57 protein-coding genes (2 of these 57 cut by a window edge) are annotated in these 56,149 nt (G+C 71.9%); 39 read left to right on the top strand and 18 right to left on the bottom strand.

Translation table 11 applies throughout. The features are described from left to right. On the top strand, positions 1-81 hold the 3' portion of the coding sequence (gene ilvA / locus AB0958_RS08010; RefSeq protein ID WP_366889482.1) for a threonine ammonia-lyase. The gene continues 1,149 nt to the left of window position 1, outside the view; the window shows 81 of its 1,230 coding nt (coding positions 1,150-1,230); the start codon falls outside the window, past its left edge; it ends in the stop codon at positions 79-81. Positions 82-227: 146 nt separating this feature from the next. On the opposite strand, the gene greA is transcribed toward ilvA, so the two are convergent. Together greA and AB0958_RS08000 are read right to left on the bottom strand one after the other, a co-directional pair. Next, a complete protein-coding gene (gene greA / locus AB0958_RS08005; protein ID WP_293996585.1) occupies positions 228-728 on the bottom strand; it encodes a transcription elongation factor GreA in 501 nt (166 codons plus the stop codon). Positions 729-896: 168 nt separating this feature from the next. Further along, entirely contained in the window at positions 897-1,295 is a 399-nt protein-coding gene (locus AB0958_RS08000; protein ID WP_366889481.1) for a DUF4307 domain-containing protein, read from the bottom strand. A 138-nt stretch (positions 1,296-1,433) separates the two neighbouring features. On the opposite strand from AB0958_RS08000, the gene mca reads away from it, so the two are divergent. Both mca and AB0958_RS07990 read left to right on the top strand, forming a co-directional pair. Next, complete coding sequence (mca, locus tag AB0958_RS07995) at positions 1,434-2,315, top strand: mycothiol conjugate amidase Mca (RefSeq protein ID WP_366889480.1); 882 nt, start codon at positions 1,434-1,436, stop codon at positions 2,313-2,315. Between the two features lies 1 nt (position 2,316). Then, complete coding sequence (locus AB0958_RS07990; protein WP_366889479.1) at positions 2,317-2,550, top strand: hypothetical protein; 234 nt, start codon at positions 2,317-2,319, stop codon at positions 2,548-2,550. A 6-nt stretch (positions 2,551-2,556) separates the two neighbouring features. On the opposite strand, the gene AB0958_RS07985 is transcribed toward AB0958_RS07990, so the two are convergent. Next, the gene (locus AB0958_RS07985; protein ID WP_366889478.1) at positions 2,557-5,775 is read right to left on the bottom strand and encodes a tetratricopeptide repeat protein; all 3,219 of its coding nucleotides are present in this window, start codon (positions 5,773-5,775) and stop codon (positions 2,557-2,559) included. A gap of 90 nt (positions 5,776-5,865) precedes the next feature. Then, positions 5,866-6,258, bottom strand: a complete 393-nt coding sequence (locus AB0958_RS07980; protein WP_366889477.1) for a hypothetical protein — start codon at positions 6,256-6,258, stop codon at positions 5,866-5,868. A gap of 186 nt (positions 6,259-6,444) precedes the next feature. Between AB0958_RS07980 and AB0958_RS07975 the strand changes: the two genes are divergently transcribed. Both AB0958_RS07975 and AB0958_RS07970 read left to right on the top strand, forming a co-directional pair. Continuing rightward, complete coding sequence (locus tag AB0958_RS07975) at positions 6,445-7,044, top strand: helix-turn-helix domain-containing protein (RefSeq protein WP_366889476.1); 600 nt, start codon at positions 6,445-6,447, stop codon at positions 7,042-7,044. Next, positions 7,025-9,052: a thioredoxin domain-containing protein gene (locus AB0958_RS07970; RefSeq protein ID WP_366889475.1), complete on the top strand. Its 2,028-nt coding sequence runs from the start codon at positions 7,025-7,027 to the stop codon at positions 9,050-9,052. Before AB0958_RS07975 ends, AB0958_RS07970 begins: the two co-directional genes overlap by 20 nt. Before the next feature lie 63 nt (positions 9,053-9,115). Here AB0958_RS07970 and AB0958_RS07965 read toward each other — a convergent pair whose 3' ends face one another. The 4 genes from AB0958_RS07965 to AB0958_RS07950 all read right to left on the bottom strand — a co-directional run bounded on the left by AB0958_RS07965 (position 9,116) and on the right by AB0958_RS07950 (position 12,907). Next, complete coding sequence (locus tag AB0958_RS07965; RefSeq protein ID WP_366889474.1) at positions 9,116-9,838, bottom strand: Mut7-C RNAse domain-containing protein; 723 nt, start codon at positions 9,836-9,838, stop codon at positions 9,116-9,118. Between the two features lie 32 nt (positions 9,839-9,870). Beyond that, a complete protein-coding gene (locus AB0958_RS07960; RefSeq protein ID WP_366889473.1) occupies positions 9,871-10,512 on the bottom strand; it encodes a TetR/AcrR family transcriptional regulator in 642 nt (213 codons plus the stop codon). Continuing rightward, positions 10,509-12,077, bottom strand: coding sequence for a DHA2 family efflux MFS transporter permease subunit (locus tag AB0958_RS07955; RefSeq protein ID WP_366889471.1), 1,569 nt, complete (start codon positions 12,075-12,077; stop codon positions 10,509-10,511). Before AB0958_RS07955 ends, AB0958_RS07960 begins: the two co-directional genes overlap by 4 nt. Before the next feature lie 113 nt (positions 12,078-12,190). Next, the gene (locus AB0958_RS07950; RefSeq protein WP_366889470.1) at positions 12,191-12,907 is read right to left on the bottom strand and encodes a hemolysin III family protein; all 717 of its coding nucleotides are present in this window, start codon (positions 12,905-12,907) and stop codon (positions 12,191-12,193) included. A 354-nt stretch (positions 12,908-13,261) separates the two neighbouring features. On the opposite strand from AB0958_RS07950, the gene AB0958_RS07945 reads away from it, so the two are divergent. After that, positions 13,262-15,085, top strand: coding sequence for a phosphoenolpyruvate carboxykinase (GTP) (locus AB0958_RS07945; protein ID WP_366889469.1), 1,824 nt, complete (start codon positions 13,262-13,264; stop codon positions 15,083-15,085). A 183-nt stretch (positions 15,086-15,268) separates the two neighbouring features. On the opposite strand, the gene AB0958_RS07940 is transcribed toward AB0958_RS07945, so the two are convergent. Genes AB0958_RS07940 through AB0958_RS07925 form a run of 4 tightly spaced genes read right to left on the bottom strand, consistent with a single transcriptional unit; the run spans position 15,269 to position 19,701 of the window. Continuing rightward, on the bottom strand, positions 15,269-15,871 hold the full coding sequence (locus AB0958_RS07940) for a hypothetical protein (protein WP_366889467.1): 603 nt from the start codon (positions 15,869-15,871) through the stop codon (positions 15,269-15,271). Then, positions 15,858-17,399 carry a VWA domain-containing protein gene (locus AB0958_RS07935; RefSeq protein WP_366889465.1) on the bottom strand — a complete coding sequence of 514 codons (1,542 nt, stop codon included), beginning with the start codon at positions 17,397-17,399 and terminating at the stop codon, positions 15,858-15,860. The genes AB0958_RS07940 and AB0958_RS07935 overlap by 14 nt, the downstream gene beginning before the upstream one ends. Further along, the gene (locus tag AB0958_RS07930; RefSeq protein ID WP_366889464.1) at positions 17,396-18,613 is read right to left on the bottom strand and encodes a toxic anion resistance protein; all 1,218 of its coding nucleotides are present in this window, start codon (positions 18,611-18,613) and stop codon (positions 17,396-17,398) included. The genes AB0958_RS07935 and AB0958_RS07930 overlap by 4 nt, the downstream gene beginning before the upstream one ends. Positions 18,614-18,624: 11 nt before the next feature. Then, on the bottom strand, positions 18,625-19,701 hold the full coding sequence (locus AB0958_RS07925; protein WP_366889463.1) for a substrate-binding domain-containing protein: 1,077 nt from the start codon (positions 19,699-19,701) through the stop codon (positions 18,625-18,627). A 159-nt stretch (positions 19,702-19,860) separates the two neighbouring features. Here AB0958_RS07925 and AB0958_RS07920 point away from each other — a divergent pair, with 159 nt between their 5' ends. After that, positions 19,861-20,040: a hypothetical protein gene (locus AB0958_RS07920; protein ID WP_366889462.1), complete on the top strand. Its 180-nt coding sequence runs from the start codon at positions 19,861-19,863 to the stop codon at positions 20,038-20,040. 79 nt (positions 20,041-20,119) lie between these two features. Here AB0958_RS07920 and AB0958_RS07915 read toward each other — a convergent pair whose 3' ends face one another. Both AB0958_RS07915 and AB0958_RS07910 read right to left on the bottom strand, forming a co-directional pair. Next, positions 20,120-20,527: a hypothetical protein gene (locus AB0958_RS07915; RefSeq protein ID WP_366889461.1), complete on the bottom strand. Its 408-nt coding sequence runs from the start codon at positions 20,525-20,527 to the stop codon at positions 20,120-20,122. 113 nt (positions 20,528-20,640) lie between these two features. After that, positions 20,641-21,852, bottom strand: a complete 1,212-nt coding sequence (locus tag AB0958_RS07910; protein ID WP_366889460.1) for a pyridoxal phosphate-dependent aminotransferase — start codon at positions 21,850-21,852, stop codon at positions 20,641-20,643. 159 nt (positions 21,853-22,011) lie between these two features. On the opposite strand from AB0958_RS07910, the gene AB0958_RS07905 reads away from it, so the two are divergent. Together AB0958_RS07905 and AB0958_RS07900 are read left to right on the top strand one after the other, a co-directional pair. Next, on the top strand, positions 22,012-22,647 hold the full coding sequence (locus AB0958_RS07905) for a hypothetical protein (RefSeq protein WP_366889459.1): 636 nt from the start codon (positions 22,012-22,014) through the stop codon (positions 22,645-22,647). Positions 22,648-22,838: 191 nt separating this feature from the next. Next, the gene (locus tag AB0958_RS07900) at positions 22,839-23,666 is read left to right on the top strand and encodes a serine protease (protein WP_366889458.1); all 828 of its coding nucleotides are present in this window, start codon (positions 22,839-22,841) and stop codon (positions 23,664-23,666) included. 95 nt (positions 23,667-23,761) lie between these two features. Here AB0958_RS07900 and AB0958_RS07895 read toward each other — a convergent pair whose 3' ends face one another. Together AB0958_RS07895 and AB0958_RS07890 are read right to left on the bottom strand one after the other, a co-directional pair. Next, positions 23,762-25,372: a D-aminoacylase gene (locus AB0958_RS07895; protein ID WP_366889457.1), complete on the bottom strand. Its 1,611-nt coding sequence runs from the start codon at positions 25,370-25,372 to the stop codon at positions 23,762-23,764. Between the two features lie 8 nt (positions 25,373-25,380). Beyond that, entirely contained in the window at positions 25,381-26,658 is a 1,278-nt protein-coding gene (locus AB0958_RS07890) for an amino acid deaminase (protein ID WP_366889456.1), read from the bottom strand. 135 nt (positions 26,659-26,793) lie between these two features. Between AB0958_RS07890 and AB0958_RS07885 the strand changes: the two genes are divergently transcribed. The 7 genes from AB0958_RS07885 to AB0958_RS07855 all read left to right on the top strand — a co-directional run bounded on the left by AB0958_RS07885 (position 26,794) and on the right by AB0958_RS07855 (position 33,782). Further along, a complete protein-coding gene (locus tag AB0958_RS07885; protein ID WP_366889455.1) occupies positions 26,794-27,900 on the top strand; it encodes a sugar kinase in 1,107 nt (368 codons plus the stop codon). After that, positions 27,897-28,664, top strand: a complete 768-nt coding sequence (locus AB0958_RS07880) for an IclR family transcriptional regulator (RefSeq protein ID WP_366889454.1) — start codon at positions 27,897-27,899, stop codon at positions 28,662-28,664. Before AB0958_RS07885 ends, AB0958_RS07880 begins: the two co-directional genes overlap by 4 nt. After that, positions 28,661-29,089: a RidA family protein gene (locus AB0958_RS07875; protein ID WP_366889453.1), complete on the top strand. Its 429-nt coding sequence runs from the start codon at positions 28,661-28,663 to the stop codon at positions 29,087-29,089. Before AB0958_RS07880 ends, AB0958_RS07875 begins: the two co-directional genes overlap by 4 nt. Positions 29,090-29,169: 80 nt before the next feature. Further along, positions 29,170-29,760, top strand: coding sequence for a hypothetical protein (locus AB0958_RS07870; RefSeq protein ID WP_366889452.1), 591 nt, complete (start codon positions 29,170-29,172; stop codon positions 29,758-29,760). 180 nt (positions 29,761-29,940) lie between these two features. Further along, on the top strand, positions 29,941-32,259 hold the full coding sequence (locus AB0958_RS07865; RefSeq protein ID WP_366889450.1) for a LuxR C-terminal-related transcriptional regulator: 2,319 nt from the start codon (positions 29,941-29,943) through the stop codon (positions 32,257-32,259). A 15-nt stretch (positions 32,260-32,274) separates the two neighbouring features. Continuing rightward, entirely contained in the window at positions 32,275-33,195 is a 921-nt protein-coding gene (locus tag AB0958_RS07860; RefSeq protein ID WP_366889449.1) for an MEDS domain-containing protein, read from the top strand. Between the two features lie 104 nt (positions 33,196-33,299). Continuing rightward, on the top strand, positions 33,300-33,782 hold the full coding sequence (locus tag AB0958_RS07855; RefSeq protein WP_366889448.1) for an ATP-binding protein: 483 nt from the start codon (positions 33,300-33,302) through the stop codon (positions 33,780-33,782). A 54-nt stretch (positions 33,783-33,836) separates the two neighbouring features. Here AB0958_RS07855 and AB0958_RS07850 read toward each other — a convergent pair whose 3' ends face one another. Further along, positions 33,837-35,564, bottom strand: coding sequence for a glycosyl hydrolase family 18 protein (locus AB0958_RS07850; RefSeq protein WP_366889447.1), 1,728 nt, complete (start codon positions 35,562-35,564; stop codon positions 33,837-33,839). Positions 35,565-35,756: 192 nt separating this feature from the next. Between AB0958_RS07850 and AB0958_RS07845 the strand changes: the two genes are divergently transcribed. The 14 genes from AB0958_RS07845 to AB0958_RS07780 all read left to right on the top strand — a co-directional run bounded on the left by AB0958_RS07845 (position 35,757) and on the right by AB0958_RS07780 (position 47,151). Further along, the gene (locus AB0958_RS07845) at positions 35,757-36,686 is read left to right on the top strand and encodes a hypothetical protein (protein ID WP_366889446.1); all 930 of its coding nucleotides are present in this window, start codon (positions 35,757-35,759) and stop codon (positions 36,684-36,686) included. A gap of 92 nt (positions 36,687-36,778) precedes the next feature. Then, positions 36,779-37,483 carry a Flp pilus assembly protein CpaB gene (gene cpaB / locus AB0958_RS07840; protein WP_366889445.1) on the top strand — a complete coding sequence of 235 codons (705 nt, stop codon included), beginning with the start codon at positions 36,779-36,781 and terminating at the stop codon, positions 37,481-37,483. Between the two features lie 12 nt (positions 37,484-37,495). Further along, positions 37,496-38,728 (top strand): P-loop NTPase, encoded by a 1,233-nt coding sequence (locus AB0958_RS07835; protein WP_366889444.1) that lies wholly within the window; start codon positions 37,496-37,498, stop codon positions 38,726-38,728. 191 nt (positions 38,729-38,919) lie between these two features. After that, entirely contained in the window at positions 38,920-39,249 is a 330-nt protein-coding gene (locus tag AB0958_RS07830) for a pilus assembly protein (RefSeq protein WP_366889443.1), read from the top strand. Then, positions 39,246-39,638: a TadE/TadG family type IV pilus assembly protein gene (locus AB0958_RS07825; protein WP_366889442.1), complete on the top strand. Its 393-nt coding sequence runs from the start codon at positions 39,246-39,248 to the stop codon at positions 39,636-39,638. The genes AB0958_RS07830 and AB0958_RS07825 overlap by 4 nt, the downstream gene beginning before the upstream one ends. Continuing rightward, complete coding sequence (locus AB0958_RS07820) at positions 39,635-40,972, top strand: CpaF family protein (protein WP_366889441.1); 1,338 nt, start codon at positions 39,635-39,637, stop codon at positions 40,970-40,972. The genes AB0958_RS07825 and AB0958_RS07820 overlap by 4 nt, the downstream gene beginning before the upstream one ends. Positions 40,973-40,976: 4 nt before the next feature. Continuing rightward, complete coding sequence (locus tag AB0958_RS07815) at positions 40,977-41,921, top strand: type II secretion system F family protein (RefSeq protein WP_366889440.1); 945 nt, start codon at positions 40,977-40,979, stop codon at positions 41,919-41,921. A gap of 12 nt (positions 41,922-41,933) precedes the next feature. Further along, positions 41,934-42,821 (top strand): DUF5936 domain-containing protein, encoded by an 888-nt coding sequence (locus tag AB0958_RS07810; RefSeq protein WP_366889439.1) that lies wholly within the window; start codon positions 41,934-41,936, stop codon positions 42,819-42,821. A gap of 276 nt (positions 42,822-43,097) precedes the next feature. Beyond that, positions 43,098-44,255, top strand: a complete 1,158-nt coding sequence (locus tag AB0958_RS07805; protein ID WP_366889507.1) for an ATP-binding protein — start codon at positions 43,098-43,100, stop codon at positions 44,253-44,255. A 23-nt stretch (positions 44,256-44,278) separates the two neighbouring features. Further along, on the top strand, positions 44,279-45,034 hold the full coding sequence (locus tag AB0958_RS07800; protein ID WP_366889438.1) for a response regulator transcription factor: 756 nt from the start codon (positions 44,279-44,281) through the stop codon (positions 45,032-45,034). Positions 45,035-45,127: 93 nt separating this feature from the next. After that, positions 45,128-45,313 carry a hypothetical protein gene (locus tag AB0958_RS07795; protein ID WP_132891207.1) on the top strand — a complete coding sequence of 62 codons (186 nt, stop codon included), beginning with the start codon at positions 45,128-45,130 and terminating at the stop codon, positions 45,311-45,313. Next, positions 45,310-45,894, top strand: coding sequence for a pilus assembly protein TadG-related protein (locus AB0958_RS07790; RefSeq protein WP_366889437.1), 585 nt, complete (start codon positions 45,310-45,312; stop codon positions 45,892-45,894). The genes AB0958_RS07795 and AB0958_RS07790 overlap by 4 nt, the downstream gene beginning before the upstream one ends. Before the next feature lie 35 nt (positions 45,895-45,929). After that, positions 45,930-46,514, top strand: a complete 585-nt coding sequence (locus tag AB0958_RS07785; protein ID WP_366889436.1) for a hypothetical protein — start codon at positions 45,930-45,932, stop codon at positions 46,512-46,514. Between the two features lie 7 nt (positions 46,515-46,521). Then, positions 46,522-47,151, top strand: coding sequence for an OmpA family protein (locus tag AB0958_RS07780; protein WP_366889435.1), 630 nt, complete (start codon positions 46,522-46,524; stop codon positions 47,149-47,151). Positions 47,152-47,157: 6 nt separating this feature from the next. Here AB0958_RS07780 and AB0958_RS07775 read toward each other — a convergent pair whose 3' ends face one another. Continuing rightward, the gene (locus AB0958_RS07775; RefSeq protein WP_366889434.1) at positions 47,158-47,520 is read right to left on the bottom strand and encodes a DUF192 domain-containing protein; all 363 of its coding nucleotides are present in this window, start codon (positions 47,518-47,520) and stop codon (positions 47,158-47,160) included. Between the two features lie 134 nt (positions 47,521-47,654). Here AB0958_RS07775 and AB0958_RS07770 point away from each other — a divergent pair, with 134 nt between their 5' ends. The 9 genes from AB0958_RS07770 to AB0958_RS07730 form a co-directional block, all read left to right on the top strand. Beyond that, the gene (locus AB0958_RS07770; protein WP_366889433.1) at positions 47,655-47,966 is read left to right on the top strand and encodes a hypothetical protein; all 312 of its coding nucleotides are present in this window, start codon (positions 47,655-47,657) and stop codon (positions 47,964-47,966) included. Next, positions 47,963-49,240, top strand: coding sequence for a hypothetical protein (locus AB0958_RS07765; protein WP_366889432.1), 1,278 nt, complete (start codon positions 47,963-47,965; stop codon positions 49,238-49,240). The genes AB0958_RS07770 and AB0958_RS07765 overlap by 4 nt, the downstream gene beginning before the upstream one ends. A 14-nt stretch (positions 49,241-49,254) precedes the next feature. Continuing rightward, positions 49,255-49,860 carry a hypothetical protein gene (locus AB0958_RS07760; protein ID WP_366889431.1) on the top strand — a complete coding sequence of 202 codons (606 nt, stop codon included), beginning with the start codon at positions 49,255-49,257 and terminating at the stop codon, positions 49,858-49,860. A gap of 10 nt (positions 49,861-49,870) precedes the next feature. Then, on the top strand, positions 49,871-50,518 hold the full coding sequence (locus tag AB0958_RS07755; protein ID WP_366889430.1) for a hypothetical protein: 648 nt from the start codon (positions 49,871-49,873) through the stop codon (positions 50,516-50,518). A 59-nt stretch (positions 50,519-50,577) separates the two neighbouring features. Then, positions 50,578-51,456, top strand: a complete 879-nt coding sequence (locus AB0958_RS07750; protein WP_366889429.1) for an LLM class flavin-dependent oxidoreductase — start codon at positions 50,578-50,580, stop codon at positions 51,454-51,456. A gap of 921 nt (positions 51,457-52,377) precedes the next feature. Then, positions 52,378-53,151, top strand: a complete 774-nt coding sequence (locus AB0958_RS07745; RefSeq protein ID WP_366889428.1) for an isoprenyl transferase — start codon at positions 52,378-52,380, stop codon at positions 53,149-53,151. Positions 53,152-53,587: 436 nt separating this feature from the next. Further along, complete coding sequence (locus tag AB0958_RS07740; protein WP_132891196.1) at positions 53,588-54,913, top strand: PhoH family protein; 1,326 nt, start codon at positions 53,588-53,590, stop codon at positions 54,911-54,913. A 399-nt stretch (positions 54,914-55,312) separates the two neighbouring features. Beyond that, positions 55,313-56,023: a transglycosylase SLT domain-containing protein gene (locus AB0958_RS07735; RefSeq protein WP_366889427.1), complete on the top strand. Its 711-nt coding sequence runs from the start codon at positions 55,313-55,315 to the stop codon at positions 56,021-56,023. Positions 56,024-56,140: 117 nt separating this feature from the next. Then, positions 56,141-56,149, top strand: the start of a protein-coding gene (locus AB0958_RS07730) for an AI-2E family transporter (protein WP_366889426.1). The gene runs 1,371 nt beyond the window's last position; the window shows 9 of its 1,380 coding nt (coding positions 1-9); the start codon lies at positions 56,141-56,143; the stop codon falls past the right edge of the window.

The following is a 56,149-nucleotide window of genomic DNA, read 5'->3' as shown; positions in this document are numbered from 1 at the left end:
CACCTGGAGACCAAGGGGCCCGCGCACTGCGCCGAGGTCGGCCGGGCCCTGCGCGAGGCCGGTTACACGGTCATGGACTGAGCCGCCGGACCGGCCGATCGCTCGGGCACCGCTGCCTCGGGCACCGCTGCTCAGGGCAACGTCCAGAACTTACGCCGCCCCATGTGACCCGGATCACGACGAGGCCCCCGGCGTCGGGTGGACGCCGGGGGCCTCGTCGGTGTGCGTCAGCCCGAGTAGGGCTCGGCCTTCAGGATCTTCACCGAGGCCTTCTTGCCGTTCGGCAGCTCGTACTCCGCGTCCTCGCCCACCTTGTGACCGATGACACCGGTGCCCAGGGGGGACTGCGGGGAGTACGTCTCGACGTCGGCACTCGCGTATTCGCGCGACGCGAGGAGGAACGTCATGGTGTCGTCCTCGTCGCCGTCGAAGGCGATGGTCACCACCATGCCGGGCGCGACGGCGCCGTCCGCGGACGCCGGCGCCTCGCCGACCTTGGCGTTCTCGAGGAGCTGGGTCAGCTGGCGCACGCGGAGCTCCTGCTTGCCCTGCTCCTCCTTGGCCGCGTGGTACCCGCCGTTCTCGCGCAGGTCGCCCTCCTCGCGCGCGGCCGCGATCTTGGCGGCGATCTCCGTGCGCGCAGGACCAGACAGGTACTCCAGCTCGGCCCTGAGCTGGTTGTACGCCTCCTGGGTCAGCCAGGTGACGTTCTCGCTGGTCTGGGTCACAGGTGCTCCTCGTCGGTACTGGGAATACAAAGCATCGCCCTACCCGGAAGCATGTTCCTTCATGGAAGGGCGAAACCACGAGCCTAACAATTCAACGGCGAAAGGGGGAGGACATAAGCCACCAGAATCACGTCAACGCAGGTCAGTGCCTACGTATTCCGGCTGACCTCAGTCGGCGTGGCAGCCCAGCAGCTCCGCCGTGGTGCCCCGGGCCGTGGTACGGAGCGTGACCACCCGGTCGATCTGGGTCGCCGAACCGGTGAAACGGAAGTCCGCCCGGCCCACCTCGGAGCCGTCCGCCGCCTGGGAACGCAGCGTGCAGTAACCGGAGGCGCCGGCGTCCTTGTGGACCTCCAGATGCACCTTGACCGCGTCGGCGGAGGCGTCGAAGGTGACGACCTGGGCGCTGATCCTGTTCTGCACGACGTAGTGGTAGGCCAGGTAGCCGACGAGGACCAGCAGCAGGGCGCCCAGGACCGCGCCGGCGACCTTGAGCCTGCGGTCGGCGCGCGCGTCCGAGGAGCGGCCGTAGCGGCCCTCGGGCAGCCGCGTGCTCGCGGTACTCATGATCGTCCTCCCGGCCGGAACCACCTCCGGATCCGGCAAGACCCGGACCCCGGAATTATTCGCCCCCCGATTCGGTCACTATAGAAGCCGCCGAATGCCCCCGAGCGACCGGGGCGCCGACTTACTGAGGATTGAGTCTTGACTGACCAGCTGCGACTGATGGCCGTCCACGCCCACCCCGACGACGAGTCGAGCAAGGGCGCGGCGACCATGGCGAAGTACGTGTCCGAGGGGGTGGACGTGCTGGTCGTGACCTGCACGGGCGGGGAGCGCGGCTCCATCCTCAACCCCAAGCTGCAGGGCGACAAGTACATCGAGGAGCACATCCACGAGGTACGCAAGAAGGAGATGGACGAGGCCCGCGAGATCCTCGGCGTCAAGCAGGAGTGGCTCGGCTTCGTCGACTCCGGTCTGCCCGAGGGCGACCCGCTGCCGCCGCTGCCCGAGGGCTGCTTCGCCCTGGAGGACGTCGACAAGGCGGCCGGCGAGCTGGTCCGCAAGATCCGCGCCTTCCGTCCGCAGGCGATCACCACCTACGACGAGAACGGGGGCTACCCGCACCCCGACCACATCATGACCCACAAGATCTCCATGGTGGCCTTCGAGGGCGCGGCCGACCCCGAGAAGTACCCCGAGGCCGAGTACGGCCCCGTGTACCAGCCGCTGAAGCTCTACTACAACCAGGGCTTCAACCGCCCCCGCACCGAGGCGCTGCACAACGCCCTCCTGGAGCGCGGCATGGAGTCCCCGTACGGGGACTGGCTCAAGCGGTGGAGCGAGTTCGAGCGCGCCGAGCGCACCCTGACCACGCACGTCCCGTGCGCGGACTTCTTCGAGATCCGCGACAAGGCGCTGATCGCGCACGCCACGCAGATCGACCCGGACGGCGGCTGGTTCAAGGTGCCGCTGGACCTCCAGAAGGAGGTCTGGCCGACCGAGGAGTACGAGCTCGCGAAGTCCCTCGTCGACACCTCCCTCCCCGAGGACGACCTCTTTGCGGGCATCCGCGACAATGCCTGACATGAGCGCAAGCCTGGCACTGACGCACCTCGTCCCCCTCGCCAAGGAGGTCGACGAGAACAAGGTCACCCCCGGCGTCCTCGGCTTCATCGTGTTCGCGGTGATGGCCCTGGCGGTCTGGGGCCTGATGAAGTCCATGAACAAGCACATGCAGAAGGTCGACTTCAAGGAACCCAAGGAGTCCCCGGCGGCCCGGGCCGACGCGGGGACCTCCGCGGCCGACCCCAAGGGCTGACCGGCGTCACCCCGCGCCCGGCACCGGCACCCCCATCACCTCACGGGCGTGCCGGCCGGGCACCATGCCCAGCCGCCAGGCCTGCCAGCCGGACTCCAGGCTCACGCCACGCTCCAGAAGCAGCCCGTACGCCGTGACGTACCCGGACAGCTTCTCGTCGCGCAGCGGATGCGTGGCGCGGGCGAGCTGCGCCAGGTCCTCCTGGGCGACCGCGGTCCCCACCTCGGTCCCGCCGGGCGCGGCGTAGGGCAGCAGGGTGCAGCGCAGGAAGCGCGCCCAGTCCTCGCCGCGGCGGTCGCCGTACGACGCGAACAGGGCGACCGCCTCGTCGCACAGGTCCAGCGCCTGCCCGGTGCGGGCGTTGCCGGCGTCCACCACGGCCAGCTCCAGGCAGGTCCACGCCTCGCCGTGGGCGACGCCGATCCGCTGGAAGTCGGCGCGGGCGTCGACGAGCAGCTGCCGGGCGAAGCCCGAGTTGCGCAGCGAGCCGGTCTGCGCGGCCCGCTGGTCGCGGGTGACCCGGGCCGAGTGGTGCCGGGCACAGGCCAGGCCGTACACGTCCCGTATCCGGGAGAACATCGTCCGTGAGCGCTCCAGCTCACGCACCGCCCGGTCCAGGTCGCCCGCCTCCTCCAGGGCCTGGCCCAGGTAGTACACGGTCCACGCCTCACCCCGCGCGTCCTCGTTGTCCCGGTGCCGGGCCGCGGCCGCGCGCAGGCCGTCCACCGCCGGGGAGGTGTCCCCGGCCACCAGCCGGGCCCGCGCCAGCTGGGTCAGCGCCCACGCCTCACCACGGGCGTCCCGGGTACGGCCGTAACGGTCCAGCGCCGCACCCAGCTCGCGCTCCGCCCGCGGCACGTCCCCCATCCGCAGCGCCAGCTGCCCGAGCTGGAAGTGCGCCCACGCCTCGCCGTGCACCGAACCGCCCTCGCGGTGCAGGACCAGCGAACGGGTGAGCAGGTCCAGGGCCTCCGGCAGCCGGGCCCGGTCGCGCTGCACCGCCGCCAGCGCGTGCATCGTCCAGGCCCGGTCTGTGGCCAGCTCGGGGGCCGCCTGGAGGTCCAGCGCCTCCTGGAGCCTGGCCGCCGCCTCGGTCAGCTGGCCCTGGTGGTGCAGGGTGATCCCGAGCGAACACAGCGCGCGGGCCACCCCGGCGTCGTGGTGCGCCTCCCGGTAGAGGTCGACGACCGAGGTGAGGGTGGTGCGGGCCTTGTCCAGCTCGCCCAGCTGCCGGGCCGCGATACCCGTGCGCCACTGCACGGCGCGGACCATCAGCCCCTGGTCCACGCTCTGCGCCAGCTCACTGATCTCGCCCAGCCGGTACAGGTCGCCCCGCAGCAGGCAGTAGTCGCACAGGGCGCCCAGCAGGTTCTGCACGGCCGCCTGGTCGACCCCCTCGGCGTGCCGGAGCGCCGCCGTGATGAAGCTCGACTCGTCGTCCAGCCAGCGCAGCGCCTCGTCGAGCGAGGTGAAGCCGTGCGGGCTGAACCGGTCCGAACGCGTCGACATGTTGCCGTCCACCAGACGCAGCACGGAGTCCGCGAGCTCCGCGTAGTTCACGATCAGCCGCTCCTGCGCGGCCGTGCGGTCGGCCTGCTCCTCCTCGTCCACGAGGCGTGCCTGCGCGAACGAGCGGACCAGGTCGTGCAGCCGGTAGCGGCTGCCGCGGACATGGTCGATCAGACCGGCCCCCGCCAGCGCCACCAGCTGACGGGTCGCCTCCGCCTCGTCCGTGGCCAGCAGGGCGGCCGCGGCCGCCGCGCCGAGCGAGGCCCGGCCCGCCAGCGCCAGCCTCCGCAGCAGCCGGCGCCCCGTCTCCGACTGGTCCGTGTACCGCAGCCACAACGCCCGCTCCACCGGCGCCACCGGCCCGTACGCGCCGAGATCCGCGGCCAGCCGGGCCGGTGAACGCGACCCCGGCGGCGCCCCCGACCCCAGCGACGAACCCGCGATCCGCAGCGCCAGCGGCAGCCCGCCGCACAACTCCCGGATCCGCTCCGCCGACTGCGCGTCGTAGGGCCCCGCCGCGTCCTGCGCCGCCGCGTCGAGCAACTCCTCCGCGCCCGCCGCGTCCAGCGCGGTCACCGGCAACCGGTGCACCCAGGCCGGCAGATCGGCCGGCAGGTCCAGCTGCTCCCGGGCGGTCACCAGGACCAGACTGTCGGAACGCTCCGGGACCAGCGCGCGCACCTGCTCGGCATCGGAGGCGTCGTCCAGCACGATCGTCACCGGCAGACCCGTCAGGTGCTGGTGGTACAACTCGCCCAACCGCTTGACCTGCTGGTCCGGTGAGGAACGCTCACGGAACAGCAACTGCTCGCGCGGCGCGCCCAGCCGGTTGAGCAGATGCAGCAGGGCGTCCCTGGTGGACAGCGGCGGCTCGTCCCCGCTGCCCCCGCGCAGATCCACCACCACCGCCCCCCGGAAGAGATCCTTCAACTCGTGGGTGGCCCGCACCGCGAGCGTCGTACGGCCGGAGCCGGGCTCACCGTGCAGGACGACGACCGTCGGACGGGTCTCCGTGGCGGCCCGCGCGGCCTGCGCCCACTGCCGGATCCGCGCCAGCTCCTGCTGCCGGCCGGCGAACGGCCCCGCCGGGGTCGGGAGCTGACCGAACGACTGCTGCAACACCGTTCGCCTGCGGGCCGCCGCGCTCTTGTCCGTGCCGCGCAGCCCCGGCCCCTGCTTCTTCGGCCCCGTGGCGGCACTGAGCACCCGCTGCTGGTCGAGGAACGGACGGATGCCGCGCACCTCCAGCGCGGTCAGCCACTGGAGCCGCAACTGCTCGGTCCCCCCGGGCTGCCCGGCCGCGCCGGCGCGGTGGTGGGCGGCCGGCAGATGGGAACCGGCGACCTTGACGACGGTGGCGGCGGCACCGACCACCCCGACGACCACGCCCGCGCCGAGTGCCGTACCCGCCCCGGTGCCCAGGGAGAGGTCGGCGACGGTGGCGGCGACCGCCGCGACGGCCGCGACCAGCAGGGGAGTCCCACCGCCCTCGCGCGCGTACCGCTGGCCGAAGCTCTGCCGGCCCGCCTCCGTCTCGTCCAGCGCGTCGGTGTACGACGCGTACTCCTCGGTGGCCGACTGCGCCATGGTCTCCAGGCCGGCGCGTGCGCGTGACAGGAGCAGCTGTCCGTCGACGCGCCCGCCGGAGCGGCGGACCTCCTCCTCCACGGCCCGTACCAGCAGCCGGTCGGCCTCCGCCCGGTGGGCGTCCCGCATGTCCCGTCCCCCTCCAGCGGCAACTCCGTTGCCTACGAGTGTCCTTCGGAGGAAGCGAAGTGGCGAGAGGGCCGGATCATCCCGGGCCCGTCAGCCCCGGACGACGGGTTCGCTCTGCCGTCCCTTGGACAACGCGAGGAACACGCACGCCACGGCCAGACCCGCCTCCGCCACCGCGCTCGCGACCGCCTCCACCAGCGCCCGGCCCACCGGCGACGTCGTTATGTCGAACCACGCGTCCAGGACGGCCACCGACGCCGTCGCCGAGGCGGTGAGGCGGGCCCGGACGTCGCCGCGCAGCCCCAGCACCGCCGTCGCCGCGCAGCCGGCCGCCATCAGCACGTCGAGACCGATCCACGCCAGTGACCAGTGGTGCACCTCGGTGCTGGCCGGCAAGGTCACGGCCAATACCACCATCCACGGCACGAGCAGCACGGCGGAGGAGCCGAGCAGGATCAGTGCCCACCGCTTCGTCCGTTTCATCAGCCGCGCCCTCGTCGTAGTCACCTCTGGCAACGTGATCGCCCCCCGCCTTGTTCCGTCATCGGTTGTCCCGCCCGTGGCGGTCCATTCCGCACGACCCCCACGCTAGACCGCAGAGAAAACTCTGCAAAGAAAATTCGGCGGACATCAGGGACGGCTCAGGGTTCTCAGGGCTACCGTGACCGCATGACCGACGGCACGCCCGAGACGCCCGAGCTGACCAGCCTGGAGCGCACCGCCCTCTACAAGTCCCTCGGCAACCCGCTGCGCCGCCGCATCCTCGACTACCTCGGCCGGCACGGTGAGGCCAACTCCACCGTGCTCGCCCGCGAACTCGGCGAGAGTTCCGGCACCACCAGCTACCACCTGCGCAAACTCGCCGAGCAGCGGCTCATCGAGGAGATCCCGGAGAGGTCGGCGGGCCGCGAGCGCTGGTGGCGGAGCCTGCCCTTCAGCCACACCACGCCCGACCCGGCGACCATGACACGCGAGGAGTACGCCGCGGCCGAGCAACTCGCCCTCCTGAAGATCGAATTGGACACCCGGCTGTTCCGCCGCGCCCACCAGGAGTACCGGGGCCCGGACGGCTGGGCCCAGGTCCGGCGCACCGGCACCTGGATGACCAAGGACGACCTCCACGCCTTCGTCCGCGCCTACCAGGACCTCCTGGACCGCTACGGCCACCCCGACGACGCCGTCCCCGAGGGGGCACGCCGCGTCAACGTGCGCTTCTACGCCGCCCCCGACCCCGTGGGAGAGTGGGAGGGTGAACCGACTGGCCCATGAGACGTCCCCGTACCTGCTTCAGCACGCCGACAACCCCGTCGACTGGTGGCCCTGGTCGGCCGAGGCCTTCGAAGCGGCGCGGACCGCCGACAGACCCGTCCTGCTGAGCGTCGGGTACAGCTCGTGCCACTGGTGTCATGTCATGGCTCACGAGTCCTTCGAGGACCGGGCCACCGCCGACTTCCTGAACGAGCACTTCGTCAGTGTCAAGGTCGACCGTGAGGAGCGGCCCGACGTCGATGCCGTCTACATGGAGGCCGTGCAGGCCGCCACCGGGCAGGGCGGCTGGCCCATGACCGTCTTCCTCACCCCCGACGCCGAACCCTTCTATTTCGGCACCTACTTCCCGCCCGCCCCCCGGCACGGCATGCCCTCCTTCCGACAGGTGCTGGAAGGGGTGCGGAGCGCCTGGGCCGACCGGCGGGACGAGGTCGCCGAGGTCGCCGGGAAGATCGTCCGCGACCTCGCCCAGCGCGAGATCAGCCACCAGGGCTCCCGGCCGCCCGGCGAGCAGGAGCTCGCCCAGGCCCTGCTCGGCCTCACCCGCGAGTACGACCCGCAGCGCGGCGGGTTCAGCGGTGCCCCCAAGTTCCCGCCGTCCATGGTCATCGAGTTCCTGCTGCGCCACCACGCCCGCACAGGCGCCGACGGCGCCCTTCAGATGGCCGCGGACACCTGCGAGCGCATGGCCCGCGGCGGCCTCTACGACCAGCTCGGCGGCGGCTTCGCCCGCTACTCCGTCGACCGCGACTGGGTCGTGCCGCACTTCGAGAAGATGCTGTACGACAACGCCCTGCTGTGCCGGGTGTACGCCCACCTGTGGCGGGCCACCGGATCGGAGCTCGCCCGCCGGGTCGCCCTGGAGACCGCCGACTTCATGGTCCGCGAACTGCGCACCGGCGAAGGCGGGTTCGCCTCCGCCCTCGACGCCGACAGCGACGACGGGACCGGCCGTCACGTCGAGGGCGCGTACTACGTCTGGACCCCCGCGCAGCTGCGCGAGGTCCTCGGCGACGACGCGGACCTGGCCGCCCAGTACTTCGGTGTCACCGCGGAGGGCACCTTCGAGCACGGCCGGTCCGTCCTCCAGCTCCCGCAGCAGGAGGGCGTGTTCGAGGCGGAGAAGATCGAGTCCGTGAAGCGGCGGCTGTTCGCGGAGCGGGCCGCGCGCCCCGCCCCCGGCCGGGACGACAAGGTCGTCGCCGCCTGGAACGGCCTCGCCGTCGCCGCGCTCGCCGAGACCGGCGCCTACTTCGACCGCCCCGACCTGGTCGAGGCGGCCGTCGGCGCCGCGGATCTCCTCGTACGACTGCACCTGGACGACCACGCCCGCCTCACCCGCACCAGCCGGGACGGCCGGGCCGGTGCCCACGCGGGTGTGCTGGAGGACTACGGGGACGTCGCCGAAGGGTTCCTCGCCCTCGCGTCCGTGACCGGCGAGGGCGTCTGGCTGGACTTCGCCGGGTTGCTGCTCGACCAGGTCCTGGACCGCTTCACCGACCCGGAGAACGGCGCCCTGTACGACACCGCGTCGGACGCCGAGCAGCTCATCCGCAGGCCCCAGGACCCGACCGACAACGCCGTCCCCTCCGGCTGGACCGCCGCCGCGGGCGCCCTGCTGGGCTTTGCCGCCCACACCGGCTCCGAGGCCCATCGCACCGCCGCGGAGCGGGCCTTGGGTGTCGTCAGGACGCTCGGGCCGCGGGTGCCGCGGTTCGTCGGCTGGGGGCTCGCCGTCGCCGAGGCGCTGCTCGACGGGCCGCGCGAGGTCGCGGTCGTCGGGCCGGACGCGCCGGACCCGGCCACGGCCGCCCTGCACCGCACCGCGCTGCTCGGCACCGCGCCCGGTGCGGTCGTGGCCGTGGGGACCGCGGGCAGTGACGAGTTCCCGCTGCTCGCGGACCGGCCGCTGGTCGGCGGTGCGGCGGCCGCGTACGTCTGCCGGAACTTCACCTGTGACGCCCCGACCACCGACCCCGAGCGGCTTCGAGCGGCGCTCGGCGGCTGAAAGGCGGCGTTCGGCGGCTGAAGCGGCGTCGGTGGCTGAAGCGGCGTCGGCGGCGGCGAGGACTCAGGCGAACTCGGCGAGGGCGCGTGCCACGATGGCCTCGAGCTGCGGGTGGTGCGCGCCCTTCCAGTAGGCGCGCCCGCACTCCTCGCACCGGGCGAAGACGTCGTACGACTTCTGCGTCCCGCCCTTGAGCTGCTCGGCCACCTCCTCCTTGGTCGCCGGGCGGAGCGTGCCGTTGCAGGCCGTGCAGCGGGTCCACGGGCGCAGGGCGGGGGCGAAACGGGCCAGGACGTCGTGGAGCTGGTCGTCGGGGCCGGTGCTGTAGACGTAGGCGCCGGCCCAGAGTTCGCGGCGGCGCAGCAGGCCCCGGTCCCGGCTGAGCAGCACCCGTCGCTCGGCGGCCGACCGGGCCGCGAGGGCCGGGTCGCCGATGTCGGTCGACTCGTACGCGGTGTCCACGCCGAGCAGGCGCAGGCGGCGGGCCAGGGTGCCGAGGTGCACGTCGAGGAGGAAGCGGAGCGGGGCGCCGGGGACCTGCTGGGGGCGGCCGACCGGGTGTACGGTCACGCGCTCGCCGTCCGCCGGGACATGGCCGACGGGAACCCCGACGCCGTCCACCACCAGGGCGCCGACCTCGGTCAGCGGGACGCCCAGGGACTCGATCACGTGGCCGAGGGTGGAGACTCCGTCGACGGCGAGCGGATGGCTGCCGACGCGGCGGGCGTGCGGGACGAACAAGGCCAGTTCGGGAGCGACTTCGACGTGGATCTCGGCGGCGTTCACGTGGTCAGGATGGCACGCGGGCGGCCGTGACCTCAGTGGTTTTCCGGGGGCAGGCCCTGCCCGATGACGTTCAGGGCGCGGTCGACGAGGGCGTCGAAGTCGGCCTCGTGGCCGTTCTCCGCCCAGTACATCGAGGTCTCCATGAGACCGCCGATGATCGACATGGCGTAGACCCGGACCTCCAGGCTGTCCGGGTCCCGGCCGGTGCGCTCGCCGATGGCCTGGCAGAGCATGCGGCCGGTGGCCGACATGCTCTCCAGCATCCGCGAACGCACCGCGGGGACCTCGGTCATCAGTCTGGTGCGGAGCCGGGAGACCCTCAGGGGTTCCTTCATGCCCAGCTGGACCGCCCGGTGCAGCACGTACCGGAGGGAGTCCGGCCACGGTTCGTCGGCGGGCCGGGTCCGGAGCTCCTCCAGCATGAGCGGGTCGTACTCGTCCGTGAGGACGATGTCCTCCTTGGTCGGGAAGTACCGGAAGACGGTGGACGGCGACACCTCGGCCCGCTCGGCGATCTGCTCGACCGTCGTGGCGTCGTACCCCTGCTCCTCGACCAGCGCGTACGTCGCGGAGCGGATCGCCTCGCGGGTCTTGATCTTCTTGCGTTCGCGCAGTCCGAGCCGGGGGTTGTCGGCCGGGGGGTAGGAGGTGTCTGGTGCCGTCATGCCGGTCATTCTCCGGCATCGACCGTGGTGGGGGCCACGGCCGGGGTGTCGTCCCCTTCGGTACGGCGCGGGGTGGGGGTGTCGGGCAGCAGGGCGGCGGCCGGCAGCGCGGTCACGAGCGCGGCGATCCCGCAGACCAGCAGGACCAGGCCCATGCCGTGCACGTAGGAGGCGTTCGCGGAGTCGGCCAGCCGGGCCGAGCCGGTCCGCGCGGCGACCAGGTGGGCGGCGACCACCGACTCGCCGGCGGTGTGGCCGAGCGGGGCGGGCAGGCCGGTGGTGTCCAGGCGGTCACGGAAGGCGCCGGCCAGCAGGCTGCCGAGGAGGGCGATGCCGACGGCGCCGCCGACCTGGCGCTGGGTCATCAGCAGGCCGGAGCCGCTGCCGGCCCGGTCCGCGGGCAGGGCGCCGAGCGCGCCGTCCATCGACGGGACGACGGAGAAGCCGAAGCCGAGGCCCGCCGTGGACAGCCACAGCGCGGTGAAGCCGTAGCCGTCGTGGACGCCCGTACGGCTGCCGAGGAGGGCGGCGAAGGCGAGGACGACCAGACCCGCGGAGACCACCGCCCGGGCTCCGAAGCGTGCCACGAGGGGCTGGGCGCCGCGGGCGGCGACCATCAGGCCGCCCATCATGGGCAGCATCCGCAGCCCGGTGCCGAAGGCGTCGTTGCCGAGGACCGCCTGGAGGTAGGGCGGCAGTACGAACATCAGGCCGGAGAGGACGAACATCACGAGGGTGGCGGCCAGCGCGTTCAGCAGGAAGCCGCGACGGGTGAGCAGCGCCATGTCGAGCATGGGGCGCTCGACCCGGCGCTCGCGCACCACCAGGGTCCCGATGAGGACCACGGCGAGCGCGAACAGGGCGAGGACCAGCGGGGCGCCCCAGCCTTGGTCGGGGGCCTCGATGATGGCGTAGATCAGGGCGCCGAGGCCGGTCGCGGTGAGCACGGTCGACAGGACGTCGACCTTCGGGGAGGCGGGGTCGCTGGTCTCGGGGAGCAGGAGGACGCAGGCGGCGACGCCGATCGCGACCATCGGCACGTTGATCAGGAAGACCGAGCCCCACCAGAAGTGGTTGAGCAGCCAGCCGCCGATGATCGGGCCGAGCGGCAGGCCGAGCGCGGAGGCGGCCGAGACGACGCCGACGGCCCGGGTCCGCTCGGCGGGGCCGAACAGCGAGGGCAGCACCGACATCGCCAGCGGCATCACCAGGGCCGCGCCGACGCCCATCACCGTGCGGGCGGCGACCACCCAGGTCACGTCGTCGGCGACGGCGCCCACGACGGAGCCGGCGAGGAAGATCACGAGGCCGGTGACGAGCATCCGGCGGCGGCCGAAGCGGTCGCCGAGCAGACCGGCCGGGAGCATCAGCGAGGCGAAGACGACGACGTAGGAGTCGGCCATCCACTGCTGCGCGCTGGTGGTGGCGCCGAGCTGCCCGGCCATGGTCGGCAGCGCCACGTTGAGGATCGTCGTGTCGAAGCCGAGCACCAGCATGCTCGCGACCAGGGCGCCCAGGGCCCACCAGCGGCGGGGGTCGGGACGTGCCGCGTCCCTCGGGGTGACAGTAACCATGAAATGAAAGTAGCTCTCAAAATCGAGTCGATGTCAATCCATAGTCGGTGTCAGGGCATGAAAAAATGGCCACGACTCGGGAGTCGTGGCCATGTGGGGGAAGGGCGGTGGAACTATGCGTGCTGGTACGCCACCAGCGAGATGCCGACGTAGTGGACGACGAACGCGGCCAGCGTGAGCGAGTGGAAGACCTCGTGGAACCCGAAGTAGCGCGGTGACGGGTTCGGGCGCTTGATGCCGTAGATCACGCCGCCCGCGCTGTAGAGCAGGCCGCCGACGATCACCAGGACCAGCACGGCGATGCCGCCGGTGCGCATGAAGTCGGGCAGGAAGAAGACCGCCGCCCATCCCATCGCTATGTAGCAGGGCGTGTACAGCCAGCGGGGTGCGCCGACCCAGAACACCCGGAAGGTGATGCCCGCGGCCGCCGCGCCCCAGATGCCCCACAGCAGCCACCGGCCCTTCGTCCCCGGCAGCAGGAGCAGGGTCAGGGGCGTGTAGGTGCCCGCGATGATCAGGAAGATGTTCGCGTGGTCGAGTCTGCGCAGGATGCCGTCCATGCGCGGGCTCCAGTCGCCCCGGTGGTACAGCGCGCTGACGCCGAACAGCAGGCAGGCGGTGAGCGCGTAGATCCCGCAGGCGATCCGGCCGCGCGGTGAGTCGGCGAGGGCGGTGAGGACGAGACCCGCGATGAGTGCGGCCGGGAACATGCCCAGATGCAGCCAGCCGCGCAGTTTGGGCTTGACGTGGTGCGACAGGGACGAGAGCGCGGCGGGACCGAGGCCGGCGGCCGGCGGGTCCGTGGGCGCGTCGGGTACGGGCGCAGTCATGGACCAAATCGTACCTACGGGACCGTAGGTTACGCGTCAGTCCCGGCCGGTGCGCTACCAGGAGTGGCCATCATCTCACGCGGCCCTCACGCGCGTGTGGGTGTGTGCAAAAAGATCTCCAGTTGAACTCAACGTGGACGCAAAGAAACGCAGGAAAACACGGAAACCGTGGCCTTCCTCACGTCGCTCATCTGTGACTCCCTCTGGACAGATGGGAGATCGAGTCGGAGGATCAAATGAGTGCGGTCGGCACCGGATGAGCGGCTACGAAGCATCCGGGTCGCAGCCCCCACGGGGCAAACAAGGCCTTCCAGCAAGGCCACAAGATCCAAAATCCCTCATTTAGGAGCAATCGTGGCGCGCGACATCGCGGCTCCCCCCGTCATCCCCACCCACCATCAGGAACTGATCTCGTGGGTCAACGAGATCGCCGAACTGACCCAGCCGGACAGCGTGGTCTGGTGTGACGGATCCGAGGCCGAGTACGAGCGACTGGCAGAGGAGCTCGTGGCGAAGGGCACCTTCAGGAAGCTCGACCCGATCAAGCGCCCCCACTCGTACTACGCGGCCTCCGACCCGACCGATGTCGCCCGGGTCGAGGACCGCACGTTCATCTGCTCCGAGCAGGAGAAGGACGCGGGCCCGACCAACCACTGGAAGGATCCCGCCGAGATGCGCGAGATCTTCTCCGGTGAGAAGGGCCTGTTCCGCGGCTCGATGAAGGGCCGGACGATGTACGTCGTCCCGTTCTGCATGGGCCCGCTCGGCTCCCCGCTCTCCGCGCTCGGCGTCGAGATCACCGACTCCGCGTACGTCGCGGTCTCCATGCGCACGATGACGCGCATGGGCCAGGCGGTCCTCGACGAACTCGGCGACGACGGCTTCTTCGTGAAGGCCGTGCACACCCTCGGCGCCCCCCTGGAGCCGGGCCAGGCCGACGTCCCGTGGCCGTGCAACAGCACCAAGTACATCTCGCACTTCCCCGAGTCGCGCGAGATCTGGTCCTACGGCTCCGGCTACGGCGGCAACGCCCTGCTCGGCAAGAAGTGCTACGCCCTGCGCATCGCCTCCGTCATGGCGCGCGACGAGGGCTGGCTGGCCGAGCACATGCTGATCCTCAAGCTCACCCCTCCCCAGGGCGAGTCCAAGTACGTCGCCGCCGCCTTCCCGAGCGCCTGCGGCAAGACCAACCTCGCCATGCTGGAGCCCACCGTCTCCGGCTGGACCGTCGAGACGATCGGCGACGACATCGCCTGGATGCGGTTCGGCGAGGACGGCCGCCTCTACGCGATCAACCCCGAGGCCGGCTTCTTCGGCGTCGCGCCCGGCACCGGTGAGCACACCAACGCCAACGCGATGAAGACGCTGTGGGGCAACGCGGTCTTCACGAACGTCGCGCTCACCGACGGCAACGACGTCTGGTGGGAGGGCATGACGGAGGAGCTCCCGGCCCACCTCACCGACTGGAAGGGCAACGACTGGACGCCGGACTCCGAGACCCCGGCCGCCCACCCCAACGCCCGCTTCACCGTGCCCGCCGCGCAGTGCCCGATCATCGCGCCGGAGTGGGAGGACCCCAAGGGCGTGCCGATCTCGGCGATCCTCTTCGGCGGCCGCCGTGCCAGCGCGGTCCCGCTGGTGACGGAGTCCTTCGACTGGAACCACGGCGTCTTCCTCGGCGCCAACGTGGCCTCCGAGAAGACCGCCGCCGCCGAGGGCAAGGTCGGCGAACTGCGCCGCGACCCGTTCGCGATGCTGCCGTTCTGCGGCTACAACATGGGCGACTACATGGCCCACTGGATCGACGTGGCCAAGGGCAAGGACCAGTCCAAGCTGCCGAAGATCTACTACGTCAACTGGTTCCGCAAGAACGACGAGGGCACGTTCGTCTGGCCCGGCTTCGGCGAGAACTCCCGGGTCCTGAAGTGGATCGTGGAGCGGCTGGACGGCAAGGCGGACGGTGTGGAGACGCCGATCGGCGTGCTCCCGACCCGGGACGCCCTCGACACCAAGGGGCTCGACCTGTCCGACGGCGACCTCGACTTCCTGCTGAGTGTCGACAAGGAGGTCTGGCGCGAGGAGGCCTCGCTGGTCCCGGACCACCTCAACACCTTCGGCGAGCACACCCCGAAGGAACTGTGGGACGAGTACCGGGCGCTGGTCGAGCGCCTGGGATGAGTCCCCCTCCGTAAAGCTCCGCGGCCGGTCCGGATGTGCCCTGACCAGCGATCGTCACGACCGGCCGCGGTGTGAACCGGCGAGGCCGCGCACAACGGCGTGTGCGGCCACAGGCCTGCCGCCACCCGCCTCCGTCCGCCCCGACGGAGACCGGGGGCGGCAGGCCTTCGCCTGTTCGCCTGTTCAGCCGCCCCTTTCCTCCAGGTAGCGGGTATGCGTCTCCTGGCGTCTGGCTTCGGTGTCCCTCAGGGTCGCCGCCAGCTGCTCCGCCTCCTCCTTCAGGACGGTGAGCTGGCGTTCCAGGTGCCGCTCCGGAGGCTCCTGCCCCGGCGTCAGGCGGGTCCACCAGCGGGTCCGTACGAAGCTGTCGACCGCCTCCGGGAGGTCCTGGCGGACGATCCGGGACAGGGTGTGCACGCCCTCCGGGTCCTGGACCAGGAGTTCGGTCGCCCAGCCGGGGTCCAGCAACGCCGTCAGCAGGTCCGTCAGTTCGGTGAGGCGGTCCGCAGCGGTCGGCGGCAGGTCCACCTCGGCCAGGTAACCGTCCAGCTTGCCGAAGTCCTCGCGCACCTCGCCCAACTGCGCGGAGGGCGTCGGGAAGTCCGGCAGCGGCGGCCGCTCCGGCGGGGCGATCAGGGCGCCCGCGCCGTACAGACCCGCCACCACCACCGGCCAGTAGGGCCCCGCCACCCCGGTGAAGGTCAGGACCAGGCCGAGGACACCGGCCGCCGAACCGGTGAGGTTCTTGCGGGACTCGAGGTAGGCGAGTGCCTTACTGGTAGCCACGGATCTCCTCGAAGGCGCCGTCCAGGGACCCCTCCCGGCCGTCGAAGAGGCGGCCGCCGGTCAGGTCGGCGATGTGCTGGAGTTCGGCGCGCGAGGAGTCGCCGAACAGGATGGGGAAGACGGGGATGTTCCGCCGGGCGGCGGACAGACCGCGGTAGAAGCCGTCGAACTGGGCGGCCTTCGCGCCTGTGGTGTTCTCGCCGTCCGTCATCAGCACGATCGACGTGAACGTGTCCTCGCCGCCGCCCAGATGGTCGTACGCCTTCTCCAGCGAGGTGTAGACCGCCGTGTTGCCGTCGGCGCTCAGTGCCTCGGTGTCCTCGCGGATGGCGGCCAGACCGGCCTTGGGGTCGGCCGGGTCGACGACATGGGTGCTGACGCTCTTCACCGCCGAACCGAACGGCATCAGGGTCACCTCCTCGCGGTCGCGGAAGTCACCGGTGAGGGCGGTGAGGGCCTTCTTCAGCCGGTTCAGCCGGTCACCGTCCATGGAGCCCGAGGTGTCCAGGACGTAGACCGTGCGGGACGGACGGCGCAGTTCGTTCTCGTAGGCCGAGATGAGCCCGTCGGCCACCGACCTGCTGCCGGGGAAGGGGAGTTCGCGGCGGCGGGCGGTGTCGAGACCGGCGGCCGGCGGGACGGAGGCGACCACCGGGCGGCGGTGGGTGGTGTCGGTGATGAGCTTCTGCACGGCCGTGCTGCGCAGGTCCGTGGTGACCTTGCGGACGTCCTCGCGGGTGTCCGCGGAGGTCCCGGCGAGCGAGGAGAACGGGTAGTCGGCGGTGACCACGCCGTCGCTGGGCCGGATCACCGTGAGACCCGGGATGCCCTTGAGGACGGACTCGTAGTTGAGCAGGGCGTCGACGTCGCCGCGCCGCCGGTACGCCGAGGCCAGCCAGCCCGAGGAACCCGAGGTCAGCTTCTGGCCCTTGAAGAACTCCCTCAGCTTCGGGGTCGCCTCCGCCACGTCCGCGTCGGTGAGCGCCGACTGGGCGCCGGAGAGCGCGGAGGCGACCGAGATCAGCGTGGCGAACCCGGAGTTGGAGCGGGCCGGGTCCGTCATGCCGTAGGTCAGCCGGCCCGCCGCCACGGCCTGTTCGAGCTGCGACCAGGAGACCGCTTCCGGCTTCCACCCCAGGGCCTTCACGGTGGCCGTCCGCACGCCGATCGCGACCGGGCTGGTCATGACCGAGGTCTCGGAGACGACCTTCCGCGCCGCCTCGGGGCGCAGCCGCAGGTAGTCGTCCGAGGACAGCCACAGCGCGTCGTATCTGCCGTCCGCCTTGCCCCGGGCGACCAGGTCGACGGCGTCCAGGGTGCCCATGTAGGTGGGGCGGACGGTGACCCCGGTGTCCTTCTTCACGCGGTCGAGGACGGCTGTCATGTCGCTGAGTTCGGAAGAGGCGAGGACCCGCAGGGTGCCGGGTATCGGCGCCGTGGTGTCGTCGTCCTTGTGCTGCCCGGAGGTGCAGCCGGTCAGGACGACGGCCGTGGCGGCCGTGAGGGCGAGCAGCGTACGTCTGTTCATGCCGGGCCGCCCTCCAGCGCGCCCTTCGCACGGCTGCGCTCCAGGTAGGCGCTCGCCTGCTGGAGTTCGTCGGTGAGGGACTGGACGGTCGCGGACATCGCCTCGGTCGCCTGCACCTTGTAGGAGTCGATGGCGTCGAGGGTGCGGTAGATCTGCTGGAAGGCGGATCGCAGGGTCTCGGCGCCGACGGCCGGGTCGGCGGCGATGCGCTGGATGTCGCCGCTCTGGCCCGCGAGCATCTCCGCGTTGCCCCGGATCAGGTCCTCGGTCGTCCCGCGCAACGCGTCGACCTGCTCGACGACCTTCTTCTGGTTCTCGAGCGCGGAGGCCAGCATCACCGAGATGCGCAGGGCTGAGACGGTCGTGGTGGCGGCGCGTTCGACGCCCTTGATCAGCTCGTCGTTGTTGCGTCGTACGACGTCCATCGCGAGGTAGCCCTGCGCGGACACCGCGAGCTGGGTGAGCAGGTCCTGGTGCTTCTGCCGGACCGGGAAGAGCACGTCGGCGCGGAGTGCGTCGGCCTCCTCGGGGTCCGGGAGCCGGGTGATGTGCTGCTCCACGGCGGTGTCCAGGGCCTGGGTGAGGACCACGTACTCCTGGAGCTTGCCCATGGTCTCCCAGAGCCGCACCCGCTCCGTTTGCAACGCCGCGTTGTCCCGCCGGAGTTCGTCCTGGCCGCCGCGCAGCGAGCCCACGATCCTGTTCAACGTGCTCTGTGCCGAGGCGTACTTGGCGACGTGGTCGCGGAGCTTGTTGCCGCCGGGCAGCCGGGAGAGGAGCTTGCGGCCCTTGCCCGCGGGCAGGTCGCGCGGGTCCAGGTCCTCGACGACCCGGCGGAGTTCGACCAGTGAACCGGCCACCTTGGCCTGTGCGTCGCCGCCCTTGTCGGGAAGGCTGCGGACGGCGCGTTCCAGCATCCGGTTGGACTGGGAGGCCGCGGTGCGCATCTCGCCCGCGCCGAGTCCGGTGATCTCACCGACCTTGCTCGCGAACTCCGGTGACCGGGCGTCCAGGGCGGCGAGACCGCGGACGTAGTCGGCGGCCTTGTTCGCCATGTCCGTCCGCACGCCGTCGTCCACGGGCACGAGTCCGCCGGCCCGCTCCCGCGGCACGGGCGCCACGGCCTCCGGCGGGGTCAGCGTGAAGAGGTCCTCGCCGCTGAGGGTGGGCGGGTGCGCACCACCGTCCGGCGTCGTCTTGTCGAAGTTGCTCACAGATCCCCCCGTCAGCCGCGCGCCCGGCGGGCCATCTCGTGCAGCACCGCGGAGGTGGGCACGGGTGCCTGCCGGACGCCGGTCAGTGTCTGGTTGAGGTAGGCGGCGCGGCCGGCGGTGGCCCGGACGAACTCCGCGGAGTCGCCCTGGGGCCGGAAGCCGTGCCGGACCGCGAGCTTGCGCAGCGCCGGATCGGTGCTGAGGAGGTCGCCGAGCCGCCGCCCCGCGTCGTCCAGCGGCACGATCGTGTGGTCGCTGTTGACCGTGGTGTCGGGGTAGAGGACCACCAGGTCGTCCGCGCCGTGCTGTTCGGCGAGCAGCGAGACGACCTGCGACTCGTACAGGCACACCAGGGGGTTGCCGGCGCCGCTGACGAAGTCCCGGAACACCGAGTCGCTGCTGGGCTGCTGGGCGCCCTGCACGCTGACGATCTTGTGCAGCAGCGGGGCGGTCCGCGCGAGGTCGGCGTCGCTCGCCACGACCCGGCCGCCGTTGGCGACGTAGGAGGCGGCGGCGAGGTAAAGGGCGCCGGAGTTGGAGGCCTCCGGGTCGGTGCTGGCGATGTACAGGGTCCCGGTCAGCTCCCCGTGCGCCTGGGCCCCCTTGAGCTGCTGCCAGGTCCGGTCGTGCCGGGCGGCGTCCAGGTAGGCGGCCATCCTCAGGGTGCCCTTGCCCGTGCCGTCGAGCGCGGCGAGCCCGTTGGCAGCCAGTACCTGGGCCGCGCTGCGGTGGGCGACGACCACGAGGGGCGAGTAGAAGGGCCGGGGGAGGGGCTGGCGGGCGTGGTACTTCGCGGCCAGCGCGTCGGCGGGCGCGGAGCTGGACGGGAAGGCGAAGTCGTAGCCCTTCAGGTCCAGTCCGTCCATGGCCCAGGAGCCCGACGCCTCCGTCTGCACGGTGTAGCCCTTGGCGGCGAGGGCCTTCACCACATCGGGATCGGCGAAGAAGTCCGACTTCTCCGAACCGATCACCCCACGCACGGTCCTCGTTGCCGTGCTCGTGTCCTCCCCGTGTCGGCCTGCGACGACGGCGGCCACCACGCCACCGATCAGCAGCACCGCGAGGACGATTCCTGCGATACGTCTCACGCCGGGGAGCGTGCTCCCGGAACAGGACGTTCCAGGGCCGAACGGGTGAACGGAGCGTGTCCGGGCGATCCCGGTATGCAACCGGAAGCAGATGTTCCGTCCGCGGTAGGCGGGCGGCCCCCGGGTACCCGGTCCGTCCGGAGAGGAGTTGGTGAGCGCATGGCGCACGGTGACGACTTCTACGGCCAGGACCGACCGGAGAACCCGAGTCTGGCGGAGGACCGTCCGCGTGGCGGCGGCCCCGAGGACCGGCCGGTCACCGGGCACCGGCATGTGTGGATCTGGTGGCTGGTGGCGGCCGCGGTGATCCTGGTCCTCCTGGTCGTCTTCTGGCTCTGAGGACGATGTGGCAACCCGGTCCGCGCGCCGCTGTCTGTGCGCGCGGACCGGGGCCGTTCGAGGGGCGGCGGTGCGGGGGTCAGCCCGCCGTGCTGAGTTCCGTGGCCGCCGTGTGCGCGTCCATGCGCTCCGCCGCGAGGATCGCCGCCGCGGTGTCCGCCCGGGAGGCGGCGACCACCAGGGCGCGGCCCGCCAGTGCGTGGGCGCGCTCGTGGAGCGCGGCGGGCCGGCGGCCCCCCGTCAGGGCCGTGCGGACCGGGGCGTGTCCGCCCCGCAGTCGGGTCACCTGCTCGGCCAGCCGGGTCGCGGCGGCGTCGAGGTCGGTGGAGGGCGTGAGGGAACGCAGCTCGTCCGTGACGGCGAGCAGGGCCGCGAGGTGCCCGGCGAGCTGGATGTCCAGCTCCTCCTCGCGCGTGCGGTGCGGGAAGTCCGAGGGGGTGCCGGCCATCGTGCTGTGGACCGACTTGCTGCGGATCGGCTCATACATGGGAGATGGCCTCCTGGATCTGTCAGGAAGCCATCCTAGCTTAGATCTCGTCTAAAGTTGACCCGATTCACGGACGGTGGCCCGGCGGCTACGGCCGGCCGTGCCCCCGGCGGCTACGGCTGGCCGTACCCGTCCAGGAACCGTCCGATCCTGGTGATCGCGTCCCGCAGGTCGCCGACCGTCGGCAGGGTCACCACCCGGAAGTGATCCGGCTCCGGCCAGTTGAACCCGCTGCCCTGGACGACCATGATCTTCTCCTGCCGCAGCAGGTCCAGGACCATCTGCCGGTCGTCCTTGATCTTGAAGACCTGCGGATCGAGGCGCGGGAAGAGGTACAGGGCGCCCTTGGGGCGCACGCAGCTCACGCCCGGGATCTGGGTGAGCAGGTCGTAGGCGAGGTCCACCTGCTCCTTCAGCCGACCGCCCGGCAGGACCAGGTCGTTGATGGTCTGCCGGCCGCTGAGCGCGGCCACCACCCCGTGCTGCCCCGGCATGTTCGCGCACAGCCGCATGTTCGCGAGGATCGTCAGACCCTCGAGGTAGGAGTCGGCGTGCGCGCGGGGCCCGGAGACGGACATCCAGCCGACCCGGTAACCGGCCACCCGGTACGCCTTGGACATGCCGTTGAAGGTGAGCGTGAGCAGGTCGGGGGCGACGGCGGCGGTCGGCGTGTGGGCGGCGCCGTCGTAGAGGATCTTGTCGTAGATCTCGTCCGAGCAGACCAGCAGGTTGTGCCGGCGGGCGATGTCGGTCAGGCCCCTCAGCATCTCCTCGTCGTACACCGCGCCCGTCGGGTTGTTCGGGTTGATGATGACGATCGCCTTGGTGCGGTCGGTGACCTTGCGCTCGATGTCGGCGAGGTCCGGCATCCAGTCCGCCTGCTCGTCGCAGCGGTAGTGCACGGCCGTGCCGCCGGAGAGCGAGACGGCGGCGGTCCACAGCGGGTAGTCCGGCGCCGGTACGAGCACCTCGTCGCCGTCGTCGAGCAGCCCCTGCATCGCCATCACGATCAGTTCGGAGACGCCGTTGCCGATGAAGACGTGCTCGACGTCGGTCTCGATGCCGATGGTCTGGTTGTGCATGACGACCGCCCGGCGGGCGGCCAGCAGGCCCTTGGCGTCGCCGTAGCCGTGCGCGGTGGAGACGTTGCGGAGGATGTCCTCCAGGATCTCCGGCGGGCACTCGAAGCCGAAGGCGGCCGGGTTCCCGGTGTTCAGCTTGAGGATGCGGTGTCCCGCCGCCTCGAGCCGCATCGCCTCCTCGAGAACCGGGCCGCGGATCTCGTAACAGACGTTGGCGAGCTTGGTCGACTGGATCACCTGCATGCCGGTGAGCTTACGGCCCGGTAACGCCCGCCGGACCGTGTTTCCCACCACGTGAGACACGGACGAGGGACACGTGGTTCACCCCGGGGAGGCGGCGCTTTGGCCTGTTATCGCCGGTAGCTGTCTCAAAGCGGTCTCCGCTCCCTACAATCCGCGTCCATGCCGAGACCTGCCGAGAACGACGAGACCGGGGCGCCCAGCGTCTACCAGCCCCAGGGCGAACCGGCCCCGGTGTACGAGGAGTACCGGGACCCGGCGTCCGCGCACGGCTGGCTCAACGCCTACGACGAGACGCGCGAGCTGCCCAGGATCGCGTCGGCCGTACCGCCGCCGGGCCGGGCGGAGCGGCGCCGGGCGGCGGCCGGCCGGCGTCCGCGGAACAGGGCGGTGGCCGTCGGGGCGATCGGCGCCGCGTCCGTGGCCGTGCTGCTCGCGGGCGTCGCCCTGACCTCGTCGTCCGACGGCACGCGGGGCGAACAGGAGCGTACGGAGCGTGCGCCGGCCTCGTCGTCCGCCCCCGCGCGGGAGGCGAGTCCGGGTGCCACGTCCGCCGCGCCGTCGCCGGAGTCGGCCGCGCCCGCCGCAGTGATGCCGTCGGCCGGAGCCGCCACGCCGGCGGCGGGTGCGCCCACGGCCGGCGCGGCGCCCTCCGCCACGATCTCCGCGGCGGGCGGCGCCACCCCCGGCGCGAGCCCCGCGCCCACGCCGGCCGCCACCGGCGCGACCTCGAGCGCGTCCCCCGGCTACGGGGGGCACGGGTGGGGCCGCGGAAGGGGCGGCGGCCGGTCCCACTGAGGCGCCGCCGTGGACTGTCCTGCGGTGTGATCACCGCTTGCCCGGGCGCCGTTGTCACGGGCGGAAATCCGCCACGGCCGTTCCGGAAACGACTCCTTGCCCCCGCGTGCGCGCGCATTGAGAATGCGCATGACAAAAAAACGGGTGGCCGGAAGATCTCCGGTCACCTCGTCGTACAGAGGGGACCCCACATGAACAAGCCTCTCGTCGCCGCGCTCGCCTCCCTGGCCATCACCGGGATCGGCACGGCACCCGCGGTCGCCGCTCCCCGGCAGGCCGCGGCGGTGACCGTCAACTTCGCCGGCACCGTCTCGCTCAGCAACTGCTCCGGTTCCGTCATCCGCTTCCCGAACTCCGCGGACAGCGACCCGGCCCTGGTCCTCACCAACGGCCACTGCCTGGAGACCGGCTTCCCCGACCCCGGCGAGGTCATCACCGGCCAGTCCTCCAGCCGTACCTTCGGCCTGCTGAACTCCTCCGGCACGAAGGTGGCCACGCTCCGCGCCAACCAGGTCGTCTACTCGACGATGACCGACACGGACGTCACCATCTACCGCACCACCACGACGTACGCGGCGATCAAGAACTCCTACGGCATCAGCCCGCTGACCGTCAGCAGCACCCACCCCGTCGCCGGCACCGCCATCAAGGTCGTCTCCGGGTACTGGAAGACGATCTACAGCTGCTCCGTCGACGGGTTCGTGTACCGGCTGAAGGAGGGCGACTGGACCTGGAAGGACTCGGTCCGCTACACCTCCGCGTGCAACACGATCGGGGGGACCTCGGGGTCGCCGGTGATCGACACCAGCACCGGGCAGGTCGTCGCCGTCAACAACACCGGCAACGAGGACGGGGAGCGGTGCACCGTCGACAACCCTTGCGAGGTCGACTCGAACGGGACGGTGACGGTTCGGCAGGGGATCAACTACGCCGAGGAGACGTACAACATCCCGGCGTGCTTCACGACGGGGAACGTGCTGAACCTGAGTGCGAGTGGGTGCACGCTGCCCAAGCCGTAGGGGTTGTACTTCGGCTACCGGTGGGTGGGGGGCTGGTCGCGCAGTTCCTCCCCCAGCCTTCGGCCGGGGGGACCCCCCAGCGCCCCTACGGGGCGCTACAGCTGGGTGCGTCGGATTGCTCGGCCCGCCAGCGCGTCCGTACGGCGGCCGTCCTCGATCACGAAGCGGCCGTCGATCAGGACGTGCGGGATGCCCATGGGCAGGTGGCGGGGGTTCTCGAACGTCGCGCCCGCCGCCACCGTCCGTGGGTCGAAGAGGACGAGGTCGGCCCGGTAGCCCTCGCGGATCAGGCCGCGGTCCGGCAGGCGCAGCCGGGCCGCGGGGCGGGACGTGAGGTGGGCGACGCACTCCTCCAGGGAGAGGACGCCCGACTCCCGTACGTAGTGGCCGAGGTAGTGCGGGAACGTGCCGTACGCCCGGGGATGGGGCTTGGCGCCCTGGAGGATGCCGTCCGAGCCGCCGGTGTGGACCCGGTGGCGCATGATCGTGCGGACGTTCTCCTCGTGGCCGACGTGCTGGAGCACGGAAGGGGCCAGCCGGTCCGCCAGGAGCAGGTGGCGGGCCGTCGCCCAGGGGCTCTCGCCGCGTCGCCGCGCCGACTCCTCGACCGTGCGGCCGACGAACTCCGACAGCCCGGGGTCGGCGACGCCCGAGATCTCGATCGTGTGCCACTCGACGGGCACGCCGTGGCAGCCGTCGGAGCCGATGTCCTCCAGGTGGTGGCGGATGCGTTCGGACGTGTCGTCGTCCGCCAGCCGGGCCAGGGCCGCCTCCGGACCGCCCTCGTTCGCCCAGCTCGGCAGCAGCGCCGCGAGGGTCGTGCTGCCGGGGGTGTACGGGTAGGTGTCCAGCGTGATGTCGGCGCCCGCGGCGAGGGCCTCGTCGAGGAGGGACAGCAGCTCAGGCGCCCGGCCCTCGTTCCCGGCGAAGTTCATGGTGGCGTGGGCCAGGTGCAGCGGGCAGCCCGCCTCCCGGGCCAGGGCCACCATCTCCGCGTAGGCGTCCAGGGCGCCCGCGCCGTAGGAGCGGTGGTGCGGGCAGTAGTAGCCGCCGTACTCCGCCACCACCCGGCACAGCGCGGTCAGTTCGGCGTCCGGGGCGTACATGCCCGGGGTGTAGGTGAGCCCGGAGGACAGGCCGACCGCGCCCTGTTCCAGGCCCTCGGCGACCAGCCGGCGCATCCGGTCCAGTTCGGCGGGGGTCGCCGCGCGGTCCTCCCAGCCGACGACGAGCGCCCGGACCGTGCCCTGGGGGACCAGGTACGCCGCGTTCACGGCGATCCCCCGGTCGAGGCGGTCCAGGTACTCGCCCACGGACCGCCAGTCGAAGTCGAGGTCGTCGCCGTGGCCGTGCCAGCCGGCGATCGCCCGGCGCACCTCCGCCAGGGTGCGGTCGTCGACCGGGGCGTACGACAACCCGTCCTGGCCGAGCACCTCCAGGGTCACCCCCTGCGCGGCCTTGGCGCTGTGGTCGGGGTCGCGCAGCAGGGCCAGATCGCTGTGCGCGTGCATGTCGACGAACCCGGGGGACAGCACCAGGCCCTCCGCGTCCAGCTCGCGCACGGCGCGCGGGCGCTGGCAGCCGGCCGCCGCCGCCTCCTTGACGATCGACACGATCCTGCCGTCGTCGACGACCACGTCCGCGCGGTAGGAGGGCTCGCCGCTGCCGTCGACGACGTCCGCGTCCCGGATGACCAGATCCTCCACGGCCCCTCCTAGAAGAACGTACGGATGTAGTCGACGACCGTCCCGTCCGCCTCGGCGACCGGGATCAGCTGCCACTTGTCGAACGAGGTGCAGGGGTGGGACAGGCCGAGCCCGATCCAGTCCCCGACCTCCAGGTCCGCCTCCGGGGCGGTCTCCAGCCAGGTGTGCTGGTCGGACAGCCCGGTCACCGTGATGCCCGTCGCCGGGCGCTGGACACCGCCCCGGCGGACCACCCGGGCGGACGGGAGGTGGAGGTCGTGGGCGGCGTCCCGCTTGCCCGCGTTGGCGAAGGCCTGCCCGGGGGAGGGGCGGGAGACGATCTGCGCCCAGAGCCGGAAGGCCGGCTCCAGCGCGCCCTCCTCGGGGACGCGGTTGAAGGGGGTGAGCTCGCGGTAGTGGCCGTCGTCGTGCGAGACGTACGCGCCCGAGCGGAGCAACTTCAGTACCGGGAGGGAGAGTCCGGGGATCTCCGCGAAGACCTCCGCCACCACGTCGAACCAGGCGCTGCCGCCCGCGCTGACCACGATCCCCGAGAGCCCCGCGAACCGTCCCGCCGCGTCGAACCCGGCGGCGAGCGCGACCAGGCGGCGCACATAGGCGCGCACCCGGTCCGGGTCAGCCCGCGGGACCTCGCCCTCGTACCCGGCCACCCCCACCAGCCGCAGCGTGCCGGTCGCGGCCACCGCGTCGGCGACCGCCGCGCACTCCTCCGCCGTGCGCGCGCCGGTACGGGCCCCCTCCCCGGCGGCCAGTTCGACGACGACGTCCACGGGACGCCCGGTCCCCCGCAGCGCCTCGTCCATCAGCTCGACCCCGCGCACGGAGTCGACGTAGCAGACGAAGCGGAAGTCCTCGTCCCGGGCCAGCTCCGCGGCGATCCAGCGGAGCGCCGGGGCGTCCACGAGTTCGTTGGCGAGGAAGACGCGGCGGGTGCCGAAGGCCCGCGCCACCCGCACCTGGTGCGGCATGGCCAGGGTGATGCCCCACGCGCCGCGCTCGACCTGGCGCCGGAACAGCTGGGGTGCCATGGAGGTCTTCCCGTGCGGCGCGAAGGCGAGGCCGTGCCGTGCCGTGTACGACTCCATGAGCGCGAGGTTGTGCTCCAGGTGCTCGGCGGACAGCGCCAGGACCGGGGTCGTGAAGCCGTCGGAGAAGAGGTTGCGGCGCTGGGCGGCCAGCTCCCCGACGGTGTGGCCCTCGGCGTCCGGCGGGAGGCCCCTGAAGCGGTGGTCGACGCGTTCCTCCGCGAGCCGGGCGAGTGCGTCGGTGCCGGTGTCGAGGGACACGGTGCCTCCCTGATCAGGTGGTTGCATGCTCCGCAACGCTCGTTGCGTATATCGCTTGCCGCTGTCTAACATCCACGCCGACACCGGGTCAACGGAGCCCGCGGCGACCCGAGACGACGAGGAGCCCCCACCATCGTGAAGGCCACCGACGCCGTTGACGCAGTGGATGTCGTCGCGCTCGGCGAGTCCATGGTCGCCCTCCTGCCCGGCCGGCCGGGGCGGCTCGCGGACGTCCCGTCCTTCGACCGCGCCATCGGCGGCGCCGAGTCCAACGTGGCCTGCGCGCTGGCCGCCGCCGGACACACCGTGCGGTGGGTCAGCCGGGTCGGCGCGGACGGGTTCGGCGACCACCTCCTGGCGACGGTCGCGTCGCACGGCGTCGACGTCTCCCGCGTGGGCCGTGACCCCGTGCGCCCGACCGGGGTGTACTTCCGCACCGCGGCGGACCGGGCCACGGACGCGCACGAGGTGGCCTACTACCGGGCGGGGTCGGCCGCGTCCGCGATGTCGGTGGAGACGGTGGACCCGGCCGCGGTGCGTGCGGGCCGGGTCCTGCATCTGTCGGGGATCACGGCCGCGCTGTCCGAGGGGTGCGTGGGACTGCTGCGCGACCTGACGGCTCCCGCCGAGGGACGCCCGCTGGTGTCGTTCGACGTCAACTACCGGCCGAGCCTGTGGACCGGGCCCGACGGCGTGGAGGTGCTCCTGGAGCTGGCACGCCGGGCGGACCTCGTCTTCGTCGGAGCGGACGAGGCGGAGCAGGCGTGGGGGGTGACGGGCGGGCCGGCGGCCGTTCGGGAGCTGCTGCCGGAGCCGGGGGTGCTGGTGGTGAAGGAGGGCGCGAAGGGGGCGACGGCGTTTCAGCGGGGTGACGCGGGCGGCACCCCGCCGGCGCCGGCGAGCGTCCCGACCCCCGCGGCCGCCCCCGCTCCCGCCCCCGCTCCCGGCACCTTCGAACCCGCCCCCACCGTCGACGTCGTGGCCTCCGTCGGGGCAGGGGACGCCTTCGCCGCCGGCTTCCTCTCCGGCACCCTGCGCGGACTGCCCGTACGGCGGAGTCTGCGGCTCGGCCACCTCTTCGCCGCCGCCACCCTCACCAGCCCCGCCGACCTCGCCCCGCCCCCCGACCGCGACACCACCGACCGGCTGACCGCTCTGGACGCCCCCGCCTGGGGGACACTTCGACTCGGCCCCGGCTGGACGCGAGCCGCGGCGGCCGAAGAGGAGGGACGCACCCCATGAGCCAGACCGTCGACCGAGCGCTCAGCATCCTGCCCCTGCTGGCGCAGGGCCCCGCCGACCTCGGCCAGGTCGCCGACCGCCTCGGCGTGCACAAGTCGACCGCGCTGCGGCTGCTGCGCACCCTCCACGAACACGGCCTGGTCTACCGCCAGTCCGACCAGCGCTACCGCCTCGGCGCCCGCCTCTTCGCGCTCGCCCAGGAGGCCATGGAGAACCTCGACGTCCGCGAGATCGCCCATCCCCACCTGGCCCGCCTCAACGACGCCGTCGGACACACCGTGCACCTCGCCGTCCTGGAGGAGGGCGAGGTCCTCTACATCGACAAGGTCGAGAGCCGCTACCCGGTGCGCATGTACTCGCGGATCGGCAAACCGGTCGCCCTCACCGTCGCCGCCGTGGCGAAACTGCTCCTCGCCGACCTGCCCGAGCCGGAGCGGCGGGCCCTCGCCGACCGGCTCGACTACCCCATGTACACGGCCCGTTCGACACCGGACGCGGAGGCGTTCCTCAGGGAGCTCGCCCAGGTGCGCGAACAGGGCTGGGCCACCGACCTCGGCGGCCACGAGGAGTCCATCAACTGCGTGGCCGCACCGGTGCGCGGCGCCGACGGACGCGTCGTCGCCGCGATGTCGGTCTCCGCGCCCAACGTCGTCGTCACCGCCGACGAACTCCTCACCCTGCTCCCGCAGGTCCGCCGTACGGCGGACGCGATCAGCGGCGAGTACTCAGGCAGAACCCCGATCAAGGAAGCCGGCAACCGATGACCGAGAAGACCGCCCTCACCCCGAAGACCCACACCACACCGCCCGCGAAGTTCTCGCACGGCGTCCGCAAGGGCAACCTCCTCCAGGTCGCCGGCCAGGTCGGCTTCCTGCCCGCCGAGGAGGGCAGGCCCCCGACCCCGGCCGGCCCGACCCTGCGCGAGCAGACCCTGCAGACCCTCGCCAACGTCAAGGCCATCCTGGAGGAGGGCGGCGCCTCCTGGGACGACGTGATGATGATGCGCGTCTACCTGACGGACGTCGGCCACTTCGCCGAGCTGAACGAGATCTACGACCGCTACTTCGACGAGCAGGGCCTCACCCAGGCCTACCCGGCGCGCACGACGGTGTACGTCGGCCTGCCCGCCGGACTGCTGATCGAGATCGACGCGCTGGCGGTGCTCGACTCACCGGACCCGGCGTCCTGACGGCCTGTTCGTGTAGGCGTCTCATAACGAAGTTGGGGTCGACTGTGTCCGGCACAGGTTCTTCGACCATACTGCCCGCTGTGGAGCAGCGCATAGGAGCCAACAGCCAGCCCCTGGAGGGTGCCGGATTCGACCCGGCCTTCATCCCCGGGCTCACCTCACCCGCGCCCGCCCGGCCGCAGGACGCGGAGCCGCAGGACGCGGAGGCGAAGGCCGTCGGGACGGCGGACACCGAGGTGGCCGGGGCCGGCACCGTCGCCGAGGCGGCCGCACCGGCCGCGGAAGCCGGGGACGGGGCCGAGGAGGCCGCGGCCGAGGACGGCGAGGGGGCCGAGGAGTCCGCCGACGGGCCCGTCTTCGAGGCCGCCGACCGCCGTGCGCGGATAGTGGCGGACGCGGCCGGTGTGCGGCTCAGCCTCGACGAGGAGAAGTGCGAGTTCCGCTGGGACGAGATCGGCGCGGTCGAGACGGAGACACCGCGCTTCGGCAAGCGCTTCACGATCACCGTCCACACCCCGGACCGCCGCTGGTACCCCATCGAGATCGAGGCGACGTCCCGCTCCCGCTTCCAGGAGTGGGAGGAGCAGCTCGACGCCGTCCTGGACGCGTACTTCGAGGAGGGCACGGACGGCGAGGGCGGCGGGGAAGCCGGCGAGGCCGAGTCCGACTGAGCGTCGGCCGGCCCGACGGCCCCGTGCTGAAGGGCCGAACGAAAGCGCCGCACTATAGCCCACCCGCAGCCCGGGGACCCGGCCCTTCCCGAAGTGCACTCGCCGGCGTGACCCCCGCCTGTCCCTCCCCGGCCCGCCACGGCACCGTGGACCCACGGCCGAGAGGAGGGCTCGCTGATCATGGGCGGACCGGCGCCGAGCGGGGGCTGCCACCTGCCGGTCGAGACGACCAGCTTCGTCGACCGGCGGGACGAACAGGCCGCCGGCCGTGAGCTGCTGGCGAAGGCCCGCCTCGTCACGCTCACCGGCCCCGGCGGCGTGGGCAAGACCCGGCTCGCCACGCACATCGCGGCCCGGGTCGCCCGCGCCTTCCCCGACGGCGTCCGCCACGTCGCCCTCGCCGGCCTGCGCGACCCGGAACTCGTCCCGCTGGCCGCGGCCGACGCCCTCGGACTGCACGACCACTCCGCCCGGCCGCCCCTGGACGCGCTCGTGGCGCGGCTGCGCGACCGCCGCCTGCTGCTCGTCGTGGACAACTGCGAGCACCTGCTCGCCGCCTGCGCCGGTCTCGCCGCCGCCCTGCTGCACGGCACCACCGCGGTCCGGGTCCTCGCCACCAGCCGGCACCGCCTCGGGCTCACCGAGGAACACCTCCTGGAAGTGCGGCCGCTGGCGGTCCCCGACCCGGACGGGGACCTCTCGGCGCCCAGCTCCCACCCCGCCCTCGCCCTCTTCGCCGACCGTGCCGCCGCCGTGCTCCCCGGTTTCCGGCTCACCCCCGCCAACCGGGCCACCGTCGCCCGGCTGTGCCGTCGCCTCGACGGGCTGCCCCTCGCCATCGAACTCGCCGCCGTCCGGATGCGCGTCCTCGGCCTCGACCAGCTCCTGGCCCGCCTCGACGACCGCTACCGGCTGCTGACCGCAGGCAGCCCCGCGGCCCTGCCCCGCCACCAGACGCTGCGCGCGGCCGTCGACTGGAGCCATGAGCTGTGCACCGGTCCTGAGCGGTCGGCGTGGGCGCGGCTCTCGGTGCTGGCCGGCGGCTTCGACCTGGAGACGGCCGAAGCCGTCTGCCACGACCTGCGCCCGCCGGACGTCCTGGAAGCCGTGGCCGGACTGGTCGACAAGTCCGTCCTCACCCGCGAGGAGGCCCCGGCCGGCGGCCCCGCCCGCTACCGGCTCCTCGACACCCTCCGCCAGTACGGCCTCGACCGGCTCCGGGAACGCCCCGGCGAGGAGGCCGCCGCCCGGCTCCGGCACCTGAACCGGGTCCAGGAACACGCGGCCGCCTGCGAGGCGGCCTGGTTCGGGCCCGGCCAGCGGGAGACCGTCGCCCGGCTCCGCGCCGACCAGGACAACCTGCGCGCCGCCCTCGACTTCAGCCTCGCCACCCCCGGCCGGGTGCACGCCGGGCTGCGGCTCGCGGGCACCCTCTGGTTCTACTGGCATGCCTGCGGAGCCCCGCGCGAGGGCCGCCACTGGCTCGACCGCGCCCTCGCAGCCAACCCCGAGCCGACCCCCGAACGCGCCCGTGCCCTCTGGGTCTCCGCCCTGCTCGCCGGCAGCCCCGAGGACCTCACCCGGGGCCTGCGCCGGGCCCGCGAGGCACGTGCCCTCGCCGAGCGGCTCGGCGACCCGGCGGAAGCCGCCCACGCCGACTACGTGATCGGGGTCGTGCAGCTGTTCGCCGACGACCTGCCCGCCGCCCGCGCCCACTTCGAGACCACCGTCGCCCGGGGGCCCGTACCCGGCCAGCACCTCAGCCTGCACGGCCTGGACCTGGTCGAACTCGCCTGTGCGCACGCCTTCCTGGGCGGCGCCGAGCGGGCCGTCGCCGTCTGTGCGCGGGCCGTGCGGCTCTGCGAGGCGCACGGCGAGGACTGGGTCCGCTCCTACGTGCTGCGCATCCTCGCCCTCGCCCACGCCGTCCGCGCCGACTGGCGCCGGGCCGAGCCGCACGCCCGTGAGGCGCTGCGCCGCAAACTCGACGTCCACGACGTGATCGGCATCGGGCTGACCCTGGACCTGCTCGCGAGGATCGCCGACGGACTGGGCGCCGCCGAGCGCACCGCCGTACTCCTCGGCGGCGCCGACCGCGTCTGGTCCGACATCGACCGCGACCGCTGGGGCTCCATCGCCCTCAACTCGGTCCGCCGGGCCTGCGAGGAGCACGCGAGGACCGCCCTCGGGCCGGACCGGTTCGAGGCCGCGTACGACAGGGGCGGCGCGTCGGCTCTGGAGGAGATCGTGGCCTACGCGCTCGACGAGCGGCCGCCGGGGCCCCGGACGCGCCCGGAGCCGGGGACGGCTCCGGTCCGGCTCACGCGCCGCGAGACCGAGGTCGCCGAACTCGTCGCCGAGGGGCTCGGCAACCAGCAGATCGCCGACCGCCTGGTGATCGCCCGCCGTACCGCCGAGGGCCACGTGGAACGCATCCTCGGCAAGCTCGGCTTCCGCAACCGCAGCCAGATCGCCGCCTGGGTGACCGCCCGGCGCTGACGCAATGGAGACCCGATGAGCAGCAGTACGAGCGCCCGCCCCGCCGCGGCCCAGGGGCGGTTCGACCACCGGATGGCCGTGTTCGGCTCGGACGACGCGTTCCTCGCGGCCGCCCTGCCGTTCCTCGCCGAGGGCCTGGCCGCGCCGGACGAGCCGCCGCCGGTCGCCATCGCCGCACCGGCCCACCTGGCCGTCCTGCGCGACGCGCTCGGCACCGACGCCAAGGACGTCGGTTTCATCGACCACACCGACTGGTACACCGGCACGGCCGCCAACGCCGTGGCGCAGGGCGCCGGTTTCCTCGCGGCGAACGCCGGACCCGGCGGCCGCGTCCACCTGCTCATGGAGCCCGACTGGGCCGGACGCGCGGGCCGTTCGGTCCGGGAGAGCGCCGAGTGGATCCGCTACGAGTCCCTCGCCAACCTGCTGTTCGCCCCCTTCGCCACCACGGCCATGTGCGCGTACGACACCCGGACGGCCGGCGACGCCGTGGTCGACGCGGCCCGCCGTGCCCACCCCGGCACCGGGGTGTACGAGCAACCGGAGGTACTGGTGAAGGAGTTGGACGCCGTGCCGTTGGCGCCGTCCCCGCGGTCGGCCGTCCGGCTGACGGCGGTGGAGGGGGTGCGGGACTGGGCCGCCGGGCAGGGGCTCGCGCCCGCGGAGGCGGAGCTGTTCACGCGGGCGGTGGCCGAGGCGGCCGAGGCGCACGGACCCGTCATCGAGTTCCTCGCCTGGGGCGAGGCCCCGGGCTGCGTCTGCGAACTGCGGCTGTGCCGGGCCGTGGCGGATCCGCTGGCCGGGTTCGTGCCGCCGGGCAGCGGGGACCCGGAGCCCGGGCAGGGTCTGTGGTTCACCCGCCAGGTGTGCGCGTACGTCGACGTGCGGGACGGGGTGATGGGCGACGGGGCGAGGATCCGCGTCCAGTACGCGTGAGCGGGACGCCGTACGCGCGTACTGCCGAGGCTCCCCGTACGCGGGTACCCGATCAGGTATTCCTCCCCCTGTGCGGGGAGCCGGTCACCGGCACGCTGGACGGCATGCTGCAACCCTTCGGTGGCCGGCTGCCGGACACCGGCCCCCCGTACGCCGCGTATCCGCAGCCCCCGACCCGGGCCGGGCATCTGAGTGTCGAGTACGAGCCGCGTCCGACGGCGGCGGGCGACGCCCGGGCGGCGGTGCGGCGGCAGCTGGAGGAGTGGGGGCTGGCCGACCAGGACGACGTGGCGTACGTGTGCGAGCTGCTGGCCGGCGAGCTGGCGGCGAACGCGCTGTGCCATGCGGCGAGCCGCTTCCGGCTCACCCTGTCGGCCTCGCACGGACTGCTGCGCTGCGAGGTCACCGACGAGGACCGCCGCCCGCCGCGGGTCCTGGACGCGGGCCTCGCGGAGGGCGGCAGGGGGATGTACCTGGTGGACGCACTCGCCCGGCGCTGGGGCTGCCACCAGGAAGGGCCGGGCAAGACCGTGTGGTTCGAGCTCGGCACCTGCGGGTGCGACGGCTGCGGTCGGCGGCAGCCGTAGCGCCCCGCGGCCCCGGTCCCGGCGGCGCGCTGGGCCGCCGGGAACCCTCAGCCGTTACGGCAGGGCGTGCACGTGGGCGCCCACCGAGGACGACCACGCGTTCCCGGCGGACGCGTCCCAGTTGGTCGACCAGGTCATCGCACCGCGCAGGGCGGGATACGTCGTCGACGGCTTGAAGGAGCCGCAGTTGGTGCCCTTGGTGAGGCAGTCCAGCGCGTTGTTCACCACGGTCGGCGACACGTAGCCGCTGCCCGCCGCGCTGGTCGAGGCCGGCAGACCGAGACCCACCTGGGACGGCGCGAGCCCGCCCTGCAACTGGATGCAGGCCAGCGCGGTGAGGAAGTCCACCGAGCCCTGGCTGTACACCTTGCCGTCGCACCCCAGCATGGAACCGCTGTTGTAGTACTGCATGTTGACGACGGTGAGGATGTCCTTGATGTTCAGGGCCGTCTGGAAGTACGCGTTGGACGTCGACTGCATGTCGATCGTCTGCGGGGCCATGGTGATGATCAGCGACGAGCCCGCCTTCGCCGACAGCGCGCGCAGCGCCTGGCTCATGTAGGTGGCGTTGAGACCGTTCTCCAGGTCGATGTCGACGCCGTCGAAGCCGTACGTCTGCATCAGCGCGTACACGGAGTCGGCGAAGTTCGTGGCGGACGCCGAGTCGCTCACCGAGACCGTGCCGTTCTGGCCGCCGATCGAGATGATCACTTTCTTGCCGGCCGCCTGCTTGGCCTTGATGTCGGCCTTGAACTGGTCGACGGTGTAGCCGCCGAGCCCGGCCGAGTCGAGGCTGAAGCTCACCGCGCCCGGGGTGCCGGTCGCGTCCGCGAAGGCCACGGCGACGATGTCGTACGAGGACGGCACGTCCGAGATCCTCTGCACGGTGGCGCCGTTGTTGAAGTTCTGCCAGTAGCCCGTGACCGCGTGCTTGGGCAGGGCGCCGCCGCCCCCCGTGCCGGTCGCGGTGGTCGTCGCCGTCACCGCCGCCGACTTCGCCGACTCACCGGCCGAGTTCGTCGCGGTGACCTGGAAGGAGTACGACGTCGAGGCCGCGAGTCCGGTGACGGTGGCCGAGGCGCCGGTGACCGCCGAGACCTTGGCGCCGTTCTGGTAGACGTTGTAGCCGGTCGCGCCGGACACCGCGCCCCAGGACAGGGACGCCGAGGACGACGTCGTACCGGAGACCGCGAGGCCCGCGGGGGTCGCCGGGACGGTCGGGCCCGGTCCTGAGCCGCCTCCGCCGTCGGGGCCGTAGACCGAGACGTCGTCGGCGTAGTAGGCGGCCTGGCCGTACCAGCCGTGGGTCCAGACCGTGACCGAGGTGGTCGAGGAACCGGTGGTGAACGTCGTCGAGAGCTGCTTCCAGGACGCGGAGTCCGGGGTCCAGGTGGAGACGTCCGTGGTGCCGGTGCCGGTCACGCCCAGGTAGGCGTAGCCGCCCTGCACCCAGGCGCTCAGCGTGTAGGTCGAGTTGGCCTTCACCGCGACCGTCTGGCCGCACTGGGCGTAGTCCTGCCCGGCCGGGGTCGCCTTCAGCGCGGCGCTGCCCGAGTGGACGGGGGAGGAGACCGTCGTGCCGCTGCCCGCGGAGCAGGTCCAGCCGGACAGGCCCGACTCGAAGCCGGGGTTCTTCGCGTTGTTGACGTCGGCGGCGGAGGCGGGGGCGGCGGTCAGGCCCGCCATCGCGAGGGCCGTGGCGAGGGTGGCCACGGCCGACCAGGTGCGGAGGCGTCGCCGTCCGGTGCCGGGGGACGCCGGTCGGGGGATGAGTCTGGGCATGACAAACAAGTTGGTCCAGACCAATTCTCCTGTCAATAGGTCCAGACCAAATTTCGTACCGCCTCAGGCCCCGGTCATATGCTCAACCTGTCCCGATTTGGAGCTGGTTGTGTGGTCACAGATCCCAGACAGCTGCACAAACGCTGTTCTCCGGCCACAGAGGCGTGGTTACAGTGCTGAGGTAGTCACGCAATGAAGTCGTCCCGGCTCTCTGGAGTAACACCGGTGAGCCGCCGGGGTGTGAAGAGCGGGGAGCTGCGCGTGCCAACTGCCATTGCCGTGACCAGCGCCGACATGGCGCTGCCGGTGCAGGACGAGCGGACCATGCCCGCGATCGTCCTGAAGGACCTCGACAAGCGCCCGCTCGAACAGACCCTCGCCGAGTTCGTGGCCCTCATCGAGCAGTACGGACATGTGGTCGTCGTGTACTCCGGCGCCGTGCCGGACACCGTCACCCGGCGCCTGCACACCCTGCGCTCCCTCCTGGAGAGCGACCGGATCGCGCTCTTCCGCCCGGACCTGCCACCCCTCGGCATCGCCGTGCTGGCCCGGCAGTTGCGGCAGCTCGCCACCTGCGACCTCAGCCCCGGCGTGCTCGCCTCGGCCGGCCGGCTGCTCACCCACTACCTCCACTGCGGCGCCGTCCTCGGCTCGGTCGCCAAGCTGGACCGGGTCCCGGTCACCCTCAAGGCGCACGCCAAGTCCTGGGTGCCCGGAACCCAGTTCGCGGTCGTCGCACACCCCGAACCGCAGCTGGTCCGCGTCGGCCCGGACGCCGTGCTGGGCGGCCCCGAGTTCAGCACCTGGCTGCTCGTCGCCAGGGGCCAGTTGCAGTCGGACTGGATCGGCGGCCTCGCCACGTCCTGGGGCGCGCACGGCCTGCGCGAGACCCCGCTGCCCGCCGAGTCGGCCCAGTGGTGGGGGACCGGCCGGCTGATCGAGTTCACCAGCTACCTCGCCGACCTGTCGGTCCTCTACCAACTGGTCACCTCCGTACGGCAGACCAGCTGTCACTGGTGCGGCATCGACGTCATCGGCGACCGCTGCGTCTTCTGCTCCGCCACCCCGCCCGTCTACGATCCGCCCGCGCCCCGCGCCCTGGAACAGCGCATGCCCGCCTGACGGCCGGGGCGGCGGCCGCCCCGGACGAACCCGTACCGCCCACCGCACGGTTCCCCCACTTCCTCCGCTTCCCCGATGAGGTCGCACGGTCCATGAACTCCCGTCAGCGCCGCGGCGTGATACTCCTGATCCTGTCGGTGCTCTGCGCGCTCGCCGCCTTCGCCGGCGTGCTCTCCGTCATCGACGACGTGAAGTCGCAGGTCGGCCCCGAGGTCACCGCGTACAAGGTCCGGTCGGACGTCAAGCCGTACACGACACTCACCGCGGGACAGTTCCAGAAGGTCGAGATGCCCAAGCGGTGGCTCTCCGCCAACGCCGTCACCAGCCTCGGCGAGATCCAGGGCAAGATCGCGGTCACCACGCTGAAGAAGGGCTCCCTGCTCCAGACCGACATGGTCGTCGACCAGCCCGAGCTGAAACCGGGCGAGCAGGAGGTCGCCATCATGATCGACGCGGCCACCGGCGTGGCCGGCAAGATCACCCCGGGCGCCCTGGTCAACGTCTACGCCACCTTCCAGGGCAAGCAGGCCAGCGCCCCCGACCAGTCGAAGATCATCGTGACCAACGCCCGGGTCCTGGACGTCGGCGCCCAGCTCAGCTACGTCGACCCGGCGGACCGCAACCAGCAGCCCACCGACGCCGTCCCCATCACCTTCGCGCTGTCCACGCTCGACGCCCAGCGCCTCACCTACGCGGAGTCCTTCGCCCAGCGGGTCCGGCTCGCCCTGGTCGCCCCCGGCACCACGACCAGCGTGCCGGACAAGGACCGTACGTACGAACTCGCGACGGACAAGTGAGAGGCGCCTCGCATGCCCATCAGGATCCTCCCCGCCGTCGGTGACGCGGACTCCGCCCGGTCCCTGGTCTCCCTGCTCAGCCAGCTCCCGGACGCCGAACCGCTGGCCCCCGTCGTGGACTCCACCCAGCTCGTGGACCTGCTCGCCCGGTTCGCCGCCGAGTCGGTCGACGAACTCCCCGAGGTCGTCGTCGTCCACGAACGCATCGGCCCGGTCCCGGCCCTGGAACTGATCCGCGAGGTCGCGCTCCGCTTCCCCGCCGTGGGCGTCGTCCTCGTCACCACCGACACCAGCCCCGGCCTGTTCGCCGCCGCGATGGACTCCGGCGCCCGCGGCCTGGTCGGGCTCCCGCTGGGCTACGAGGAACTGGCGGGCCGCGTGCAGGCCGTCGCCCAGTGGTCCACGGGCGTACGACGGCACCTCGGCCACGGCGCCGACGTCCTGGCCGGCGTCGGCGGGACCGTCGTCACCGTCAGCGGCGCGAAGGGCGGCACCGGCGCGACCCTGGTCGCGGTCCAGATCGCCCTCGCCGCGCAGGCCTCCGGCCACCCCACCGCCCTGGTCGACCTCGACCTCCAGACCGGGGACATCGCCTCCTACCTGGACGTCCAGTTCCGCCGCTCGGTCGCCGACCTCGCCGCGGTGGGCGACATCTCCCCACGCGTCATGGCCGAGGCCGTCTTCCGCCACGACTCCGGGCTGGCGCTGCTGCTGGCGCCCGCCGAGGGCGAACGCGGCGAGGAGGTCACCGACCGCGCCGCCCGCCAGATCCTCAGCGCCCTGCGCTCCCGCTACGAGGTGGTGGTCGTGGACTGCGGCGCCCAGCTCGGCGGGGCCGGGGCGGCGGCCGTGGAGACCGCGGACCTGGCCCTGCTGGTCACCACGCCGGACGTGGTCGCCGTCCGCGCCGCCAAGCGCACGGTGCGGATGTGGGACCGGCTGCAGATCCGCAAGGCGGAGGAGACCACGGTGGTGGTGAACCGGTACACGAGGGCCACCGAGATCCAGCCGGCCCTGATCCAGCGGATCACCGGGACGGCGGTCGCGGGCACCCCGGTCCCCGCCAACTTCAAGGAACTCCAAGGGGCGGTGGACGCCGGGCGGATGCACGAGCTGGACGCGCGCAGCACCGTACGGCAGGCGCTGTGGGCGCTGGCGGGGGAGCTGGGGCTGCTGCGGACGGGGGAGCGGACGGTGCCGCGCAGGGCGTCCGTGGGATTCCGGCGCCGGAAGGAACTGCCGTGAGGGGGCGTGCGGGGCGTCGGTCGGGTGCGGCCAGGCGGGGGTTGCCCGCGCAGTTCCCCGCGCCCCTAGAAGCAGGGCGCCACCGTGAGCGCCCCCTCAGGGGCGCGGGGGACTGCGCGACCGGCCCCCACGCACCCGCACCCGACCGGCGACCGCGCGACGGCGGCCAGGTCTCCATCGAGCTCATCGGCATGACGCCGGTCATCATCCTCACCCTCGTCCTCGTCTGGCAGGCCGTCCTCACCGGCTACGCCTTCACCCTCGCCGGGAACGCCGCCGACGAGGGCGCCCGCGCCGGCACGGCCGTGCCGCGCGGCGAACGCTTCGGCGTCTGCCAGGCCGCCGCCCTGAAGGACCTCTCCGGCGCCTGGCGGGAGGGCGCCACGGTGGACCGCTGCGGCGGCACCGGCACGGTCGTCGCGGACGTCTCCCTGCGCGTCCCGGTCCTGTTCCCCGGCACGATCGACTTCCCGGTCACCGTGCACGGCCACGCCGGCACGGTGGAGGAGGTGAAGCGTTGACGAACCCCCGTCCGAACCCCCCACCGGACTCCCGTCGGCGGCCCCGCGACCGCGGCCAGGTCGCCGTCGAGTACCTCGGCTTCGTCCCGATCCTCCTCGTCGTCGGCCTGGCCGGCATCCAGCTCGGTGCCGTCGCCTACGCCGCCGAGCAGGCCGGGACGGCGGCCCGGGCCGGTGCCCGCGCCGCCTCCCTGCAACAGGACGTCGGCGCCGCCTGCGCCGGCGCGGTCAGCGGCGGGATCGACGTGAGCTGCGCCTCCTCCGGCGGCGGCGACTCCGTCACCGTCACCGCCACCGTCCACATCCCGAAGATCGTCTGGGACCTGGGCAACGCCACCAAGTCCGCCACGATGCCCGTCGACCACGGAACGAGGAGCACGGCACCATGAGCCTGCGGGCACGCATCAACTCCCCCGAGGAGAACGGCAGCCGGGGCGAGGACGGCCACCTGGTCTCCTCGTACCGGGCCAAACTCCTGGAGGAGATCGACCTCGCGGAGATGAGCGCGCTGGCCGCCGCCGAGCGCCGGGCCCGTCTCGAACGCGTCCTCGGTCACATCATCAGCCGCGAGGGCCCGGTCCTGTCCACGGTGGAACGCTCCCAGCTGATCCGCCGCGTGGTCGACGAGGCACTGGGGCTCGGCATCCTGGAACCGCTCCTCGAAGACGCGTCGATCACCGAGATCATGGTGAACGGCCCCGACGCGATCTTCGTGGAACGCGGCGGCCGGGTGGAGCAGCTGCCGTTGCGCTTCGTCTCGGCGGACCAGCTGATGCAGACCATCGAACGGATCGTCTCGACGGTCAACCGCCGCGTCGACGAGTCCAACCCCATGGTCGACGCCCGCCTGCCCTCCGGCGAACGTGTCAACGTCATCATCCCGCCGCTCTCGCTCACCGGCCCCACCCTCACCATCCGCCGCTTCCCGCGCTCCTTCACCCTCCAGGAGCTGATCGGCTTCGGCTCGCTCGACGAGCCCATGGTGTTCCTGCTGGCGGGCCTGGTGCAGGCGAAGTCCAACATCATCGTCTCCGGGGCCACCGGCACCGGCAAGACGACCCTCCTCAACGCCCTCTCCGGCCTCATCCCCGCCCACGAGCGCATCATCACCATCGAGGACTCCGCCGAACTCCAGCTCCAGCAGTCGCACGTGGTCCGCCTGGAGTCCCGGCCCGCGAACGTCGAGGGCAAGGGCCAGGTCACCATCCGCGACCTCGTCCGCAACTCGCTGCGGATGCGCCCCGACCGGATCGTGGTCGGTGAGGTCCGCGGCGGCGAGTCCCTCGACATGCTCCAGGCCATGTCCACCGGCCACGACGGGTCGCTCGCCACAGTCCACGCCAACAGCGCCGAGGATGCCCTGACCCGGCTCCAGACGCTGGCCTCCATGTCGGACGTCGAGGTCCCCTTCGTCGCCCTGCACGACCAGATCAACAGCGCCGTCGACGTCATCGTCCAGCTCACCCGGTTCGCCGACGGCGCCCGCCGGATCACCGAGATCGCCGTACTCGACAGCCACGGCAGCGAGCCGTACCGGCTGGCGACCGTGGCCCGTTTCGACGCCCTGCCCATGACCCACGACGGCCGGGTCCACGGCGCCTTCCAGTACTTCCCGCTCCCGCGCCGCACCGCCGACCGCCTCTACATGGCGAGCCAGCCGATCCCGCAGGCCTTCGGCGTGGCCCAGCACCTCGACCAGCTCACCACCCGAGAAGCGAGGTAGCCCCATGCCTCTGCACGACCTCGTCACCCTGACCACCGGGGTCACGCTGCTGGCGTGTCTGCTGGCCGTGGTGGGCCTGCACAGCTACGCCTCCGGCCGGGCCCAGCGCGCCGCCCTGGTGGACCGCCTCTCCGGCACCGGTCAGGTGCCGCTGTCCGGCCGCCGGCGCCGCTTCCGCACCCTCGACCGCCGGCTGCGCGGCACCGGGGTCGGCCGCCGCCTCGAACTCCGCCTCGCGGCCACCGGCCTGGACGTGACGCCCGGCGAGTTCTTCGCCTACATGCTGGCGGCCGTCGTGGCCCTCTGGCTCATCGGCCAGGCCGCCCTCGCCCCCTTCTTCGGCCCGATCGCCGGCCTGCTCGGTGTCTTCGCCGCCGTCCAGTTCCTCAACTGGCAGCGCCAGAAACGCATCGAACGGTTCATCGGCCAACTCCCCGAACTCGCCCGCATCCTCGCCAACGCCACCCACGCCGGCCTCGCCCTGCGCACCGCGATCGGCATGGCGGCGGAGGAACTGGAGGCCCCCGCGGGCGAGGAACTGGGCAAGGTCGCCGACCAGCTGGCGATCGGCCACTCCCTGGACGACGCGCTCGGCGAACTGGCGGAACGCCTCCCCTCCCGTGAACTGGTCGTCCTCGTCACCACCCTCGTCCTCTCCAACAGGGCGGGCGGCCAGGTGGTGTCCGCCCTGCGCAACCTCACCGAGACCCTGGAGGAGCGCAAGGAGACCCGCCGCGAGATCCGCACGCAGCTGTCCCAGGTGACGATGACGTCGTACGCCGTCCCCGTCCTCGGCATCGGCGCCCTGTTCCTGATGAACGGGGTCAAGAGCGGCACGCTGGACCGCATGACGGGCTCCGCGCTCGGCCAGGGAGCGGTCGTCATCGCCTTCGGCCTGTACGCGGTCGGCTTCGTCCTGATCCGGCGCCTGAGCCGGATCGACGTGTAGGGGGTCGTGAAGATGGCACTGCTCCTGGCGCTCCTGATGGCCCTCGGCGTCTACGGGGTGTTCGCGGGCGTCCGCATGTACCGCGCGGAGGTCAAGCTCCCCACCGACCTCGCGACAGCCCTGGAGATCGGCGCCACCCGCACCGGCGCCGCCAACTCCCTCATCGACCGCATGGGCATGCGCTACGCCCCCGCGGTGCTCCGCCTGATGGGGCCGCGGCTGGTCGCCAAGTACCGGCGCAAGATCGACCTGGCGGGCAACCCCGGCGGCCTCACCATCGACCGCTACGCTGCCCGCCGCGCGGTCTACGGCGCGCTCGGCGGGACCGGCTTCCTGGTCTTCCTCCTGCGCGGCCAGTACCTGATCGCCCTGGTCCTGCTCCTGTTCGGCGCGTTCTGGACCGAGGTCGGCATCTGGTCGGCGATCCGCGTCCGCAAGGACGTCATCGAACGCACCCTGCCGGACTTCCTGGACGTCCTCGCGGTGGTGGTGGGCGCGGGCCTCGGCTTCCGCCAGGCGCTGGACCGGGTCGCCACGCACTACGAGGGGCCGTGGGCGGACGAACTGCACATCACCCTGCGCCAGATGGACCTGGGGATGAGCCGCCGCCAGGCCTTCACGGAGCTCAGGAGGCGGAACGACTCGGAACAGGTCGCGATGTTCGTGACGGCGCTCCAGCAGGGCGAGGAACTGGGCGCACCGATCGTGGACACCCTGGTCGCGCTGGCCAAGGACATGCGCCGCACGGACGCCCAGAACGCCCGCCGCAAGGCGGCCCGGGCGGTCCCGAAGGCGACGCTGATGATCACCACGTTCATGGTCCCGGCGACGATGCTCCTGCTCGCGACGGGACTGCTGCTGGGCTCGGGCATCAACTTCGGGTCGGTCACGGGGAAGTAGACGGGGGTGACTACGACCGTGCCGCCGAGGGAGGCAGACGAGCGGGCCGGGAGGGCCGGAAGGGCCGAGTGGGCCGAGTGGGCCGAGGGGGACGGGCGGGCCGAGAGGGCCGGGCGGGATGGGCGGGCCGAGAGGGCCGGGCGGGATGGGCGGGCCGAGCAGGCCGGGCGGGATGGGCGGGCCGAGCAGGCCGGGCGGGATGGGCGGGCCGAGCAGGCTGGGAGCGGTGGGGGCGGCGAGCGGGGGACGAAGGTCGAGGTCCGGGCACTCCAGGCGATGTGCCGGCAGGTCTTCGGCTTCCGGCTCGCGATGATCGCCGTGGCCACCCCCGCGGCTCTCCTCAACGCCACCCCCGGCCTCGGCGCCCGCCTGGTCGGCTCGGCGGTGGTCGTCACCTTCATGGTCTCGTACGTCCTGTTCCGGGACTGGCAGCGCTTCGGCCCCCTCCTCCTGCGCCACCCCGCCCTGCTGGCCGTCGACGCCCTCTTCGGCTCCCTCCTCCTGGTCTCGGCGGGCCCCGACACCACCCTGGCGTACGTCAGCGTCTGCACCCCGCTCCTCGCCGGCCTCCTCTACAGCTGGCGCGGAGCGGCCGTCTTCGCGTCACTCGAATCCCTGATCCTGCTGCTCGTCCAGGCGACCCTGCGGCACCACACGGTCGTGGCCGAGTCCCTCCTGCTGCCCGGCCTCTGCGTCATCACCGGCGCGATGGGCTCGACCCTGCGCACGCTGATGCTCCGCTTCGGCACCGCCACCGAGGCGCTGGCCGAGACCAGGGCCCGGCTGGCCGCGACGGAGGCGGTGAGCGCCGAACGCGTCCGGCTGGCCCGCGAGATGCACGACACGGTGACCAAGACCCTGTACGGCGTCGCCCTGATCGCGGACGGCCTCGCGCAGTCGGCGGCCGCGTCCCCGGACCGCCTGGACCCGGCGCTGATCGGCCAGCAGGCGGATCTGGTGGCGAACGCGGCCCGCAGGGCGGCCGCCCAGTCCCGTGACCTCCTGACGGACCTGCGCGCACAGCCGGACGGCGCAGCCCCCGACGTCCTGCCTCAACTCAGCGCGCTGGTCTCCGACTTCACCGCACGCACGGCCCTCCGCGCGACGTACGACGGCCCGGCCACTCCCGTCCCGCTGCCCGCCGCCACCTCCCGCGAGCTGCTGAGCATCGCGGCGGAGGCGCTGGAGAACGCGCACCGTCACGCGCGGGCCACCCGGGTCGACGTACGCGCCGAGACGAACTCGACCCACCTGCTGCTGACGATCCACGACGACGGCCGGGGGCTCCCCGCGGACGCGACGCCCGAAGACCTGGGCCGCGCCGGGCACTTCGGCCTGCTCGGCATGACGGAACGGGCGGCGTCGGTGGGCGCCCGCATCGAGCTGTCGGTGGACCGGGGCACGGAGGTCCGAGTGGAGCTCCCCCTGCCATGACGGAGACGAGAGGAGGCCCCTCGATGCCGCAGCCCCCCTTCCCGGAGCAGGCGGACCCCCCGCCGCCGGCCCTGCGCGTCCTGGTGGCCGACGACAACCCGGTGATCCGCGCGGGCCTCACGACGATCCTCTCGGCACCGGACGACCTCACGGTGGTGGCCGAGGCCGAGGACGGCCGCGCGGCGTACGAGGCGGCCCTGCGCCACCGCCCCGACGTCATCCTCCTCGACGTCCGCATGCCGGGCGTCGACGGCATGGCGGCACTGCCCCATCTGGTCAGGCTCGCCCCGGTCATGATGCTGACGTACAGCGACGAGACGGCCCTCGTCCAGGAGGCCGTACGCCTGGGCGCCGCCGGCTACCTGGTCCACGGCGAGTTCACCACCGCCCAGCTGACCCAGGCGGTACGGGACGTGGGCGCGGGCCGACCGCACTTCACACCGACGGCCACAAAGGCGTTGCTGGCGCACATCAGGAACGCTGCGACTGCACACCGGCAAGAAGAACTAAAAGACTCCCGGGGTAATTTCTCTCCCCAAAGAGCTTCGCACATGCAATCAAATGTGAGACAGTCTACCCAGTCCCGGTTTCAACTGAGCGGCAGGGAGGCGGAGATCATGGACCTCATAGCGACCGGCATGGACAACCGGCAGATCGCCGCCGTCTGCTTCATCAGCGAGAAGACGGTCAAGAACCACATCAACCGCATCTTCGCCAAGCTCCACACCACCACCCGCGCCCAGGCGACGGCCAAGTGGCTGGGGGTGAGCTGCGGATGAACTGGGTCCGGATTTGGGTCCTGAGACCCTCCACCGAAGGGTATGTTCCGCCGTACGGTGCCACGATCGGTACCGAACCCGGAGGGGAGCACCATGAGCGACCTGATGTTGAGGATGCTTGTTGCGATGCAGCGGCGCGCCGACGACCGGGGGCAGACCGCGGTCGAGTACCTGGGAATCATCGCGGTGGTGGTGGCGATCGTGCTGGCGGTGACCGGAACGAGTATCGGGAACGCGGTGCTGCAGGCCATCCTGAACCAGATCGCCAAAATCGTGTGACACGCGTCCGTCGTTACGGCGACTCCGGGCAGGCCTTCCCCATTTACATCACCGTAGTGGGCGGCCTGCTCTTTCTCGCGTTCGCCTACCTTGCGGTCGGTCAGGCCGCGGTGAACCGGAACGGCGCCCAGACGGCCGCCGACGCGGCGGCGCTCGCCGCGGCCGTGAACACCCGTGACGAGCTTGCGGACCAGTGGGTGAAGGACGTACTCGACCCGACCAAGTGGCAGGACATATTCAACGGCAACGTGTCGGTGGCCGACTCCTGCTGGCGGGCCACCGAACTGGCGGCACAGAACGACGCGACGGCCCAGTGCACGCCCGAGCCTCCGCTGAGCTACAAGGTCGACGCCGAGACGAACAAGACCGTCGGGGACTCCGTCGTGCCCGGTACGGAGAACATGAGGTCGACGGCGCACGCCACCGCCGTGATCGATCCGCTCTGCACGTTCACGCTGACGGGCACGGCGGGCGTACTGCCCGAACTCACCTGCAGGGATCGGAACTGGACCCTGGACCCGACCGATCTCACGCATCTCCCGGGCCCCGAGGACCTCTTCGACGTCCACCTGGCCGACTGACAAGCGAATCGACGAGTGAAGAAAGAAGCGGAGCGATGAGCATTCGGTGCACTGCGACGGCTCGCAGGGGGATGGTGGCGGTGGCCGTCGCAGCAGGTCTGGCTTTCGGCGTGGCCGGATGCGGCGGCGGTGGTGACGGCGGCGACAAGAAACCCGGCGCGTCGGCTTCGGCCTCTCCGAGTGGTGGATCCCAGCCGAGTGCGCAGGAGGGGCAGTCCGCGGCCCCCCTTGCCGAACTCCAGGGTCCTTCCGGCCTGGTCCTTCAAGTGACCTCCGCTGTCCGGGACTCTGGCGGCTTCCTCACCGTCAACGCGAACCTCAAGAACGACGGCTCCCAAATGGTCGTCGTCCCTGTGGCTCTGCGGGGCGACGAGACCGAGATTGCACGCCACGACACGTCGTTCGGCGGCGCCACTCTGGTGGACTCCAAGGGGAAGAAGCGGTACTACGTGCTTCGGGACACGGACGGCCGTCCGCTCACCACGACCGGACTCACGCAGATCCAGGCCGGCCAGACCATCCCCGTCTTCATGCAGTTCCCCGCACCCCCCGCCGACACCACCGACGTGACCCTCCAGCTCCCCACCTTCTCCAGCGGCACGATCAAGATCTCCGGGTGAGGCCGCAGTGACCACACCACGCCTGCCCCTGACCCTGGGCGCCGCCACGCTCCTCCTCGTCACGAACTTCTACGGCGCGACGGCCGCCCGCGCCGACGGCGGCGCCCCGAGCGTCCCCCCGGGCACCGAGCCCTCCGCCTCCGCCCCGATGAAGATCGACCCGACCGACCCCGACCTCAAGCTCCCCGAGGGCGCCACCCTCGCCGCGCCCAAGGTCCTGGACATCAAGTCGGTCGTGGAGGACCAGAGCGGTGACGAGCGCAGGGAGGACACCAACGCGGACGTCACCTTCGCCCTCCAGGCCGAGGTGCTGTTCAGCAAGGACAGCGCCAAGCTGAGCGACGCCGCGAAGTCGCGGATCTCGGCGATCGCGGACGAGATCAGGAAGCAGAACGCGACCCAGGTCCGCGTCTTCGGCTTCACGGACAACCTGGGCTCCTCCGCGCACGGCGACGTCCTCTCCCGCCAGCGCGCCAACGCCGTACAGGGAGTCCTGGACCAGGACCTGAACGACCCGAACGTCACCTTCGACGTGCGCGGTTACGGCGAGCAGTACCCGATCGCCGACAACTCCACGGAGGAGGGGCGCAAGAAGAACCGCCGGGTGGAGGTCACGTTCCCGAGGACGGACGGCTGACCGGGGTCACCGCACCTCGACGCCGACCCGGGCCCCCTTCACCACGCCCCACCCCGCCATGGCTCCGGCCTCCGCCTCCAGCACGTGCCGGGAGCGGAGGCGGGGCAGTCCGAGGCGTCCCGGTGGCATCGTGCGCACGGCGATGACGGTCAGACGGCGGTCCAGGTAGGCGACGTCGATCGGCATCCGCATACGGAAGGTGTGCACGCTGCCCGCCGGTGTGAGCAGCATCGCGCCGTCGATCGAGTCGCGTCCCAGCAACCCCTTCGTACGCGCCCGGTACGAGGCCGCGATCTCCAGCGGAACACCGACGGGTTCGCCGTCCCCGTGGATGAGCAGCAGCCCACGCCCGTCCCGCCAGCGCCCCACGCCCGCCCCCTTCCACGGTGATGACGCAGGCGATCGTACGGCCTGCCGAGTTCCGGGGCAGGCATGTCACCGAAGCTCAGTGGCGTCGTTGAACGGATCATGGGAGCTCCGGCCCCGTCTGAAGAGGGGCGCACATGGCGGATCGGCTGAAGGTCGACGGCACCGAGCTGGACCGGTTCTTCAAGGACCTGAGGAAGGCGCGGGAGTCGTTCACGGCCGTGCGGAAGGTGCTGCACGATCCGGGGGTCGAGGGCCTCGGCACGGATGACCTGGACAAGGCCTGCGACCGGTTCCAGGAGGACTGGCGGCACGGAGCCGAGGAGATCGCCGAGCAGATCGGGGAGCTCGCCGACATCACGCGGAAGGCGAAGGACGACTTCCACGAGGTGGACGTGGCGCTGGAACGGGCGTTGGCGAAGGCGCGCCGGAAGGGCGGGGCCGGATGACGGGGCGAGTGCCGGGGCGGGGTGCGGGCGCGGACCGCTGTCCGCATCTCGGCTTCGACCCGGCGCCCGGTGACACGGACCTGGTGCGAGACCTGCACCGCAAGCTGTCCGACTGCGCCAGGGAGATGGAGAGGGCCCGCGCGAAGGTCACGAAGCTGATGAACGGCAGCTACTGGGAGGGGGACGCGGCTGTCGCCTTCCGGGAGCGGTTGGAGGGCGGTCCACTGCCGCTCACTCTGGACGACGGCGCCCGCTCCGTCGGCGAGGCCGCCGGGCAGCTGGATCTGTGGGCGGCCGAACTGGAGGAGTTCCAGCGGCGGGCGAGGAAACTCGACGGTGAGGCGAAGGACGCGCGCGAGGCGCTGCGGCGGGCCCGGGACCACGCTGAGGGGGCCGACCACAGGGTCGCGGCGGCGCAGGGCGACCTGGACGAGGTACTGCGGCGCGCGCGTTCCCTCGCGGGCGAGCACGAGGAGACCGCGCGCAAGCGGGCCCGGTACATCGGCGACGCCGCGTACAGGTCGGCGCCGCGCGAGCCGGGCGCGTGGGACAGGTTCACGGACTGGGTGGGCGACAACCTGCCGGACATCCTGAGCGCGTGCGCCGCGGTGCTGGGCGTGATCGCGCTGCTGGGTCTGACGGCGATCGCCCCCTGGATGCTGTTCCTGGCGGCAGGCCTGCTGAGCGCAACGGCCTTCACCCTGCGCGTCGGCGACCCCGAGGTCCTGGCGTCCCTGGAGGACGGCTTCACGAAGGGCGAACTGGACATCGACTTCTGGGGCAACCTGCTCGGCACGGCAGGCGACTTCCTCGGAACCCTGCCGGGGCTGGGGGCGGTGGCCAAGGGAACCATGAAGGCTCCCGAGCTGCTGTCCGCCACTGCGGGAGCGGTCGGTGAGACCGACGAGGCGCTGACTCTCGGGCAGAGAATCGCCAGGGCCGGGATCAGAACGGGGACCTCGATCAAGACCGTGGGCGTCTCCATCCGGACAGAGGCCGAGGCGGCCGAGGGCGCTGTCAACCTTCTTTCCCATCCTCGTGTGTTCGGTGGACGACTGGCACCGATCGTCGAGAGGGTGGACAAACCGGCGACCGTCATGGGGGCCGGTACCGCCGTCTACGGCGTCGCGAGCAGCTTTGTCGACGCCTTGGACAACGACACGGCCAAAACTCTCACCAGTTTCCTCGACGGGCCCAGAACTCTCGCGGTCGACGTCCCGGCGACCGCGGGCGCGCTCCACTTCCTGCTCCGTGGTGCGGGTGAAGCGCCATGAGCGGTGGTGGCTACGTGATCGACGACTCCGCCCGAAGCCCGGACGCCGACGTCTGGTTTGCGATGCCCCCGGGATTCGTGCCGATGCCACTCCAGGAACTGACGACGGCGGCACACGAGCCGGCACGGACGGCAGGACCGCTGACCAGTCTGGGCCCGGTTCTTCGGCTGGCCCGACTCCTCCTGGAGGCCGGGGCGGTGCACTGCTGCTTGGGGCTTCACGCGGACGACCAGACGGACGGCGGGCCACTGCTGTCGATCTTCACGCTTGCCTGGCGGGCCACCGAATGGGCTCCACGCAGTATCCTCGCGGCCCGCGCGGCAACCGCCCCCGAAGAGGCGGAGCACCTCGAAATCCTGGACCTGCCGTGCGGTCCCGCCGCGCTCGTGCAGACAAGAGTGGACGTGCCCTCGGAACTGGGCCTCGACGCACCAGGTGGCCTGCTCCAGGTCACGGCACGCGTACCGTGCCTCGACGGTCGGCGCATCGCGATCCTCTCGCTGGCCACGACGGCTGTCGAGCACGCCCGGCACTACCGCGATCTGCTCAGGGGCATCGCCGCCACAGTCAGCTTCGAAGACCCACTGCACCATGTGTCCGATGTGCCCGACAAGGAGTGATATGCCATCCATGCATCACTTGACGGCCTGGGACGATCCCGCGACCCGCCGCGCCTGGGCGAAGCTGGTCAGCTGGGCGTTTCTGGGCCAGGCTCTGTGGCCCGTCGCGTGGCTGGGCCTGCTGGCCTGGTACGTGGTCATGTCGATCAGCTGGACGCTGTGGTTCTTCTTCGTCCCCCTGCTCTATACGTTCTACCGGGCGTTTCTCCAGCCTGCCTACATCTCCTTTGCTTTCCGCGCCCGGCGGTTGCTGCGCGCCTACCCGTGGCAGGTGCTCGAGGAGCCCGAGAGCGGAATCGGTGAAGTCCCCGGGGCTACAGCCGGGGACGTCTGGGTGCGTTTTCCCGACCCCGAGCGTCCGGACGAGACACTGCCGATGATTCTCCAAGCGCACGCGCGGTCCATGTGGTGGCGACGGCGCCTCGGACGCGGTTACGCCACCGAGAAGACCGCTCAGGTCAGGCTGGTGTGGTTCGCTGGCGACCCGCGCTTCGCCGTTGTTGTCGCCGCTCCCGGTCCCCGGCGGTTCTACGTGATCCGACAGCGCCCGACAAATGATCAGGGCGTCGCCCATGTCCGCGGGGCGAGTCCGGCCGCCGTGGACCGTGCCCGCCGCGCGGGAGTCTGTCTACCGGATCCCAACTCGCCCCTCTCGTGAAGTCCGGCCCCCCAGAATACGGAGTTGCCGGCCACCCGCCTCCGGGTAGGACCACCCCCATGACCGCACTAGGCGCAGTATTCCGCCCCCAGCTTCCCCCCGAGCGGCTTCGTGAGGTGGTGGGGGTCGCTGATGAGGTGGGGCTTGAGGAGTTGTGGCTGTGGGAGGACTGTTTTCGGGAGGGCGGGATCTCGGCGGCCGCCGCCGCGCTCGCCTGGAGTGAGCGGGTGCGCATCGGCGTGGGGCTGTTGCCCGTGCCCCTGCGGAACGTCGCCCTCACCGCGATGGAGGCGGCCACGCTGCACCGGATGTTCCCCGGCCGCGCCGTACTCGGCGTCGGACACGGCGTGCAGGACTGGATGGGCCAGGTCGGCGCCCGCGCCCAGTCACCGCTGACCCTGCTGCGGGAGCATCTCGACGCCCTGCGCGGCCTGTTGCGCGGGGAGCGGCTGAGCGTGAGCGGGCGGTACGTCCGGCTCGACGACGTCGCGCTGGACTGGCCGCCGCCCACCCCCGTCCCCGTCCTCGCCGGCGCCGAAGGGCCCCGCACACTGCGGCTGTCGGGCGAGGCCGCCGACGGGACCGTGCTCACCTCCGCCACCTCCCCCGACGGGGTCCGCCGGGCGCGGCGGCTCATCGAGGAGGGGCGGGCCGCCGCGGGGCGCGATCCCGGCGAACCGCACCCGGTCGTCGTCTATCTGCTCACCGCCACCGGACCCGACGCCGCCGCCCGGCTGCGGGCCGAACTCGTCGCGGAGAAACTGGACTCCGTCCCCGGCCTCGGGGTCGCCGGGGACGCGGACGCCGTCGCGAAGGCCGTGCGGCGGCTCGCGGAGTCCGGCGCCGACACCGTGATCCTCCAGCCGACGGGGGACGAACCCGATCCCGAGGGCTTCGTGCGGTTCGCCGCACAGGAGGTCCGGCCGCTCGTGCCATGAGCCGTCGGCCGGGACCCGTCGTCGCTGCTGCGGACGCGCGGATCGCGGTCCGGCGGCCCCGATGCACCCGCCTTGGAATGCCAGGCGCCGAAGAATGGCCAGGAACCGTCGTCCGGGGACCCGGACGACGGTTCCTGGCCGCACCGGACTCCAGCGATCATTGCGGTGCATGCCGGGACGGTCTCACCCAAGCGGACCAACCGGTGCGGATCACTATGGAACTACGCATAAGCGAACAATTGATCTTCACGTTCACTCCACATGGGCACGGCGTTCCCACATCGTTACCGTCGTGGCTTCATGTCGAACCGGAGATTCGCGTAAGTTCGGACCAAGGTAATTCGCGTGAGCAAAGCTGCGCGGGCGGCACCGCGCAGTGGAGGGGGCTGCGCGGTGCCGTGATGCGTCGGCCGCTCCCGTCAAGCCGCCGTTCGCGGCGCGGGTCGCCCGTCGGGGGGACGGAGGGACAACCCGCCGAGGGGCCCTCAAGACGGCTCAAACCCTCTTGATCTCCTCGTTGGGGGCCACTTTCCCTGGGATTCCGCCGTGAATCGGCCACCCGAGGCCCCAGAATCCAGCGTTTCCACCCCCTCAAGGCGCTGTCGGACGACTGCGGAGAGTAGTGATGGCGCGCCGATGCGCGCAGCATCACTTACGAAGGGTTATGGTGGAACCCCCCCCTCGGGCCGGTCCGTCTCCCCCCCACGGACCGGCCCGTTTTTTTCTGCCCACGGCGCCGTCCCCGTTCGCGTCCGTGCGCACTCGGCCCCAGGCGCCCGGGATGCGGCCGTTCGGGCGCCACAACTCCCCGTCCGGTGGGCTCCCTCCCCGCGGAACCCCCCCTCAACTCCCAGCGGGGTAGGCTTCGGCCCGCGGATTCCCGCACACTCCCGCAGCCGAATCACGAGGGGCGGACTTCAAGTGAACCTGCGCGACAAGCTGCGCGGCCTGCTCGTCAGGCTCTACGCACGCCGGGTGGAAGGCCACCTGGACCACGCTCAGGTGCCGAAGCACATCGGTGTCATCGTGGACGGCAGCCGACGCTGGGCGAAGGCCGCCGGCTCCACCCCCGTCGACGGTCACCGGGCCGGCGCCGAGAAGATCGAGGAGTTCCTCGGCTGGTGCACGGAGACGGACGTCGAGGTCGTCACCCTCTGGCTGCTGTCGACGGACAACTTCAACCGCCCGCCGGAGGAGTTGGTCCCCCTCCTCGGCATCATCGAGAACGTGGTCCGCACCCTCGCCGCCGACGGCCGCTGGCGTGTCCACCACGTCGGCACCCCCGACCTGCTGCCCTCCCAGATGCAGCACGCGCTGAAGGAGGCGGAGGAGGCCACGGCGCACGTCGACGGAATACTGGTGAACGTCGCCATCGGCTACGGCGGCCGGCAGGAGATCGCCGACGCGGTCCGCTCGATGATCCTCGACGCCCACGAGAAGGGCATGTCGATGGAGGGCCTCGCCGACTCCGTCGACGTCGAGATGATCGGCCGTCACCTCTACACGGGCGACCAGCCCGACCCCGACCTCGTCATCCGCACCAGCGGCGAGCAGCGGCTGTCCGGATTCATGCTCTGGCAGACCGCCCACTCGGAGTACTACTTCTGCGAGGTCTTCTGGCCCGCGTTCCGCAAGGTCGACTTCCTGCGCGCCCTGCGTGACTACGCGGCCCGCCATCGCCGCTACGGCGGGTGACGTCTTGGTGACGGCGGACGTCAACACGACACACGCCCCGCCGCACCCCGGCCACGCCGGACAACCCCGTCGTCACGGGGGACCGCCCCAGCTCACCCATGAGGTGTGAATCACCCTTTTCGGGGCACGGGTAACGCGGAGTTCACCGTCTCGTCGTTGCAGACAGTGGCATGGCGGCGCATGTTCGAGGGCATAAGCCAAACAGGTCGATGCCCGAACCACGGGCATCGGATCTCAGCGGGCGGCTCGGGGCCGTCCGCCCGGGAGGCCCTTTGCACCAGCCCGACCGTGCGGTCACGGCACGGAAGAAGCAGCGGGGGGCCGGTTTTCGGCCCGTGCAGGGCGGCCGTCGACCGGTCGGGACTTCTCCCGCCCGGCCCAGCCCGGCTCCCATCCTCGTCGCTCCCCGACCTCATCCGAGGGGGTACGTCCTTCCGTGGTGACCAGCACAGCGCGCCGCAAGTCCGACCGGCGCACCTATGTTCTCGACACCAGCGTCCTGCTGGCCGACCCGAACGCCATGACCCGCTTCGAGGAGCACGAGGTCGTGCTCCCGATCGTGGTGGTCACGGAGCTGGAGGCCAAGCGGCACCATCCCGAGCTCGGTTACTTCGCCCGGCAGGCGCTGCGCCTGCTGGACGACTACCGGGTCCGGCACGGCCGCCTCGATGCCCCCATCCCGATCGGCGACCTGGGCGGCACCATCCGTGTCGAGCTCAACCACTCGGACCCCAGCGTCCTGCCGAGCGGCTACCGCCTGGGGGACAACGACTCCCGCATTCTCGCGGTCGCCCGCAACCTGCAGGCCGAGGGGTACGACGTCACCGTCGTATCGAAGGACCTGCCGCTCAGGATCAAGGCGTCCTCGGTCGGTCTCCTCGCCGAGGAGTACCGTGCCGAACTCGCCATCACGGACTCCTCCGGCTGGACCGGAATGTCCGAACTGACCCTGTCCGGTGAGCAGGTTGACATCCTCTTCGAGGAAGGCCACGTGTACGCGCCCGAGGCCGCCGACCTTCCCGTGCACACCGGTCTGACCATCCAGTCCGAGCGGGGCAAGGCGCTCGGCCGGGTCACGGCCGAGGGCACCATCCGGGTGGTGCGCGGCGACCGCGAGGCGTTCGGCATCAAGGGCCGCAGCGCCGAGCAGCGCATCGCGCTCGACCTGCTGCTCGACCCGGACGTGGGCATCGTGTCGATGGGCGGCCGGGCCGGCACCGGCAAGAGCGCGCTGGCGCTGTGCGCGGGCCTGGAGGCGGTCCTGGAGCGCCGCCAGCACCAGAAGGTGATGGTCTTCCGGCCGCTGTACGCGGTCGGCGGGCAGGAACTGGGCTATCTGCCGGGCAGTGAGGCGGAGAAGATGAGCCCCTGGGCGCAGGCGGTCTTCGACACCCTCTCCGCGGTCACCAGCCGCGAGGTCATCGAGGAGGTCACCGCCCGCGGGATGCTGGAGGTGCTGCCGCTCACGCACATCCGCGGCCGCTCCCTGCACGACGCGTTCGTGATCGTGGACGAGGCCCAGTCGCTGGAGCGGAACGTCCTGCTGACCGTTCTGTCCCGGATCGGCGCGAATTCACGGGTGGTGCTGACCCACGACGTGGCGCAGCGGGACAACCTGCGGGTGGGCCGTTACGACGGCGTGGTCGCGGTGGTCGAGAAGCTGAAGGGGCATCCGCTCTTCGCGCACGTCACCCTCACCCGGTCCGAGAGGTCCCAGATCGCCGCACTTGTGACCGAAATGCTGGAGGACGGACACATCTGATCCCGGTGTCCAACATGGGCTGATCAGTCATCTGTTGGCGCCGTCCGGCAAAGGCCCCGAGCCTAGCCGGGCGGCGCCTTCGCGTGTGCCGGTTTCCTGAAATCCCGTGGGGGAAACGGGATGTGAGCTTTCACACGCAACTCGGAATTGCCACCCGGCGTCCGGTTACGGCAGAGTCTCGTTCCTGTCAGGCCCCGCATACGACACACCTGTACCCCCAGCGGTACGGAACAACAGACGCAGCGCAGCCAATTCCATAGCGACGTCGTATGCCGCCCGAGCACCACGCGGCGCTCCCTCGCGGGAGCCGCCCACCGGGCCCGTGTCTCCCGTGACCCAGTAGTGAGGAGGCCAGCGCCAGGGGCACGATTGCGTCCGCCAGGGTCACCGAAGCGGGCGATGCTGGAAGGAAACCGTGTGAGCCGGATCTCGGTCCGGGGATTCGCAGTGGCCTCGGCCACGGCGGTCACCGCTGTCGGAAGCGTCGTCGGTGTTGCCTCGGGCAGCGTGGCGCAGCCGAACAACGACGCAGAGGCGACAGCAGCCGACACCACGCTCCTCGCCGACCTGCCCGCTGGTCAGCAGGCCCAGGTGCAGACCGCCTCCCTGACGCAGCAGGCCGACGCGATGGCCATCCAGGCCGACGCGAGCGCCAAGAAGGACGCCGAGCAGGCGGCCCGGGTGGCGGCGGCCAAGACCGCGACCGCCAAGAAGGCGGCGGCGGAGAAGGCGGCCCAGGACGCCAAGGCACGCGCCGAGGCGAAGAAGGCGGCCAGCCGCTCCGCCTCCGTGGCCAGCTTCCCGGTCCAGAGCTCGTACACCGTGGCGCAGATCCAGGCGATGGCGCAGAGCATGGTGGCGAGCGGTCAGTTCCAGTGCTTCAGCAACATCGTGGACCACGAGTCCAGCTGGAACTACCAGGCGGTCAACGCCTCCTCCGGTGCCTACGGTCTCTTCCAGGCGCTGCCCGGCTCCAAGATGTCCTCCGTGGGCGCCGACTGGCAGACCAACCCGGCAACCCAGATCAAGTGGGGCCTCAACTACATGAACTCCCGCTACGGCAGCCCGTGCGAGGCCTGGTCCTTCTGGCAGGCGAACCACTGGTACTAGAGCCGTTCGGTCTCTCAACCTCCGACAGCCCCTCCCCGTCCTTGGGGGAGGGGCTGTCGCCCTGTACGGTCGGAGCGGACGACTCCAGGGGGAGTGGTGAGGAGCAGAGGGCGGATCATGTCGCGA

The organism is Streptomyces sp. NPDC006655 (genome assembly GCF_040703965.1).
Taxonomy (GTDB): Bacteria; Actinomycetota; Actinomycetes; order Streptomycetales; family Streptomycetaceae; genus Streptomyces.
This window is presented reverse-complemented; position numbering and strand designations above follow the sequence as displayed.

Excerpts from the sequence above, each read along its gene's own strand:
- AB0958_RS07735 (WP_366889427.1), top strand. The coding sequence starts at position 55,313 with ATGCTGGAAGGAAACCGTGTGAGCCGGATCTCGGTCCGGGGATTCGCA.
- AB0958_RS07860 (WP_366889449.1), top strand. The coding sequence starts at position 32,275 with ATGAGCAGCAGTACGAGCGCCCGCCCCGCCGCGGCCCAGGGGCGGTTC.
- AB0958_RS07960 (WP_366889473.1), bottom strand. The coding sequence starts at position 10,512 with ATGACCGGCATGACGGCACCAGACACCTCCTACCCCCCGGCCGACAAC.
- AB0958_RS08000 (WP_366889481.1), bottom strand. The coding sequence starts at position 1,295 with ATGAGTACCGCGAGCACGCGGCTGCCCGAGGGCCGCTACGGCCGCTCC.
- AB0958_RS07985 (WP_366889478.1), bottom strand. The coding sequence starts at position 5,775 with ATGCGGGACGCCCACCGGGCGGAGGCCGACCGGCTGCTGGTACGGGCC.
- AB0958_RS07900 (WP_366889458.1), top strand. The coding sequence starts at position 22,839 with ATGAACAAGCCTCTCGTCGCCGCGCTCGCCTCCCTGGCCATCACCGGG.
- AB0958_RS07805 (WP_366889507.1), top strand. The coding sequence starts at position 43,098 with ATGTGCCGGCAGGTCTTCGGCTTCCGGCTCGCGATGATCGCCGTGGCC.
- AB0958_RS07875 (WP_366889453.1), top strand. The coding sequence starts at position 28,661 with ATGACCGAGAAGACCGCCCTCACCCCGAAGACCCACACCACACCGCCC.
- AB0958_RS07905 (WP_366889459.1), top strand. The coding sequence starts at position 22,012 with ATGCCGAGACCTGCCGAGAACGACGAGACCGGGGCGCCCAGCGTCTAC.
- AB0958_RS07975 (WP_366889476.1), top strand. The coding sequence starts at position 6,445 with ATGACCGACGGCACGCCCGAGACGCCCGAGCTGACCAGCCTGGAGCGC.
- cpaB (WP_366889445.1), top strand. The coding sequence starts at position 36,779 with ATGAACTCCCGTCAGCGCCGCGGCGTGATACTCCTGATCCTGTCGGTG.
- AB0958_RS07755 (WP_366889430.1), top strand. The coding sequence starts at position 49,871 with ATGCATCACTTGACGGCCTGGGACGATCCCGCGACCCGCCGCGCCTGG.
- AB0958_RS07880 (WP_366889454.1), top strand. The coding sequence starts at position 27,897 with ATGAGCCAGACCGTCGACCGAGCGCTCAGCATCCTGCCCCTGCTGGCG.
- AB0958_RS07955 (WP_366889471.1), bottom strand. The coding sequence starts at position 12,077 with ATGGTTACTGTCACCCCGAGGGACGCGGCACGTCCCGACCCCCGCCGC.
- AB0958_RS07865 (WP_366889450.1), top strand. The coding sequence starts at position 29,941 with ATGGGCGGACCGGCGCCGAGCGGGGGCTGCCACCTGCCGGTCGAGACG.
- AB0958_RS07835 (WP_366889444.1), top strand. The coding sequence starts at position 37,496 with ATGCCCATCAGGATCCTCCCCGCCGTCGGTGACGCGGACTCCGCCCGG.
- AB0958_RS07800 (WP_366889438.1), top strand. The coding sequence starts at position 44,279 with ATGCCGCAGCCCCCCTTCCCGGAGCAGGCGGACCCCCCGCCGCCGGCC.
- AB0958_RS07815 (WP_366889440.1), top strand. The coding sequence starts at position 40,977 with ATGCCTCTGCACGACCTCGTCACCCTGACCACCGGGGTCACGCTGCTG.
- AB0958_RS07830 (WP_366889443.1), top strand. The coding sequence starts at position 38,920 with ATGACGCCGGTCATCATCCTCACCCTCGTCCTCGTCTGGCAGGCCGTC.
- AB0958_RS07915 (WP_366889461.1), bottom strand. The coding sequence starts at position 20,527 with ATGTATGAGCCGATCCGCAGCAAGTCGGTCCACAGCACGATGGCCGGC.
- AB0958_RS07785 (WP_366889436.1), top strand. The coding sequence starts at position 45,930 with ATGAGCATTCGGTGCACTGCGACGGCTCGCAGGGGGATGGTGGCGGTG.
- AB0958_RS07845 (WP_366889446.1), top strand. The coding sequence starts at position 35,757 with ATGAAGTCGTCCCGGCTCTCTGGAGTAACACCGGTGAGCCGCCGGGGT.
- AB0958_RS07850 (WP_366889447.1), bottom strand. The coding sequence starts at position 35,564 with ATGCCCAGACTCATCCCCCGACCGGCGTCCCCCGGCACCGGACGGCGA.
- AB0958_RS07935 (WP_366889465.1), bottom strand. The coding sequence starts at position 17,399 with ATGAACAGACGTACGCTGCTCGCCCTCACGGCCGCCACGGCCGTCGTC.
- AB0958_RS07980 (WP_366889477.1), bottom strand. The coding sequence starts at position 6,258 with ATGAAACGGACGAAGCGGTGGGCACTGATCCTGCTCGGCTCCTCCGCC.
- AB0958_RS07765 (WP_366889432.1), top strand. The coding sequence starts at position 47,963 with ATGACGGGGCGAGTGCCGGGGCGGGGTGCGGGCGCGGACCGCTGTCCG.
- AB0958_RS07990 (WP_366889479.1), top strand. The coding sequence starts at position 2,317 with ATGAGCGCAAGCCTGGCACTGACGCACCTCGTCCCCCTCGCCAAGGAG.
- AB0958_RS07820 (WP_366889441.1), top strand. The coding sequence starts at position 39,635 with ATGAGCCTGCGGGCACGCATCAACTCCCCCGAGGAGAACGGCAGCCGG.
- AB0958_RS07810 (WP_366889439.1), top strand. The coding sequence starts at position 41,934 with ATGGCACTGCTCCTGGCGCTCCTGATGGCCCTCGGCGTCTACGGGGTG.
- AB0958_RS07950 (WP_366889470.1), bottom strand. The coding sequence starts at position 12,907 with ATGACTGCGCCCGTACCCGACGCGCCCACGGACCCGCCGGCCGCCGGC.
- AB0958_RS07770 (WP_366889433.1), top strand. The coding sequence starts at position 47,655 with ATGGCGGATCGGCTGAAGGTCGACGGCACCGAGCTGGACCGGTTCTTC.
- AB0958_RS07855 (WP_366889448.1), top strand. The coding sequence starts at position 33,300 with ATGCTGCAACCCTTCGGTGGCCGGCTGCCGGACACCGGCCCCCCGTAC.
- AB0958_RS07920 (WP_366889462.1), top strand. The coding sequence starts at position 19,861 with ATGGCGCACGGTGACGACTTCTACGGCCAGGACCGACCGGAGAACCCG.
- AB0958_RS07910 (WP_366889460.1), bottom strand. The coding sequence starts at position 21,852 with ATGCAGGTGATCCAGTCGACCAAGCTCGCCAACGTCTGTTACGAGATC.
- AB0958_RS07795 (WP_132891207.1), top strand. The coding sequence starts at position 45,128 with ATGAGCGACCTGATGTTGAGGATGCTTGTTGCGATGCAGCGGCGCGCC.
- AB0958_RS07750 (WP_366889429.1), top strand. The coding sequence starts at position 50,578 with ATGACCGCACTAGGCGCAGTATTCCGCCCCCAGCTTCCCCCCGAGCGG.